We start from the raw sequence: 55791 nt of genomic DNA, 5'->3' as shown, positions 1-55791 counted from the left end.
TTGGCCAGGGCGACCTCGCCGATGCGGGAGGCGAGGGCGAGGCTGATCCCGGGGGCGAAGCCGATCGGCGGATTGGGCATTCCTGCTTCCTTATCGTTTGTCAGGCGGGGTTGAGGGCGCGCCAGATGACCTCGGGCGTCGCCGGCATGTCGACATGGGTGACGCCGCGGACCGCGAGCGCATCGACCACGGCGTTCATCACCGCGGGCAGCGAGCCGGCGCAGCCCGCCTCGCCGCAGCCCTTGGCGCCGAGCGGGTTGGTCCTGGCCGGCACCGCGTGGCTGGCGAAGTGGAAGCTCGGCACGTCGGAAGCGCGCGGCAGGGCGTAGTCGGAATAGGAGCCCGACAGGAGCTGGCCATCCTCACTGTAGGAGACGCGCTCCATCAGCGCCTGGCCGATGCCCTGGACGATGCCGCCATGCGCCTGGCCCTGCACCATCAGCGGATTCACGATGGTGCCGAAGTCGTTGACCGTGACGTAGCGGTCGAAATGCACCGTGCCGGTCTCGGGATCGATCTCGACCTCGGCGATGTGGCAGCCATTGGGGAAGGCCATCGGCGCTTCCTGGAAGACGTGCTGCACGTCGAGGCTGTCGGGCACGCCCTCCGGCAGACCGGTCGCCTGGCGCAGGCGGGCGGCGAGGTCCATCAGGCCGATGCTGCGGTCGGTGCCGGCGATCAGGAAGCGGGCGCCGCCCTCGGCATGCGGCTCGAAATCCAGATCGGTCTCGGCGGCTTCCAGCAGATGGGCGGCCGCCGCGCGCGCCTTCTCCACCACCTTGGCGGAGGCCTCGATGATGGCGGCGCCGGAAGCCATCAGCGACTTGGAGCCGCCGGTGCCGCCGCCGGCGATCAGCTGGTCGGAATCGCCCTGCAGCAGGCGGATGCGGTCGAAGGGCACGCCGAGGCTCTGGTGCAGCACCTGGGCGAAGGGCGTCCAGTGGCCCTGGCCGTAATCGAGGGTGCCGGTGATGATGGTGACGCTGCCATCGGCCTCGAAGCGGATGCCGCCCATCTCCTTGGCCGGCGGCGCGGTGCATTCGAGGAAATTGCCGACGCCGCGGCCGCGCAGCAGGCCCCGCGCCGCGCTGGCGGCCTTGCGGGCCGCATAGCCTTCCCAATCGGCTTCCTGCATGGCGCGCTCCAGCAGGGCCGAGAATTCGCCACTGTCATACTTCGTGCCGGAGGCGGCGGCGTAGGGCAGCTGATCGGGGCGGATATGGTTGCGGCGGCGCAGCTCGATCGGGTCGATGCCTATCTCGGCGGCAGCGGTCTCGATCAACCGCTCCATGAAGTAGTTGCCCTCGGGGCGGCCGGCGCCGCGATAGGCGGCGATCGGCGTGGTGTTGGTCACCAGGCAGCGGGTGGCGACCTCGATCAGTGGCGTGGCGTAGTTGCTCTGCACGTTGCGCACGAAGTTCATCGTGCCCATCAGCGGGCCGACATTGGCGAGATAGCCGCCCATGTTGGCGAAGCTGGTCAGGCGGACGGCGAGGAAGCGGCCCTCGGCATCGAGGGCCAGCGCCGCCTCGACCTCGTGGTCGCGGCCATGCATGTCGGAGAGGAAGCTGCCGGTGCGCTCATCGGTCCACTTGACCGGACGGCCGAGCTGCTTCGCCGCGTGCAGCAGGCAGATGTATTCGGGATAGGCCGAGGCCTTCATGCCGAAGCTGCCGCCGACATGGCCGGTCAGCACATGCACCTTCTCGACCGGCACCTTCAGCAGGTCGTTGGCCAGCTGGGCGCGCAGGCCGAAGACGCCCTGGCAGCCGACATTCAGCGTGTAGCGGCCGCTTTCCGCATCGTATTCGCCGATCGCGCTGCGCGGTTCCATGGCGCAGACGACGATGCGGTTGTTGCGCAGCGACAGCCGGGAGACATGGGCGGCGCCGGCGAAGGCGGCCTCCACCTTGGCGGCGTCGCCGAAATGGAAGTCCAGCACCTGGTTGCCGGGCAGATGATCGTAGAGCTGCGGCGCATCGGCGGCGGCGGCGGCCGAGGCCTCGGTCACCGCCGGCAGCGGGTCGATGTCGGGCAGGACCGCCTCCGCGCCGTCGCGCGCCGCCTCGCGCGTCTCGGCGATGACGCAGGCGATCGGGTCGCCGACGAAGCGGACCTTGTCGAGCGCCAGCGCCGGCCGCTCGATATTGGCCAGGCCCTGCAGCGGCAGGGTGCAGCGGAAGGTGCCGTAGCCGGCGTCCTGCAGATCCTGGCCGGTATAGACGGCGACGACGCCCGGCACCTCACGCGCCGCGCTGGTGTCGATGCTTCGGAGCACGCCATGCGCATAGGGGCTGCGGACGATGACGCACCAGAGCTGGCCGGGCTTCTGCAGATCGTCGGTGTAGCGCCCCTGCCCCTGCAGCAGGATCGGATCTTCCTGACGGGGAACCGGCTGGCCGATGCCGAATTTCAGGCGGGTAGGATCGAGCGGCAGGGAATCGGGCATGGCAGGACACTCCGGGGCAGCGGAAAGCGTGTCAGCCAGCCTATAAGCATCCGCCGCATGTGGCGACCCCCGCCAGCCGCCGTCCCGCGGGCGGCGCCGGATACCACATCATTTCTTGGAAAAAATGGAAAAGGCCCATCGCCGTCGGGCGATGGGCCTTTCTTCGCCATGACCATCAACCCTGCCGGGGTTGTAGATCACTCTCCGCCACGACCGGGCGGCAAGGATCGTTCAGCCGGCGCGGCGCGCGGCGTTCTCGGTGTTGGCCGGGACGGAGGGCGCCACGGTGCGCGCGGCGTTGTCGGCCTCGACCATGATCGAGCGGATTTCGCGCAGGAAGGTCGCGCCCTTGACGGTGCGCTGCACCAGCACGCTGCGGCGATCCTGCGGATCCGTCTTGCGCCGCGCCAGATCAAGCTCGCCCAGGCGGTCGAGCGCGCGGGTGATGGCCGGCTTCGAGACGTTCAGCGCGGCTGCCAGGCCCCGCACGGTGTGCGGCCCTTCCCCCATATAGACGGTCAGGAACACGCCCAGCTGACGGGCCGACAGGTCGTGCCCGTCGCGCCGCACCAAAGCGACCACCGTATCCCGCAGGATGCCAATCAGTTGATCGGGAGCGTTGTGTACGGGCATTTGGGGTGCATTCCCTTAGCAGAACGGGTCCGGCGACGCTCAAGGGCCGCCGGAAAGGTGAAGAAGAAGGCCAGCTACAACGCTGGCGAGCAGCATGCCGTCTTATTTGGTATGACGCGGTGCAGGTTTCGATACGGCCGCGGGACCTTTATCACCAGAGATCAGTTTCTCTAGGCCGACATGCAAGGCCCGCATCGCTTGTGCTTCGCCGCCTTCTGGCCGGCCAGGACGCGCGACATCGTTCCATGCATACAGATCAAGATGAGACCATCGGATATGCTCCGGAACAAATTTCCGCAAAAACAGCGCAGCAACGACTGCACCCGCCATTGGACGCGCGGCGACGTTGTTAATATCCGCGACCGAACTGTCGAGCCACGAAGCGTAACCGTCATGCAACGGCATCCGCCACATCGGATCCGCAACCTGCAGGCCTGCGGCGAGCAGGCTGTCGGCCATGCTGTCATCATTCGAGAACAGCGCCGGAAGATCGGGGCCCAGGGCCTGGCGTGCCGCGCCGGTCAGCGTGGCAGCATCGATCATCCAGGCGGGTTCCTGCTCGCCGGCATATCGTAACAGGTCGGCCAGGACCAGCCGACCTTCTGCGTCGGTATTGCCGATCTCGACGGCAAGACCCGCGCGGGTGCGGATGACGTCGGAGGGGCGGAAGGCCCGGTCCGAAATGGAATTCTCCACGCAGCCGACCGCCAGCAGCAGCCGGACCGGCAGGTCCAGCGTCATGATCAGCTCCGCCAGCCCGATCAGGATGGCAGCCCCGCCCATGTCCTTCTTCATGCGCCGCATGCCTTCGGCGCTCTTCAGGTCGAGGCCGCCGGTGTCGAAGACGACGCCCTTGCCGCACAGCGCCACCAGCGGATCGCCCTCCCGGCCCCAGCGCAAAAGGGCGACGCGGGGCGCGCGATGACTGCCCGCCCCCACCGCGGCGATCGCCGGAAAGCCTTCCGCCAGGGCAGGACCCTCGACGATCTCGACCTCCGCCTGATGCGTCTTGCCGATCGCCGTGACCGCGGCGGCCAGCTCCTCCGGCCCCAGATCGGCGGCCGGCGTGTTGATCAGGTCGCGGACCCGCCAAGCGGCCCGGGCGGTGGCAAGGGCCCTCCCCTGCTCGCCCTTAAGTTGCAGACGCGCCGGCCGTCGCGCCGCACTGCGGTAGCGGGTGAACCGGTAGGCGCCGAGGCACCAGCCCAGCGCCACCGCCTCCTCGCGCCCGGTCTCCTCCAGATGCCAGAGACTGTCTTCCGGCAGGCTGAAGGCCAGGCTGCCATAGGGCCAGGGCGAGGCCCCGACCGCCCTCGCCGCGCCGAGACCGAGCACCGCGCCGGCCAGCCCCCCGGGGCCTGGCAGCAGCCGGAGCTCGCCGGCCTTCGCCGTGAAGCCGCTGGCTTCGAGGAAGCCGGCCTGGTCGGCGGCGCGCTGCCGCAGGAATCCAGGCAAGTCTGCGGCCGCCACCAGATGCAGCGGCAGGGAGGCGGCGGCAGGATCGGTCTCGACGGGCAGCATCAGGCGGCTTTCATCAGGCCAGAGGATGATGAGGCGGACGTGGGTCCGCCCCCCGCAGCCTGATAACGCCGCTGCGAAGATTTAGCTTCGCAGGATGCCTTCAACAATTTGTTGCACTTCCAGCGCCTCGCGCAGCGTGGCGAGGCCGGCCGCGGTGTCGCCGCCGGTCAGCGCCGCCAGCTTCTGCATCTGGCCGCGCAGCACCATCGGCCGCATGGCTTCGTTGGGCAGGGCGTCCGGCGCCGGGCGCCAGACGCCATCCGCCTCCAGCCGCTCGGCGAAGGACCAGTTGCGCAGGCGGATGCTGCCCGCCTCGCCGGTCAGCACCCAGCTGTTCGCCTCGTCCTCGACGATGCGGCCGACGCTGCCCGACAGCGTGACCGGCACGCCGCCGGCGCGCAGCTCGGCCTCGATGCCGATCTCGGCCAGGTCGCCCTCCGGATAGGTGACCGAGGCGGAGACCAGCTCGATCGGCCCGAGCTGGCGGCGGGTCAGGAACAGGAAGTGGGAGACGACCTCCCGGGTGAAGCCGCCCTCGGCGCGGCGCGCCAGCCAGCCGGCGGCGCCGTGCTGCCAGCCGCGCGGCCAGCGGCCGAAATCGGTGCGGATGGCCAGCGAGCGCGGCGCCCCGACCGCGCCCGCCGCGCGCCAGGCCTCGAGCTGGGCCACCGCCGGCGAGGAGGCCATCGGGAAATTCACCCCGGCCCGGGCGCCGCTCGCCTCCGCCTCGGCGACGAAGGCGGCCGCCTCCGCCAGGTCGGTGGCCAGCGGCTTCTCCAGCAGCACGGCGCGGCCGGCGGCCAGGGCGGCGCGGGCCAGCGGAATATGCGCGGCCGGCGGCGCGGCGATGTAGAGCGCATCGCAGGACTCGATCACCGCCGCCGCATCGGCCAGCACCGGCACGCCCGAGGCCAGCGTGGCCAGCCGCCCGGCCACCGCCGGCTGCGGATCCCAGACGCCGGAGAGGCGCACCTGCGGATGCGGGAAGGCGGTGGCGACCAGCCTTTCCCCCATGATGCCGAAACCCACGATACCGAGCGCGATCTGGGCCATCAGCCCCTCTCCCCCAAGCAGATGCATCCGGCGGGCGCTTTAGGCCCGGCGGGTGCGGCTGGCCAGACCTGCATCGCCGCCGGGCCGGTTGACGCGGCGGGCCGCACCGCGCATCCATGCCGCCTTCCCTTTGCACTGGAGACGACGCGCATGCGCCGCGTGTTCCTGATGGGCCTGACTGCCCTGCCGCTGCTGGCAGGCTGCGCCATGACCCCGCCCACGGCCCTGCCGGCCGCGGTGGTCTTCTTCACCGAGGACAGCGCCGCGCTGGACCCGGCGGCGCAGGGCGTGGTGGGCGACGTGGCCCGCCAGGCGGCGGCGCAGCCCGAGGCGCCGGTCACCGTGCTGGGCTTCGCCGACCCGGATGGCGGTCGCGCCTACAACCGCGCCCTCTCCGCCGCCCGGGCCGAGAATGTCGCGGAAGCGCTGCGCCAGGCCGGCGTTGCGCCCGCCCGCATCCGCACCACCCCGCGCGGCCCCGTGCCCTTCGAGATGATGCCGCTCGAGAGCCGGCGGGTGGAGATCCGCATCGGACAGGTGGCACCATAACCTTTATCGATCCCCAGTCGGAGCAGGACCCGCTCGAGGTCCTGCACCGCGTCTTCGGTCATTCCGCCTTCCGCGGCCTGCAGGAGGAGGTGATCCGCCACAGCGTGGCGGGCGGCTCCGGCCTGGTGCTGATGCCGACCGGCGGCGGCAAGAGCCTGTGCTTCCAGGTGCCGGCGCTGTGCCGGCCGGGGCTCGGCGTCGTCGTCTCGCCGCTGATCGCGCTGATGGAGGACCAGGTGGCGGCGCTGCGGCAGCAGGATGTCGCCGCCGCCGCGCTGCATTCCGAGCTCGACCCCGACGAGGCGCGGGCGGTCTGGCGCGACCTGAATGCCGGCCAGCTGAAGCTGCTCTACGTCTCGCCCGAGCGGCTAACCAACGAGGGCACCCTGGCCCGGCTGGACGAGATGCGCATCGCGCTCTTCGCCATCGACGAGGCGCATTGCGTCAGCCAGTGGGGCCACCACTTCCGGCCCGAATACCGCGCCCTGCCGATGCTGGCCGAGCGCTTCCCGGCGGTGCCGCGGCTGGCGCTGACGGCGACCGCCGATCCGCGCACGGTGCAGGACATCCAGCGGCAGCTGGGGCTGGAGGACAGCCCGCTCTTCCGCGCCAGCTTCGACCGGCCGAACATCCTGATCGGCGCGCTGGCGCGCGACCAGGAGCGCGGCCAGCTGCGCAGCTTCATCAAGCGCGCCGGCGACAGCAGCGGCGCCGGGCTGATCTATTGCGGCACCCGGCGCAAGGCGGAGCAGACCGCCGAATGGCTGCGCGCCGATGGCCAGGACGCGCTGGTCTTCCATGCCGGGCTGGAGCCGGCCGAGAAGCGCGAGGCGCATCGCCGCTTCGCCCGCGGCGACGCCGTGGTGATGGCGGCGACCATCGCCTTCGGCATGGGCATCGACCGGCCCGACGTCCGCTACGTTGCCCATACCGACCTGCCGAAGAGCCCGGAGAGCTGGTACCAGGAGATCGGCCGCGCCGGCCGCGACGGCTTGCCGGCCGAGGCACTGCTGCTCTACGGCGCCGGCGACATCGCGCTCGCCCGCCACCGCATCCAGGAGAGCGGCGCCAGCGACGAGCAGAAGCGGGTCGAGCGGCAGCGGCTGGACGCCATGGTCTCGATCGCCGAGGCCTCCACCTGCCGCCGCCAGATTCTTTTGCGATGTTTCGGCGAGGCGGCGCCGGACCCTTGCGGCCGCTGCGACATCTGTCTTCATCCGCCCAAGCTGTTCGACGGCACGGTGCCCGCGCAGAAGCTGCTCTCGGCGGTGCTGCGGACCGGGCGGCGCTTCGGCGCGGGCCATGTGATCGACGTGCTGCTCGGCAAGACGACGCCGAAGGTCACGCAGTTCGGGCATGACCAGCTGCCCACCTTCGGCGTCGGCCGCGACCTGCCGGAATCCGCCTGGAAGGGCATCGCCCGCCAGCTGGTGGCCCAGGGCGCGCTGGACGTGGTGGTCGAGAACCATGGCGAGCTGGTGCCGACCGATGCCGCCCGGCCGATCCTGAGGGGCGAGCAGCAGGTGATGCTGCGCGAGGAGCTGGTCTCCCCCCTCACCCCGGCCGGGCGCAGCCGGGCGCGGCCCGCCCTGCCGGCGCTGGGCAATGCCTCGGCCGATCCGGTCTTCGCCGCGCTGCGCGACTGGCGGCGCAAGACGGCGGCGGCCCAGGGCGTGCCGTCCTATGTCATCTTCCAGGACCGGACGCTGGCCGAGATCGCCTCCGCCCTGCCGGCCGACCTGGATGCGCTGGGGCAGATCTCGGGCGTCGGCGCCACCAAGCTGGAGCGCTACGGCGACGCGGTGCTGCGCGTTTTGCGAGAGTGCGAATGACTTGCAACTCGAAGTGAGAATGGCTATCAACCGGCATCGTCATTCGACCGGTGCCCCTGCATGTATATCTGCCTCTGCAATGGACTGACCGATGCCCAGATCCGCGGCGCCATCGCCGCGGGTGCCAGCCGGCCGAAGGAGGTCTACGCCGCCTGCAACTGCAACGCGCAATGCGGCTGCTGCACCGGCACCATGCTGTCGATCATCCGTGACCAGCCGGCGGCGGCCAGCGAGGCCGCGGCGGGGGACTGAGACCGCCTCTCACTAGCACTATCAAGCAAAAACAATGGCTTGACCTGAGAATGCAAACTCGGCACCTTCCATCCCCAGAAATCGGGATGGAGTGCCGACCATGCTGCGCGACCCCAAGGTCATCGAGTTCCTGAACACCCAGCTCACCAACGAGCTGACCGCCATCAACCAGTATTTCCTGCATGCCCGCATGCTGGACAACTGGGGCGTGACCAAGCTCGGCAAGCACGAGATGGCGGAATCCATCGAGGAGATGAAGCATGCGGATGAGCTCATCAACCGCATCCTCTTCCTCGGCGGCCTGCCCAATGTGCAGCGCCTCAACCAGATCCTGATCGGCCAGAGCGTGGAGGAAGTCCTCCAGTGCGACCAGAAGCTGGAAGACAAGGCGATCAACGACCTGCGCGACGGCATCGCCCATTGCGAGGCGGTGCGTGACTTCGTGTCGCGCGACCTGATGATGCGGATCCTGATCGACGAGGAGAAGCATGCCGACTTCGTCGACACCCAGTTCGAGCTGATCAAGCAGATCGGCATCGCCAAGTACATTGCGCTGAACAGCGACGCGGCGCCGGACCAGTCGAAGGACTGAAGCCCGCCGCAAGGCGGCGATCGAGGCCCGGGGGAGCCCTCTCCCCCGGGCCTTTTTCATGCGTGCCTCGGGCGGCCAGGCCTCAGTGGGCGTAGACCAGATTCACATCCTCGCCGAAGCGGTCGAAGGCCACGCCATAGACATGGATCGAGATGGCGTCGCAGCCGCCGAGATTGGCCAGACGGTGGATCAGGTCGGGATCGGCCGGGCCAAAGCTGGTGGCGCCGCTCATCCGCAGCACGCTGCCGGTCTGCACCGGCTGCCCCGCCGCATCGGCCTGGTAGAAGCCCTCGGTCAGCATGCCGCGATAGACGCCGAGCGCGCACCAGGTGCGATGCGCGTGCACCGGGCTCATCTGCCCCGGCCGCCAGGCCAGGGCGACGACGGCATAGCCGCCGGCCGGATCGGCATGCAGCAGGTGGCGGACATAGCGGTCCGGATTGCAGGGACAGGCCTTGCCGGCCAGCAGGTCGGGGCTGGCCAGATGCGCGGCGATGGCGGCGGCGACCAGGGCAGGACGCTCGGCCGGATCGGCCGCGGCGGCGGTGGCGATATCGGCCAGCATGGCGGCCAGCGCGTCGCGCGGGGCGATGAAGGACATGGGCGCGGTTCCCGTCAGAGGACCATGGCGGATTCGGGGGTGGTCAGCGCCGCCAGCACCATGCTGCGCGAGGCGCCGACCTGCTGGCGCATGATGCTGGCGGCCTCCTCGGCGCGGCCGAGCGCCAGGGCCTCGATCAGCGCGTGATGCTCATGCGCCATCTCGCCGGTGCGGTCGCGGCGGCGCAGGCCGAGCGCCAGCATGCGGGTGCTCTCGTCCAGCAGCCGGTCGACCTGGCGGGCCAGCCTTCCATTGCCCGAGAGCTCGGCGACGGCAACGTGGAAGGCCTTGTTGGCGTCGAGGAAGGCATGGGTGCTCTCCTCGTCCTCCGGCCGGTAGCCGCAGGCGCAGACGGCATCGAGCCGGCGCAGCTCGGCGGTGTCGACGCGGCCGGCGGCGCGGCGGGCGGCCTCCGGCTCCAGCATCAGCCGCAGGTCGAACACCTCGTGGATGTCGCGGATGGTGACCAGCGAGACGATCCAGCCGCGCCGCGGCACCGCCTGGACCAGGCCTTCCTCGGCCAGCCGGGCCAGCGCCGCGCGCACCGGCGCCTTGCCGAGGCCGAGCAGCTGCGCCGCCGAGGCCTCGCTCAGCGTCTCACCGGGCAGCAGCCGGGTGGTCAGGATTTCCCGCCGCAGCGTGGCCACCGCCTGCTCGGTCAGCGAGGGGGCCGGCTCGACCGGCGTGAGGATGGACATGACAGAGCGATTCCCATGTCACTGACATGTCACGATCACTAAGCCATGACGCCGCCGGCCTGCAAGGCAAAAGCCCTGGCTGCAGCAGCCTGAATGCAGAAAGGGCCGGAGCTTGCGCCCCGGCCCTTCACCTCCGTCCTCGAAAAAGGATCAGCGCGCGCGGGCGATGCAGAACTCGACCACCCCGGTCAGCGCCGCCTTCTCCGGGCCATCCGCGAAGCCGGCCAGGGCGGCGATGGCCAGGTCGCCATAGTGGCGGGCGCGGGCAATGGTGTCCTCGATGGCACGGTGGCGGCCCATCAGGGCCAGCGCCTCGGCCAGGTCACCCTCCTTCTGGTCGCGCTCCTCCAGCACCCGGCGCCAGAAGCCCTTCTCGGCCTCGTCGCCGCGGGCGAAGGCCAGCAGCACCGGCAGGGTGATCTTGCCCTCGCGGAAATCGTCGCCGACCGTCTTGCCCAGCTTCTCCTGCGCTGCCGAATAGTCCAGCGCGTCGTCGACCAGCTGGAAGGCAATGCCCAGGTTGCGGCCATAGCTGTCCAGCGCCTCGGCCTCGGCCCTGGGGCGCTCGGCCACCACGGCGCCGACCCGGGTCGCGGCGGCGAAGAGGGCGGCGGTCTTGCCCTCGATCACGTCCAAATACTGCGCCTCGGTCGAGGTGGTGTCGTTCTGGATGACCAGCTGCAGCACCTCGCCCTCGGCGATGGTGGCGGCGGCGCTGCAGAGGATGTCCAGCACCTCGAGCGAGCCGTCGGCGACCATCAGCTGGAAGGCGCGCGCGAACAGGAAGTCGCCGACCAGCACGCTGGCCTGGTTGCCGAAGACCGCATTGGCGCTGGCCTGGCCGCGGCGCAGGTCGCTCTCGTCGACCACGTCGTCATGCAGCAGGGTGGCGGTGTGGATGAATTCGACGCAGGCGGCGAGGCCGACATGCCGCTCGCCGCGATAGCCGCAGAGCCGCGCCGCCGCCAGCGTCAGCAGCGGGCGCAGGCGCTTGCCGCCGGCCGCGATCAGATGCGCGGCCAGCTGCGGGATCAGTTGCACCGGGCTCTGCATCCGCGCGATGATCAGGCGGTTGCAGGCCTCCAGGTCGTCGCGGACCAGGCCGACCAGGGCGGTCAGCGCATCCTCGGCATCCGGGCGGGCGACCGCCTCGGCCGGGGTGGAAGTCGGGTTCTGGTTCGCGTCCTGGGGCGCGGTGCGCGTCGGCGCGGCGGGGAAGCTCACGCGGCCATTGACCTCTGTGCTGGGGCGGGCACCATAGCCACCGGGGTCCGGGGCAGCAAGGCGCCGCCGCCCGGCCCCGTGCCCCCCCTGCACCCCCGTTCACCCCCTGGCCCTCCCTGGAGTTTGCCGCTGATGCGGATCGTGGCCGAGAGTGCCGACCCCATCCGCCTCTCCTTCCTCGCCGCCCTGCTGACCGATGCCGGCATTCCGAGCCTGCAGCTCGATGCCCATGTCAGCGCGCTGCATGGCGGCATCGGCGCCTTTCCGCGCCGGCTGGGCGTCGCCGCCGAGGATCATGCCAGGGCCCTGGCGGTGCTGCGCCAGGCCGGCCAGATCGGGCCGTGAGCGCGGCCACCGGGGCGGGATTCACCGAGGACAGTCTGCTGGGCGGCGCGGTGCGGCTGCGGCAGCCGCGCGCCGGGCTGCGCGCCGGGCTGGATGCGGTGCTGCTGGCCGCCGCCATCCCGGTGCGGCCCGGCCAGGTGCTGCTCGAAGGCGGCTGCGGCGCCGGCCCGGTCTTCCTGTCGGTGCTGGCGCGGCAGCCGGATCTGCGGGTTTTCGCGGTGGAGCGGGAGGCCTCGCTGGCGGCGCTGGCGCGGGAGAATGCGGCGCTGAACGGTGTCGCCGACCGCGTCACCGTGATCGAGGGCGACATCGCCGACCCGGCCCTGCTGCGCGCGCTGCCACGGCTGGACCATGCCTGCGCCAACCCGCCCTACTGGCCGGATGGCAGCGCCCCGCCCGAGGCGCTGCGCGCCGGCGCCACGCATCACGGCGAAGGCCCTTCGCTCGGCGACTGGGCGCGGGCCCTGGCGAAGCCGCTGGCGCATCGCGGCAGCCTGACCTTCGTGCTGCCGGCCAGCCGCACCGCCGAGGCCGCCGCCGGCCTGCGCGCCGCCCGCTGCGCCGAGGTCTTCTTCCAGCCGCTCTGGCCGCGTGCCGGCCAGGCCGCCCGGCGGTTGCTGATCCAGGGGCGGCGCGGCGGGCGCGGGCCGGACCGCCTGCTGCCGGGCCTGGTGCTGCATGACGAAACCGGCTGGTCGCCCGCGGCCGCCGCCCTGCTGGAGGCGCCACGGCCGCTGCCCTGGCCCTGATCCCGCGCGGCCACGGTGCAGCGATTGCGCCCCTCACGAGGCTGCTTTACGAGGTGTCGCATGAGCGCCGATCTGGACCCTGCCCTCGACGAAGCCGATCCCGACGTCCTGCTGGCGGCCGCCGATCGCCGGCGCGATGCGGCCTCCTGGCAGGAGGCCGCACGGCTCTACGGGCGGGCCGTGGCGCTGCGGCCCGAGGCCTGGCCGCTGATGGTGCAGGAAGGCCATTGCCTGAAGGAGGCCGGCTTCACCGCCGAGGCGCTGGCCCGCTACCTGGCGGCCGAGGCGCTGGCGCCGGAAGACGCCGACCTGCAGCTGCAGATCGGCCATGCCCACAAGATGCTCGGCCAGCGCCCCGAGGCGGCGCGGCGCTATGCCCGCGCCGTGGCGCTCGACCCCGGCAATGCCGATGCCTGGCGCGAGGCCTCGGCCACCACCGCCTGGCTGGACGAGCCGCCGGCCGGGCAGATGCTGCCCGACCTGCTGGCCAGCATGGAAAACCGGGCCCCGGCCGCGCCTGAGCCGGCTCCCGTATCGCCGGCCCCTGCCCCGCCGCCGCTGGCCTTCGCGCCGGAGCCGGCAGCGCCCGAACCCGCGCCTCGGCCTGCCCCGACGCCCGTGCCGCTGCCGCCCGAGGCGCCAGGCCAGCACGCCATCGAGCTGCCCTCGCTGCTGGATCCCGAGCCGGCGCCGAGCGCGGTCGCCCTGCCGCCGCTGTTCGGCGGCGACCCGCTGGCGGCATCGGGCCTCCCGGCCATGCCGGAACCGGCGCCCGCCCCGCCGCCGCCGCCTGCGCCGGTGCCGGCATTCGCCGCGCCGGCTGCCGTGACGCCGCCGCCGATCGCACCGGCCCCGCCGCCACCGCCGCCCGTCGGCTTCGCCCCGCCGGCATCCCCGCCTCCCGCCCCGGCGGCGCCGGCAGCCCCGCCGGCAGCCGCGCCGAGCCTGCTGGCCGAGGCGCCGCGGCCTGGGCGCCGCCAGCGCCAGCCGGCCAGCATCCTGCAGGACGGGGTGCTGAAGCTGTTGCTCGATGTCTCCGACGTGCTGGTCTATTTCGACGGCGCCCGCACGCCGACCGGCATCCAGCGCGTGCAGATGGGCATCGTCCGCCGCGCCATGGCCGAGGCCGCGCCCGTCGGCACGCAGCTGTCGCTGGCCTGCTACGACCCGACCGCGCTGTGCTGGCGGCCGGTCGATGCCGCCGGCTTCACCGCGCTCTGCGCCCTGGCCGCGACCGGCTCGGACGCACAGGAGCCGGGCTGGCTGGCGGCGCGCGACGCGCTGCGCGGCCAGGTCGCCGCCGCCGCGCCAATCGCCTTCCCGGCCGGCGCGGTGCTGGTCAATCTCGGCAATTCCTGGGGCCTGGCCGAGTATTTCCGCGCCCTGCAGGACATGCAGCGGCGCTACGGCCTGCGCTACATCCCCTTCCTGCATGACTGCGTGCCACTGATCGTGCCGGAGCATTGCCGCGCCACCATGGTGCAGGACTATGCCCGCTGGTTCGGCGCCATGGGGCTGCACGCGCATGGCCTGCTGGCCAATTCGGAGAACACCCTGCGCGACGTGCGCCAGCAGCTGGCAGCGATCCTGCCGGGCCTGGCGCTGCCGGGCGAGGTGGTGCGGCTGGATGCCGATCCGCGCGAACTGGCCGCCCCCGCCGAGCCGGCCAGCCTGGAGGCGCTGCGCGTGCTGCGCCATGGCGAGAGTTTTGCCCTCTTCGTCGCCACCATCGAAAGCCGCAAGAACCACCTGCTGGTGTTCAGCGCCTGGCTGCAGCTGCTGCGCCAGCATGGCGCGGCGCGGGTGCCGCGGCTGATCTGCGTCGGCAAGCCCGGCTGGCATGCCGAGGCGGCGCTGACCCTGCTGCGCAATGCGCCGGAGCTGCAGCGCCATATCGTCCTGCTGCCGCATGTCTCCGACCAGGAGCTGGACGCGCTCTACGCCCGCTGCGCCTTCACCGTCTACAACAGCCATTACGAAGGCTGGGGCCTGCCGATCACCGAGGCGCTGGCGCATGGCAAGGTCGTCGTCACGCCGCGGCACTCGGCGCTGACCGAGGCCGGTGGCGACGCGGCGCTCTACTTCACGCCGCAGAGCCTGCCCGACCTGCAGCAGGTGCTGGAGCGGGTGATCTTCGACCTGCCCTTCCGCCAGGCGCAGGAAGCCATCGTGCGCGAGAAGGGCCGGCCGCGCAGCTGGAGCGCGGTGAAGGACCAGGTGCTGACCGCCGTCGCCCGCATGGCCGAGGAAGCCGAGTATCCGCTGGAGGAACGCGCCCAGCTCCGCCTGGGCCAGCACTACCTCACCCGCCGCGCGATGCGGACCCAGCCGGACCTCGCCACCGCCCTGGCCGATGCGGCGCGCGAGGGCCCGGGCTGGCACCGGCTGGAGGAATGGGGCGTCTGGAGCCGCGAGGGCAGCGCCAGCCTGCGCCTGCCGCTGCCACCGGCCGCGGTCGGCACGCCGCTGCGATTGTATCTCGACCTACGCCCGCCCTTCGCGGCCTGCAGCATCAGCCTGCGCTGCGCCGCCGCCGGCACCACGCTGAGCCTGGTGGAACTGCCGCTGACGCCCGGCGCCGACCGCACCTTCATGCTCGACCTGCCGGCCCTGCCCGAGCTGGCGCCGCTGGAGCTCGACTTCGACAGCGGCGCCGGGGTCGAGGCGACCGGGGTGGCGGGCCAGGCGGAATGCCGCATCGGCCTCGGCCTGCGCGGCTTCATGCTCTGCCGCCTGGATGACCATGCGGCGCGGCTGGCTTTCCTGGAACTGCAGAGCTTTCTGCCGGCCGCTCAATAAAGGGTTTGTCTGTGAATACCGATCTTGCGGGCTGCCGCGTGCTGGTCACCGGCGCCGCCGGCTTCATCGGCGCGGCCTTGAGCCAGCGCCTGCTGGCGGAGGGCGCCACGGTGATCGGCGTCGACAACCTGAACGATTACTATGACCCGACGCTCAAGCAGGCGCGCCTGGCCCTGCTCCAGGACCAGCCGGGATTCCGCTTCGAGCGCATGGATCTTTCGGCCGCCGGTGCGCTGACAGCGCTGTGCGGCGAGACGCGGCCGGACCACATGGTGCATCTGGCGGCGCAGGCGGGTGTCCGCTACTCGATCGACCATCCGCGCGCCTATACGGCGGCGAATATCGACGGCTTCCTCGAAGTGCTGGAGGCGGCACGGGCGCATCCGGTGCGGCACCTCGTCTATGCCTCCTCCTCCTCGGTCTATGGCGGCAACACCAAGGTTCCCTTCTCGGAGCGGGACGCGGTGGAGCTGCCGATCTCGCTCTATGCCGCGACCAAGCGCGCCAATGAGCTGATGGCGCAGACCTATGCGCATCTCTACGGGCTGCCGCTGACCGGCCTGCGCTTCTTCACCGTCTATGGCCCCTTCGGCCGGCCGGACATGGCCTATTGGAAGTTCACCCGGGCGCTGCTGGCAGGCGAGCCGATCCCGATCTTCCATGGCGGTGCGCTGCAGCGCGACTTCACCTATATCGACGAGATCGTCGAGGCGCTGGCCCGGCTGACGCCGCTGCCGCCGTCCGCCGCCGACGAGCCCGGCCGGATCGCACCCAGCGTGCCGCACCGCCTGTTCAACATCGGCAATGACTCGCCGGTGACGGTGAACGAGGTGATCCGCCTGCTGGAGGAATGCACCGGCCGCCCGGCCATCCGCGAGGAGCTGCCGATGCAGCCGGGCGATGTCGAGCGCACCTGGGCGGATGTTTCCGCGCTGCGGGCCGCGATCGGCTTCGCCCCCCGCACGCCCCTGCAGGACGGGCTGCGGCGCTTCGTCGACTGGTACCGCGACTACCACCGGATCGGCTGAGCGCCGGCGGCCACTGCCGCCGCCCTCCGCGAAGCCTGCCGGGCCTCAGGCCCTCAACCCGCTGCCTCATGACGCATCCGCAGGACGGGCCGGCGTGCCTTCGCCGGCCCGCCTGCTGCGTCGCGCCAGGCAGTTCCGCATTGCTATCTTTTAAGCATTCGCAACAATCGGCCCCAGGACCTGGTTTTTCATCGATTATTTCCTCCCGCGAAAATCAAACAAATTCAGAAGAAAATTTCGGTATTTCTCGCAATAGGCGACGCTGGCGCTAACATATACTTTCAGAATCTTCCAGAATTGATCTTCACATTTAAACAAGCAGGATGCGACCGCAGGCTGCGCCATTGTTACGGGCGCGGTGTCTGTATCCATTCTCCGCAGGCCGGCATGTCGGGGGCACCGCTGGTGCGGGGCGTGCCGGCGGCTGCGGAAGCAGGGGGCATTGTGTTTTGACGATCCTGGGAGTCTATGGGGCCAACAGCCCCTCCGCGATCCGCGAGTTCGAATCCTTTCTCGGCCGCGAGGTCGATGCGATCCACGGCGTCGTGGGCGGCGCGAACTGGTGGGACTTTACGCAGAGCGCCCAATGGGCGGCGAACGACCTGTGGAAGGACATCGACCGGCCGGTGCTCTGGTCCGTGCCGCTGCTGGTCTGGAACGGCAACCCGACCCTCGAGCAGGCGGCGGCCGGCAACTTCAACGGCTACTACACGGATGTCGCGGAATCGCTGCTGGCCGGCCGGCAGGGCGACAACGACCCGATCTATATCCGCACCGGCTGGGAGAACAATCTCCAGAACTTCCCCTGGAGCTCCGTCGGTCATGAGGACGCCTTCATCGGCGCCTTCCGGCAGTTCGTCGACAGCTTCCGCGACGTCTCCGACCGTTTCCGCTTCGAGTGGAACATCAATCACACCTGGGACGGCGCCGATCCGATGCGCGCCTATCCGGGCGATGCCTATGTCGATGTGATGGGCATGGACATCTACTGGAATGTCGGCCAGCAGGGCTACAACGCCCAGGTCGCCTGGGACCACATGCGCAGCGCGCCGCGCGGGCTGGAGTGGTTCGAGCGGCAGGCCGACGCGCATGGCAAGCCGACGGCCTATTCGGAATGGGGCGTCGACAGCAACGATGCCTCCTTCATCAAGAACATGGAGGCCTGGTTCGAGAGCCATGACGTGGTCTACCAGTCCTACTGGAATTCCAGCGACAACGGCATCGGCAAGCTGACCGACTGGCATATCCCGGTCGCCTCCCAGGCCTTCCGCGACGCCTTCGGTGGGCCTTCCAGCAATGCCGGCCAGGTTGACGGCAATGCCGGCAAGGGCAACGACGTCCCCTCCACCAGCCCCGCCCTGGAGGGCGCCGGTGGCAGCCACACCTACTACGTCAACAGCGAGTACGAGCAGATCCCCCAGGCCGCCAAGGGCGGCATCGACACCGTGGTGACCTGGGTGAAGAACTACACCCTGCCCGAGGGTGTCGAGAACCTGACCTTCTTCGGCACCGGCTGGAGCAAGGGCACCGGCAACAACCTCGACAACGTCATCATCGGCAATGATGCGCCCAACATCCTGAACGGCGGCGGCGGCAACAACCGGCTGACCGGCGGCGGCGGCGCGGACACCTTCATCATCGGCAAGGGCCAGGGCAGCGACACCATCACCGACTTCCGGCCGCATGGCTGGGGCGGCGAGGCCGACACGCTGGTGCTGCAGGGCTTCGGCAGCAACGCCAAGCTCTGGAACACGGGCAACGTCTTCTCGATCCAGGCGGAAGACGGCTCGGTGACGCAGCTCACCCTCGAGGGCGTCCACCATCTCGACGGCCGCGACTACGTCTTCGCGTGAACGAGGCCGCGGCGGGGGCAGACCCCGCCGCGGTCCGGCGGTTCAGCCTCTGCCGGCCAGCACGGCCCGCACCGCCGCGATGTCGATGGCCTCGACCTTCCGCTTCCGCCCGGTGGCGGGGTCGCGGCTTTCGACCGTGGTGGCGGCCAGGAGGGAATTCAGCACCGCCTCCTCCACCGCCTCGATGGCGGCGACGAAAAGCGGCGACATCCTGTCATTCGGCCAGTCCGCCACCCTGCCCTCCGGCGCCGGGCGCCGCACCTCGGGATGGGTGGAGAAGGCGATGGCATAGTCGCCCGAGCCATCGGAGAAAGCCGCGCCGGTGCGGGCCAGCCCGCCCATCGCCCGCAACGCCAGGCGCTGCAGGTTGCGGTCCGACAGCGGCGCGTCGGTGGCGATCACCACCATGACCGAGCCATCGGCATCGCCCTTGTCGGCGTGCTCCTTCAGATAGAATTTGCCGAGGGCGCGGCCGACCGGATGGCCGTCCATCAGCAGGGCGCCGCCATAATTGCTCTGCACCAGCGCGCCGAGGGTGAAGCCGCCCAGCGCCGGCGGCAGCCGGCGCGACGCGGTGCCGATGCCCCCCTTCCAGCCGAAGGCCACCGTGCCGGTGCCGGCGCCGACGCTGCCTTCCTCGACCGGGCCGGCGCTGGCCGTCTCCAGCGCGCGCAGCACGTCCTCGCCGGTCACGCCACGGGTGCGGATATCGTTCAGCCGGCCGTCATTGGTCTCGCCGACCACGGCATTGACCGAGCGGATCTCCTCATGCCCGGGCCGGGAGAGGGTCCAGTCGACCACCGCCTCGACCGCGCGGCCGACGGCCAGGGTATTGGTCAGGACGATTGGCGTCTCGAGCTCGCCCAGCTCCTGCAGCTGGGTGGCGCCGGCCAGCTTGCCGAAGCCGTTGATGGTGGCGAGCCCGGCCGGCACGCGCTGCCGGAACAGGTCGCCGCCATGCGGGCGGATGGCGGTGACGCCGGTGCGGATGAGGTCGCCCTCGATCCGCGTCACCTGGCCCACCAGCACGCCGGCCACGTCGGTGATGGCGTTCAGCGGGCCCGGGGCGAACTGCCCCGGGCGCAGGCCAAGGTCACGGGCGCGGCAGCGTCCGGCAGCCAGCGTGCTCACCCGGCGAGGGCGGCGCGGATGGCATCGAGCGCGGCATCGGCCTTGTCGGCCTCGGGGCCGCCGGCCTGGGCCATGTCGGGACGCCCGCCACCGCCCTTGCCGCCGACCGCGGCCGCCGCGGCGCGCACCAGCACCACGGCATCGGCGCGGCCCTTGGCGGCCTCGGCGACGCCGACGACGATGCTGGCCTTGCCCTCGGCGGTCGAGACCAGCGCCACCACCTCGGCGGTGCCGGCCTTCAGGATGGCATCCGCCAGGCCCTTCAGGTCGCGCGCCGGGGTGTCGCCCAGGTTGCGGGCGGCGAGCGTCACGCTGCCCACCGTCTCGGCCGCGGCGGCGCCGGCGCCGGTGGCCAGCTGCTTGCGCAGCTCGGCCACGTCGCGCTCCAGCTTGCGGCGCTCCTCGGCCAGGGCGGTGATGCGGGCCGGCAGATCGCCGGGGGCGATCTTCAGCAGGCCGGCGGCCTCGCGCAGCAGCTTCTGCTCGGCATCGACCAGGGCCAGCGCGGCCGAGCCGGTCACCGCCTCGACGCGGCGGACACCGGCGGAGACGGCGCTCTCCGAGACGATTTTGAACAGGCCGATATCGCCGGTGCGGCGGACATGGGTGCCGCCGCAGAGCTCGAGCGAATAGACGCCGTGCTTGGCGGTGGCTTCCGGGTCATGGCCCATGCCGACGACGCGGACCTCGTCGCCATATTTCTCGCCGAACAGCGCCATGGCGCCGGCCTCGACCGCGGCTTCCGGGGTCATCAGCCGGGTGACCACCTCGGCATTCTCGCGGATGCGGGCATTCACCTCGGCCTCGGTCCAGGCCAGGTCCTCCGGCGTCATCGGCGTCGGCTGGGAGACGTCGAAGCGCAGCCGGTCCGGGGCGTTCAGCGACCCCTTCTGGGCGACATGCGTGCCCAGGCGGCGGCGCAGCGCCTCGTGCAGCAGATGGGTCGCCGAGTGATGCGCGCGGATGGCGCCGCGGCGCTCATGGTCGAGCTCGGCCAGCACGGCCTTGCCCGGCGCCGCCTCGCCCGCCTCGACGGTGCCGAGATGGATGAACAGGCCGAGCTTCTTCTGGGTGTCGCGCACCGTGATGCGCAGCCCGTCGGCGCCGGTGATGGTGCCGGCATCGCCGACCTGGCCGCCGCTCTCGCCATAGAAGGGGGTCTGGTTCAGCACGACCGCGACCTCGGTGCCGGGGCCGGCCTTCTCGACCACGGCGCCATGGGCGACCACGGCCAGGATCTCGCCCTCGGCCCGCTCGGTCGAATAGCCGAGGAACTCGGTGGCGCCGAGGCGGTCCTTCAGATCGAACCACAGGGTCTCGGTGGCGGCCTCGCCGGAGCCGGCCCAGGCGGCACGGGCGCGCTTCTTCTGCTCGGCCATGGCGGATTCGAAGCCGGCGACATCGACCGCCTTGCCCTCGCCGCGCAGCGCGTCCTGTGTCAGGTCGAGCGGGAAGCCATAGGTGTCGTAGAGGCGGAAGGCCACGTCGCCCGGCAGCGTGCCCTTGTCGCCGAGCTTCTGGCTCTCATCGGCCAGCAGGCCGAGGCCACGCTCCAGCAGGCTGCGGAAGCGGTTCTCCTCCAGCTTCAGCGTCTCGGAGATCAGCGCCTCGGCGCGGACCAGCTCCGGATAGGCGGCGCCCATCTGGCGCACCAGCGCCGGCAGCAGGCGATAGAGCAACGGCTCCTTGGCGCCCATCATATGGGCGTGGCGCATGGCGCGGCGCAGGATGCGGCGCAGCACGTAGCCGCGGCCCTCGTTGGAGGGCATCACGCCATCGGCGATCAGGAAGGCGCCCGAGCGCAGGTGGTCGGCCACCACGCGGTGGGAAATCTTGAACGGCCCGTCGGCGTCCTGCCCGGTCGCTTCCGCGCTGGCCAGGATCAACGCGCGGAAGGTGTCTGTGTCATAGTTGTCGTGCTTGCCCTGCAGGATGGCGGCGAAGCGCTCCAGCCCCATGCCGGTGTCGATCGAGGGGCGCGGCAGCGGGTTGCGCGTGCCGGCCGGCTCCTCGAGGAACTGCATGAAGACCAGGTTCCAGATCTCGATGAACCGGTCGCCATCCTCGTCCGGCGAGCCCGGCGGGCCGCCCGGGATCTTGTCGCCGTGGTCGAAGAAGATTTCCGAGCAAGGGCCGCAGGGGCCGGTATCGCCCATGCGCCAGAAATTGTCGGAGGTCGGGATGCGGATGATACGGCTGTCCGGCAGGCCGGCGATCTTGCGCCAGAGGGCGGCGGCGTCCTCGTCCTCGGAATAGACGGTGACCAGCAGCTTGTCCTTGGGGAGGGCAAAATCCTTGGTCAGCAGCGTCCAGGCATGGGTGATCGCCTGGTCCTTGAAGTAGTCACCGAAAGAAAAATTGCCCAGCATCTCGAAGAAGGTGTGATGGCGGGCCGTATAGCCGACATTGTCCAGGTCGTTGTGCTTGCCGCCGGCACGCACCGACTTCTGCGCGGTGGTGGCGCGCGAATAGGGGCGCTTTTCCTGGCCGGTGAAGACGTTCTTGAACTGGACCATGCCGCTGTTGGTGAACATCAGCGTCGGGTCGTTGCGCGGCACCAGCGGCGAGGATTCCACCACCGTATGGCCATTGCGCGCGAAGTAGTCGAGGAAGGTGGCCCGGATGTCGTTGCTGCTGGTCATCGTCCGCTCTGTCGCCTTCCGCTCTATAGACCTGGGCGTGATATTCCGTGGCCGCTGACGTAGCGCGGCCCGGCCAGGGTGGGAAGTGCCGGGTGCGGAGGGCCGTCGCCGCCGGCCGCTGATCGACGCCCGGCAACCGGCCCCGCAGCTCGCCCCTGGCAGCCTTTGGCGGCTTCGGCGTTATAAGCATGCCATGCCGCGCAAAACCCAGACCGACGACCTGTTCGGCGCATCCCCCGCCGCCTCCGAGACCCCGGCCGAGCCCCTGCTGCCCACTGATGCCCCGCGTCCGCTGGCCGACCGGCTGCGGCCGGCCCGGCTGGAGGAGGTGGTGGGTCAGGCGCATCTGCTCGGCCCCCAGGGCAGCATCAGCCGCATGCTGGAGCGCGGCGCGCTGGCCTCGCTGATCCTCTGGGGCCCGCCCGGGGTCGGCAAGACCACCATCGCCCGCCTGCTGGCGGAGGCGGCGGGGCTGCGCTTCGCCGCGCTCTCGGCGGTCTTCTCGGGGGTCGCCGACCTGAAGCGCGCCTTCGACGAGGCGCGGGCGCGGCGGCGCAGCGGCCAGGGCACGCTGCTCTTCGTCGACGAGATCCACCGCTTCAACCGCGCCCAGCAGGACGGTTTTCTGCCCGTGGTCGAGGACGGGACCGTCACGTTGGTGGGGGCAACGACGGAGAACCCCTCCTTCGCGCTGAACGGCGCCATCCTGTCGCGCTGCCAGGTGATGGTGCTGCGCCGGCTGGATGACGCGGCGCTGGAGCTGCTGCTGTCCCGTGCCGAAGAGGAGACCGGCCAGCCGATGCCGCTCGACGAGGCGGCGCGCGGGGTGCTGCGCGCCATGGCCGATGGCGACGGCCGCTACCTGCTGAACATGGCGGAGCAGCTGCTGGCGCTGCCGGCGGGCAGCCCGATCCTCGATCCGGCCGGCCTGGCCACGCTGCTGGCCAAGCGCGCCGCGCTCTACGACAAGGACCGGGAGGAGCACTACAACCTGATCTCGGCGCTGCACAAGTCGCTGCGCGGATCGGACCCGGATGCCGCGCTCTACTGGTTCTGCCGCATGCTCGAAGGCGGCGAGGACCCCCGCTACATCGTTCGCCGCCTGACCCGCTTCGCCGCCGAGGATGTCGGTCTCGCCGATCCGACCGCGCTGCCGGCCGCCATCGCCGCCTGGGAGACCTATGAACGGCTGGGCTCGCCGGAGGGGGAACTCGCCCTGGCCCAGCTGGTGGTGCATCTCGGCACCGCCCCCAAATCCAACGCGGTCTATGCCGGCTACAACGCGGCCCGGCGCGCGGCCAAGGAGACCGGCAGCCTGGCGCCGCCGCCGCATATCCTGAACGCGCCCACCAAGCTGATGAAGCAGCTCGGCTATGGCCAGGGCTATGCCTATGATCACGAGGCGGAGGAAGCCTTCAGCGGGCAGGATTATTTTCCGGAGGGGATGGAGAGGATGCAGTTCTATCAGCCGGCCGGCCGCGGCCATGAAGCGCGCATCCTGGAGCGGCTGCAGCACTGGGCGAAGCTGCGCGGGGAACGGGCGCAGCAGGAGACGGGACGCGACGACCGGACCCGTCGCGCGTGACCCCCTTCTCGCCCCTCGCCCTACTGCTGGTCGGCCTGGGCGGCGCCACCGGCTCGCTGCTGCGCTACACCCTCGGCGTCTGGTCGCTGTCCTGGTTCGGCGCCTTCCTGCCCTGGGGGACGCTGGCGGTGAATGTCATCGGCAGCGCCGTCATCGGCCTGCTGGGCGGGGCGATCGCCGCGGGCCTGCCCTTCCCGGCCGAGGCGCGGCTGCTGGGGATCACCGGCATTCTCGGCGGCTTCACCACCTTCTCGGCCTTCTCCCTCGATACCGGTGTGCTATGGCAGCGCTCGCCCGGCCTGGCGCTGGGCTATCTGGCGGCGACGCTGGGGCTCGGCCTCGGCGGCTTCGCCCTCTGCTACGCCCTCGGGCGCCGTCTGTTCTGACCGGATCGCGCCCCTGCCCCGGAACGGCCACGCTTCCGACCCTGGCGGCCCCCCTGCTACAAGCCGCCCCGCACGTATAGAGACTGTCATGACCATCCAGCACCGCACCGTCCATGCCGCGGACGCCGATTCCCGCCTGGACCGCTGGTTCCGCCGGCACTTCCCGCAGCTGACCCAGGGGGCGCTGCAGAAAATGCTGCGCACCGGCCAGGTGCGCGTCGACGGCAAGCGCGCCGAGGCCAATACCCGCCTCGCCCGCGGCCAGGAGATCCGCATCCCGCCGCTGCCCGAGGGGCCGGCGCCGGAGCCGGTGGCGCGCGACCGCCAGGTCTCGGCCGAGGATGCGAAGGCGCTGGAGCAGATGATCCTGTACCGCGACGACAGCATCATCGCGCTGAACAAGCCGCATGGCCTGCCGGTGCAGGGCGGGCCGAACATCAAGAAGCACCTGGACGGCATGCTGGACGCGCTGTGCTTCGAGAAGGAGGAGCGGCCGCGGCTGGTCCACCGCCTCGACCGGGACACCTCCGGCGTCATCCTGCTGGCGCGCGACGCCGGCTCGGCCAGCCGCCTGGCCGCCGCCTTCCGTGGCCGCGACGCCGAGAAGACCTACTGGGCCATCGTGGTCGGCCAGCCACAGTTCCAGGGCGGCCGCATCGACATGCGGCTGGTCAAGCAGGGCGGCGGCCCGATGGGCGAGCGCGTCGTCCCGGCCGAGGGCCGCGATGGCGTGCATGCGATCACCGAGTTCAGCACGGTCGACGTCGCCCGCCGGCACGCTACCTGGCTGGAGCTGAAGCCGCTGACCGGCCGCACCCACCAGCTGCGCGTCCACTGCGCGGCGGCGCTGGAATGCCCGATCCTGGGCGACGGCAAGTATGGCGGCCATGCCGCGCATCTGGAGGGCATGTCGCACGCCCTGCACCTGCATGCCCGCGCCATCAGCGTGCCGCACCCCGAGGGCGGCACGCTGGAGGTGACCGCGCCGCTGCCGCCGCACATGCTGGAGAGCTTCGCCACGCTGGGCTTCGAGAAGCCGCGCAACACCGCGCCGAAGCGCCGGGGCTGACCGCATGGCCCCGCCCCGCCGCCGGCGCGGCCGCGCTGCGCTGATCACCGTCGCCGTCATCGTCGCGGTGCCGGCGCTCGCCTGGGGCGGGCTCAGCCTGCTGCTGCGCGACGAGGTGCTGCGGCCACGGGTCATCGCCGCGGTGGAGCAGGCGACCGGGCGCAGCCTGACCCTGTCCGGCCCGATCGGCATCAAGCTGTCGCTGGTGCCCACCGTGACGCTGCAGGGCGTGACACTGTCCAACGCGCCCGGCGGCAGCCGGCCCGAGATGCTGACGGCGCAGCGCGTCGAGGCGGAGCTGGCGCTGCTGCCGCTGCTGTCGCGCAAGCTGGCCTTCGAGCGGCTGACGCTGGTGCAGCCCGACCTGCTGCTGGAGCTCGACAGCAATGGCCAGGGCAACTGGCGCTTCGGCCCGCCGCGCGCGCCGAGCCCGACCCCCTCGGCCGGCCCGGCGACGCCCGCCGCCGAGCCGCTGGCGCTGACCGTCGCCGCCATCGAGATCGAGGGCGGCCGGTTCACCTGGCGCGATGCGCGGCAGGACCGCGCCGAGACGCTGGAGATCCGCCGTTTTGCGCTGCAGGCAGCGGAACCGGCCGGGCCGATCACCTTCGAGGGCCAGCTCGGCCTGCGCGGCGTCGCGCTGCGGCTGGAAGGGCAGAGCGGCCCGCTGCCGCGGCTGCTCGGCGCCAGCGCCACGCCCGAGGAATGGCCGCTGCGTCTGGCCATGGCGGCGCCCGGCATCCAGCTCGTCGCCGAGGGCGCCGCGCGCCAGCCGGAATCGCTCGGCGGCTGGCACCTGTCGGTCAATGCCACCGCCGATCGCGGCGATCGGCTGGCGCCGTTCCTGGGCGCCGGCGTGCTGCCGCCGATCACCGGGCTGGACGTCACCGCCGAGCTCGCCGATCCCGGCCAGCCCGGCCCGGTGCAGGTCAACCGGCTGAACGCCCGGCTGGCCACCGCCGAGCTGTCGCGCTGGATGCCCGGGCTGACGCTCGGCGCCACCAGCCTGACCATCGGGGCCGCCGGCCAGCCCGCCAGCCTCGCCGCGGCCCTGACGCTGCGGGGCCTGCCGCTGCAAGCCGAGGCCAGCCTGCCCGCCCTGCCGGTCCTGCTGGCCGATGTCGCCTGGCCGCTGCGCCTGACGCTGCGCGGCCAGGGCATGGAGGCGACACTGGACGGCCGCCTGGCGGGCCCCGCGCTGCGCGGCGCCAGCGGCGAGCTGAATGCCAGCATCAGCGACACCGCCCCGCTGCTGCAGGCCTTCGCCCTGCCCGCCCCACGGCTGACCGAAGCGCGGCTGAGCGCCCGGCTGGGTGCGCCCGGCGAGCGGCTGGTGCTCGAGGGGCTGCGGCTGCAATCGCGCCAGGCCGTGCTGGAGGGCGAGGCCAGCCTGCGCCTGGCCGGGCCGCGCCCGCAGCTCTCCGCCCGGCTGGCGGCGCAGCGGCTGGATCTGGATTCGCTGCTCGACGCGCCGCCGCCGGCACCCGCCCCCGCGGCCACACCAAGCGGGACGCCCGCGCCCGCCGTGCCGGCGGTGCCGCCGCGCCCGGCCTCGCCGCCACCGCCGGCCGCCGCCGCGCCGGAGGGCCGGCGCGTCATTCCGGCCCTGCCCCTGCCGCTGCAGGGGCTGCGCGCGCTCGATGCCGATCTGCAGGTGAACGCCGCTGAGGTGCTGGCCGGCGGCGTCCCCTATCGCGACGTGCGCGGCACGGTGAAGCTGGCCGAGGGCCGGCTGGCGCTCGATCCCTTCGGCCTGTCGCTGCCGGGCGGCCGGATCGGCGGGCGCTTCGGCGCCGATGCCAGCAGCGATCTGCCGCGGCTGAGCCTGGCCTTCCGGCATGACGGCGCCGGGCTGGACCTGCGCCCCCTGCTGCAGGGCTATGGCCTGCCGCCGCAGGGCAGCGGCAGGCTGGAGGCCGAGGCCGACCTGTCCGGCAGCGGCGCCGATCTGCGCGCCGTCGCCGGCAGCCTGACCGGCACGGCCAGCCTGGCCATGGCCAATGGGCAGATCGACAACCGGCTGCTGGCCTCGCTGGCCGGCGACCTGCGCCGGCTGCTGCTGCCCAATGCGCCGACCGAGGGCGGCACCGCGCTGCGCTGCCTGGCGCTGCGGCTGAACTTCCGCGACGGCATCGGCCGGCCGCAGGCGATGCTGGTGGAGACCGGCCTGGCCGATGTGGTCGGCAGCGGCGAGGTCAATCTGAAGGAGGAGCGGCTGGCGCTGCGGCTGCTGCCGCAGATCCGGCTGGGCGGCATCGGGCTGAGCGCGCCGGTGCAGGTCGGCGGCAGCCTGGCGGCGCCGAGCTACCGGCTGGATTCGGGCGGCGTGCCCGAGGCGGCGGCCGGCATCGTCGGCGACCTGGTGGCGCGCCAGGCGGAGAACCAGGGCGGCATCCTCGGCCAGCTGGCGCAGCAGCTGGCCGGCAGGCCGGCGGGCAGCCTGCCGGATTGCGCGCAGCAGCTGGCGGTGGCCCGCGGCGGCCGCAACGGCCCGGTGCCGCCGGAGCAGCGCCGCGCCACCGGCGACCAGCCGCAGCGGGCCAGCCCCGCCGACCTGCTGCGCAACCTCTTCGGCCGGTAAGGCAAAAAGAGAGGGGCACCTTGCGGCGCCCCTCCCCCAAACCCGCGCTGCGACCGGGCCATTTCACCCGCCGTCTCCACCCGACGGCGGCAGCCCGAAAGAATCACTCGGCGGCGGCTTCCTCGGGCTCGTTCTCGCCGACCAGCATGGTGTTGGCGATCAGGCCGGCCTGGGCGCGGACCCGCTGCTCGACGCTGTCGGCCACCTGCGGGTTGTCGCGCAGATACTGCTTGGCGTTCTCGCGGCCCTGGCCGATGCGCTGGCTGTCGCAGCTGAACCAGGCGCCCGACTTCTCGATGATGCCGGCCTTGACGCCGAGATCGAGCAGCTCGCCGACCTTGGAGATGCCCTCGCCATACATGATGTCGAACTCGACCTGCCGGAACGGCGGGGCCATCTTGTTCTTCACCACCTTGACGCGGGTCTGGTTGCCGGTGACCTCCTCGCGGTCCTTGATCTGGCCGATGCGGCGGATCTCCATGCGCACCGAGGCGTAGAACTTCAGCGCGTTGCCGCCGGTGGTGGTCTCCGGATTGCCGAACATCACGCCGATCTTCAGGCGGATCTGGTTCAGGAAGATCAGCAGCGTGTTGGAGCGCGACACCGAGCCGGTCAGCTTGCGCAGCGCCTGGCTCATCAGCCGAGCGTGCAGGCCGACATGGCTGTCGCCCATCTCGCCCTCGAGCTCGGCGCGCGGCACCAGGGCGGCGACGGAATCGACCACCAGCACGTCCACCGCGCCGGAGCGCACCAGCGTGTCGCAGATCTCCAGCGCCTGCTCGCCGGCATCCGGCTGGCTGATCAGCAGGCTGTCGACATCGACGCCCAGCTTGCGCGCATAACCGGGATCGAGCGCGTGCTCGGCATCGATGAAGGCGCAGGTGCCGCCGCGCTTCTGCGCCTCGGCGATGGCATGCAGCGCCAGCGTGGTCTTGCCCGAGCTCTCGGGGCCGTAGATCTCGATGATGCGGCCCTTGGGCAGGCCGCCGATGCCCAGCGCCAGGTCGAGGCCCAGCGAGCCCGAGGGCACCACCTCGATCTCGTCCGACTGCTGCTTGGCGCCCATGCGCATGATCGAGCCCTTGCCGAAGGCCCGTTCAATCTGGCTGAGCGCAGCGTCGAGCGCCTTGTTCTTATCCATGTCTCGGAACCCCTTCGCCTCAGGCTGTCTCTGTGATCGGTGCCATGTCCGTGGCCGTTGCCACGCATGGCCTGTACCGTGATGGTGTATCTCGCCCCGCCGGCCGCCGGTGCCAAGTGCCGGCTGCGGCCCCCGCGAAAGAAGATCACTATTCCGTTACTATCGTGGAAGGATTTGCGCGCTTCAAGCGAAAGCGGCGCGCCATCCGACCTTCCTCGCGTTCGCTATATGTTCGCTTTTACCCCGTTCCGCAAGGGGCGTTTCAGCCCGCCGCCGGCGCCATTTCGGGCGGCCCTTCCGGCGGCAGGATGGCCCGCACCTGCGCGACCAGCTCGGCCGGGGCATAGGGCTTGGCGAGGAAATGCGGCGGGCTGGCGCCGGCCAGGCCGTCCTCCACCATGGAGGGAGCATAGCCGCTGACCAGCAGCACCGCCATGTCCGGAAAGCGCGGCCGCAGCAGCCGGGCCAGGGCGACGCCGTCCATCCCGGGCATGACCACGTCGGAGACCAGGAGGGCGGGCGACAACCGCTTCGACTCGATCAGGGCGAGCGCGGCCTCGGCATCCTCCGCCACCTCCACCGTCCAGCCGGCGCGGCGCAGCGCCCGCTCGGCCAGGCGGCGCAGCGGCGCCTCGTCCTCCACCAGCAGCAGGGTATGCGGGCCGGCCGGGCCACCCGGCGCCGTCGAGGCGGAGGCCGCGGCGGCAGGCGGCGGCGCCGGGCGGGCGCCCGCCTCGACCCGCGGCAGCAGGATGCGGAAGCAGGTGCCCTGCCCCGGCCGGCTGCGCACGGTGATGAAGCCGCCGGATTGCCGCAGGATGCCGTGCACCGTCGCCAGGCCCAGCCCGGTGCCGCCCTGCTGCGGGCGGCCGGTGAAGAAGGGCTCGAAGATCCGCGGCAGCAGCGCGGGCGGGATGCCCTGGCCGGTATCCTCGACTTCCAGCACCGTCCAGCGGCCGGGCGGGATATCCTCCGGCGCGGCCGGCTCGGGCTGCAGCAGCAGGGCGCGGCCGGTGCGCAGGGTCAGCCGGCCGCCTTCCGGCATCGCCTGCCGGGCGTTCATCGCCAGGTTCATCAGCACGCGGTCGAGCTCGGAGGGATCGATCAGCACCGAGCGGCCGGGCTGGTCGAGCTCCAGCTCCAGGCTGATGCCGCGGCCGAGCAGCGGGCGCAGCAGCGAGGCCATCCCCTCCACGGCGGCGTTCAGCGAGACCAGCCGCGGCGCCAGCACCTGCTGCCGCGCATAGGCCAGCATCTGCTGCACCAGGGCGGCGCCGCGGCGGGCCGCGGCCTGAACCTGGCCGAGCTCGGCGGCCAGCCCCGGATCGGCGGTGGCGCCGGGATGGCGGAGCGCGTCCTCGGTCGCGCCCAGCACCACGCTCAGCAGGTTGTTGAAGTCATGCGCGATGCCGCCGGCCAGGGTGCCCAGCGCCTGCAGCCGGTCGGCCTCGGCCAGGCGGGCGACCAGGCTCTGGCGCTGCGCCAGGTCCTGCTGCAGCAGCAGCACCGCGTCGCCGCCCGGCAGGCCGATCCGGTGCGGGGCCATCGGACTGCGCGCCCGGCCCTCCGGCACGGCCAGCCAGAGCTCGGCCGGCGCCGCCCCCCCGCCCTGCCAGGCGCGGAAGGCGGCCTGCGACTCGCCATCGAACAGCCGGTGGGCCGCCATGCCCGGACGCACCGGCAGGGCCGGGCCGAGCGCCAGGCGCAGCGCGGCATTGGCGTCGCGCACCTGCCAGGCGGGGTCGAGCCAAAGCGCCGCCTCGGGCAGGCCGGCGAAGAGCGCCTCCAGGCCACCGCGGCGTCCGCGGCCTTTCCCGCGATGGTCAGTCCAGCGTTCGATCAGACGCATGATTCGACGACGTAACATCATCGGGGCGCGCGCCCGCAAGCGGGAACCGTCAGCGCGGCCGGGTCATCAGGGCGATGGCCTCGCTCAACAGGGCATGGCTGGCGCCGAGCGCGGCGCGGCTGGCCCTGGCCTCCGCGCCCGCCGGCGGGCCGGGCTCCGGACCCGCCGCGGGCGAGGAACCCGCCCCCTGCCCGGCCAGCGACCGGGCGCGCGCGAGCAGCCGCTCCGACTGGCCGGCCAGCCGTGCGGCGCCGCGCCGCAGGGCTTCCTCCATCTCCATCCCGCCTCTCCCCGCTGGGCGCGAGACGGCAGGATGGGGGATGGGGATGAGCGCCGGGTTAAGCGTGACCGGATCTTAACGCGGGTCGCGGCATGGAAGGCGCATGTCGCAAGTCCCCTCCGACGCCGTCGCGGCCGCCGCCGAAACCCTGCGCAACACCCTGGTCCTGGCCCGGGCGCTGGCGCTGGCCGGCCGGCAGGTCGACCTGAGCGGCCTGGACCAGGAGGTGGCCCTGCTCTGCGCGGCGGCCCTCACCCTGCCGGCCAGCGGGCAGGAGACGGCACGCCAGGCGCTGATCGCGCTGCGCCTGGCGGTCGAGGCGCTGCTCGCCGCCCTGCCGCCGGACGACGAAAGGGGCCGGGCGTCGCCGCCCGGCCCCTCCCGCAGAACATCCGGCTGAGGCTTCAGGCCTTGGGCAGGTGCTTGCTGATATAGGGCGGCAGGTTGAAGGCGCCGGTGTGGATCTCCGGCGTCCAGTACTCGGTGGTGCCGAGGATGCCGGCCGCCTCGGCGCGGGCGCGGATGGTGGCGGTGTCGACCTGGCGCAGCGAGGCGTCCTTGGCCGACCAGCCCAGCGTCATGAAGCCGCCGACATAGGTCGGCACCGCCGCGACATAGGCGTAGATGTCGGCGAAGACCTTGCCGCGGCGCAGCGAGGTCTCGGCCAGTTCCTCGGCCTGCATCAGCGGCACGCCGCACTGGTTGACGATCAGCCCGCGGTCGGAGAGCAGCCGCGCCGCATTGGCGTAGAACTCGTCGGTGAACAGCACCTCGCCGACGCCGATCGGATCGGTGGAATCGACGATGACAACATCGAAGCTGCCGGCCTCGGCCTTGCGGACATAGTCGATGCCGTCGCCGACGATGACCTCGGCGCGCGGATCGTTCCAGGCGTCGCCGGCGATGTCGGGCATGTGCTCCTTGCAGAGACGGATCACCTCGCCGTCGATCTCGACCATCACGGCCTTCTCGACATTGCGGTGCTGCAGCACGCGCTTCAGCACGCCGCCATCGCCGGCGCCGATGATCAGCACGCGCTTGGCGTCGCCATGCGCCAGCAGCGGCACGTGGGTCAGCATCTCCTGGTAGACGAACTCGTCCTTCTCGGTGATCTGCGTGACGCCGTCGAGCAGCATCACCCGGCCATGGCTGTAGCTCTCGAAGAGCATGATGTCCTGGAACTCGCTCTGCACCCGCGCCAGCTCGCGCTTGACCAGGAAGCGCTGGCCCCAGTCGGGATAGAGGGTCTCGTTCACCCAGGAATCGGTCGGCATGGCTAAATCCTCGGAAGGGGAAACATGCGAAGAGGGCGGGACCCTAAGGTCCCGCCCTCTGCCGCGTCACGTGACAGATAGGCGGCGTGTCAGCCGATCAGGCCGCGCTTGTGCTCGGCGAGCTGCACGCGCTCGGGCTGGAAGCCCTTCTTCAGCACCGGCACCGCGAGGTACGGGTTGCAGACGCCGCAGACGAAGATGTCCAGCGCGGCATAGGCGCGCTCCGGCCAGGTGTGGATCGACACATGGCTCTCGGCGAGCACCAGCACGCCCGAGACGCCGTCCGGCGCGAAGTGGTGGAAGTGGCCATGCAGGATGGTCGCGCCGGTCTCGATCGCCGCCTCACGGAGGACGGCATCGATATGGGCGGGATCATCGAGATTCGTGGCACCCCACAGATCAATGATCAGATGCGTGCCGGCGAAGCGCACACCGTCGCGCTCAACGAAGTGGTCCTTCGCCTCGGCGCGGATATCGACAGACTGGGCTTCGCTCGGGCTGTTATCCGAAACCATCCCCAGCGGAGAAACGAGAGCGTCCATGGGCTGCGGGCTCCTTCCCACCAGAAGATGACCAGGGTGGTCGTTTCCGACCAGGTCAACGGCGCCGCATATGGGGCATGGGGGTCCCCCCCCGCAAGAAAAATCGGGACTTTGAGGCCGAAAAAAACGCGGGTCCTTCCTGCGTTCGGCGCGTATCTCGTCTCGCCGCCCCCCGGGGGCCTCGAGAAATACCTCCTGTGACCCGGTGGGGGCCGCCGGAAAAACTCCAGTCCCCGCTGCCTGGCCGGCTCGCCCGCCCGGCGGTACCGGCAACCGCGCCAGCCGGCCAGCGCGCCTTCGCGTAAAGGGCCGCGCGAAACCCCTTGCCGGCCGCAGAAAGGCTGCTATACCCCGCCGCCTAGCGGGATCGGTGGCCGAGCGGTCGAAGGCGCACGCCTGGAAAGTGTGTATACCTCAAAAGGGTATCGTGGGTTCGAATCCCACCCGATCCGCCAGATGCTTCCCCGGTCGCCCTTCGGGCCGCCCGCTGCATCTTCCCAGATTTTCCCCGCGCCAAGCCTAGGGCAGGTTCTCCCGGAACAGCACCTCGCTGCGCGCCGGCTCGACATCCTGCAGCGCCGGACGGCCGGCGCGCAGATTGGCGAAGACGCGGGCGCAGTCGAGCAGCGCGGCGCGCGGATTCTGCGTGATCACCGCCTCCATCGTGCCGTCGATCAGCATGGCGCGGCATTCCGGCGTCAGCCCATGGCCGATGAAGACCACCGCCTGGTCACGCCGCGCCTCGCGCAGCGCGCGGCCGATCCCCTCGGCCCCGCCGCCGACGCTGTAGATGCCGTCGAGATCCGGATGGCCGGCCAGCAGCATCCGCGTCTGCCGGTAGTTCTGCGCCGGCTCGTCATGGCCTTCGCGCACGGCGACGATGCGGATCTCCGGCGCCACCTCGTCGAACAGCTGCAGCACGCCCATCTCGCGCTCCTGATGTGCGCGGTAGCTGAGGCTGCCGGCGATGACGGCGACCTTGGCCGGCCGGCGGCCGAGGAAGCGCGCCATCAGGAAGCCGGCCAGCCGCCCCGCCGCGCGGTTGTCGAGGCCGATATAGGCGGCGCGCGGCGCATGGCCGATGTCGGAGATCAGCGTCACCACCGGCACGCCGCGCGCCGCCAGCTGCTTCACCGCCTCGCGCACCGCCGGATGCTCGATCGCCATGAAGGCGATGCCGTCGGCCTCCGCGCCGGCGCGCAGCAGGTGGCGCGCCAGCAGCGCCGGATCGAAGCTGCGCACCGGCTCGACGCGGGCGGTGACGCCGAAGGGGGCAAGCAGCGCCTCCGCCTCGGCGATCATCCTGCCGAGCAGGGCAAGGAAGCGGTTGCCGCCGGCCGGCAGCAGGAAGACCAGCCGCATCGGCCGCTGGGCCAGCGCCGGATGCGGCGCCAGGTCCGGCGGCAGATAGGCCAGCGCCTCGGCGGCTTCCATCACCCGCGCAACGGTGGCCGGCCGCACCCCGGGCCGCCGGTTCAGCACCCGGTCGACCGTTGCCGGCGAGACGCCGGCGCGCCGCGCCACGTCGACCACCCGCGGCAGGTTCCTTGAGGCGGCCGCGGCCGGAGAATCCATCAAAAACCATCACCAATTGCGTTTGACACCCCTGTATTGCCGTTCTTATCCTTCGGCATCAAGAACAAACCATCATTTTGCATCAGCACGATGAGGGTGGGCCCGCAAAGCAGGCGGCGCCGTCAGGGGAGGTCCAGCATGAACATCATCACCCGCCGCGCGGCATTGCGCGGCCTGGCCGCGGCGCCGCTCGCCGCCCCCCTGCTGGCCGCCCCGCGCCCCGCCCGCGCCGCGGAGTTCGAGCTGAAATACGGCAACAACCTGCCGATGACGCACCCGCTCAACATCCGTGCGCAGCAGGCCGCCGAGCGCATCGCCCGCGAGAGCAAGGGCCGCGTCGAGATGCGGATCTTCCCGAACAACCAGCTTGGCGGCGACACCGACATGCTGTCGCAGGTGCGCAATGGTGCGCTGACCTTCTTCACGCCCTCGGCCCTGGTGATCGCGACGCTGGTGCCGGCCGCCGCCATCAACGCGGTGGGCTTCGCCTTCGCCGACTACGATCAGGTCTGGAAGGCGATGGACGGCAAGCTGGGCGCGCATGTCCGCGCCGCCATCAGCCGCGTCAACCTCTTCGCCTTCGAGAAGATGTGGGACAACGGCTTCCGCCAGATGACCACCAGCGGTCGGCCGATCGAGACGGCGCGCGACATGGACGGCCTCAAGATCCGCGTCCCCGTCAGCCCGCTGTCGATCTCGATGTTCAAGGCGCTGGGCGCGGCACCCGCGAGCCTGCAGTTCAGCGAGGTCTATTCCTCGCTGCAGACCCGCATCGTCGACGCGCAGGAGAACCCGCTGCCGATCATCCAGGTCGCCAAGCTCTACGAGGTGCAGAAGAGCTGCGCGCTGTCGAACCACATCTGGGACGGCTACTGGTTCATCGCCAATGGCCGGGCCTGGCGCGGCCTGCCGGCCGACCTGCAGAAGATCGTCTCCGACGCCATCAACGAGGCCGGGATGCAGCAGCGCGAGGACATCAGGACGCTGAACACCTCGCTGCAGGCGGATCTGGAGTCCAAGGGGCTGCGCTTCAACAGCCCGGCGCCCGACAGCTTCCGCGCCAAGCTGCGCGAGGGCGGCTTCTACGCCGAATGGAAGGGCCGTTTCGGCGACGAGGCCTGGGGCCTGCTGGAAGAGGCCGTGGGCCGTCTGGCCTGAGCCGAAGGACGCAGAAGAATGGCCGGCCACGCCCCTGCCCTCGCCCCCGGCGCCGCCCCTGCCCTGACGGGGCTGGCCGGCCGCGCCGACCGTGCCCTCGGCATGCTGGTGGAGGGCGCCGCCGCCCTGCTGCTGCTGGCCGAGATCGGCATCCTCGGCGCCGGCGTCACCGCGCGCTACCTGTTCCATGCGCCGCTGGTCTGGTCGGACGAGCTCGCCTCGATCCTGTTCCTCTGGCTGTCGATGCTGGGCGCCGTGGTGGCGCTGCGCCGCGGCGAGCATATGCGGATGACCGGCCTGGTCGCCCGCGTCGGCCCCGGCGCGCAGCTGCTGCTGGACACCCTGGCGCTGACGGCCTCGCTGGCCTTCCTGCTGCTGGTCATGCATTCGGCGGTCGAATACGCGCAGGAAGAGAATTTCGTCGTCACGCCGGCGCTGGAGATCAGCAATGCCTGGCGCGCCTCGGCCATTCCGACCGGCATCGGGCTGATGATCCTGGCCAGCGTCTTCCGGCTGGCGCGGCAGGGCTCGGTCACCGCGGTGGCGCTGGCCGGCAGCATCACCCTGGCCGTCGTCCTGGCTTTCTGGCTGCTGTCGCCGATGCTGAAGCCGCTCGGCCAGCTGAACCTGCTGATCTTCTTCGTCGGCGTCGTCGCGGTGAACGTCTTCGCCGGCGTGCCCATCGCCTTCTCCTTCGCCCTGGCCACCTTCGGCTACCTGGCCTGCACCACGACGACGCCGCTGCTGGTGGTGGTGGGGCGGCTCGATGAGGGCATGTCGCACCTGATCCTGCTGGCGGTGCCGCTGTTCATCTTCCTCGGCCTGCTGATCGAGATGACCGGCATGGCGAAGGCGATGATCCAGTTCCTGGCCAGCCTGCTCGGCCATGTGCGCGGCGGGCTGTCCTATGTGCTGATCGGCGCCATGTACCTGGTCTCGGGCATCTCCGGCTCGAAGATCGCCGACATGGCCGCCATCGCGCCCATCCTGTTCCCCGAGATGAAGAAGCGCGGCGCCAAGCCCGGCGATCTGGTGGCGCTGCTGGCGGCGACGGGCGCGCAGACGGAGACCATCCCGCCCAGCATCGTGCTGATCACCATCGGCTCGGTCACCGGCGTCTCCATCGCGGCGCTGTTCACCGGCGGCATGGTGCCGGCCCTGGTCCTCGGCGCCTGCCTCTGCGCCGTGGTCTGGTGGCGCTACCGCGGCGAGGATCTCAGCCAGATCCGCCGCGCGCCGCTGGCCGAGATCGCCAGGCTCGCCGCCATCGCCATTCCCGCCATCGCCCTGCCCTTCGTCATCCGCGCCGCGGTGGTCGAAGGGATCGCGACCGCCACCGAGGTCAGCACCATCGGCATCGCCTATTCGCTGGTGATGGGGCTGCTGGTCTATCGCCAGTTCGACTGGCGCCGCATCGCGCCGATGCTGGTCGAGACCGCCTCGCTGACGGGCGCCATCATCTTCATCGTCGGCTGCGCCACCGCCATGGCCTGGGGGCTGACGCAATCCGGCTTCAGCCAGGAGCTGGCGAAGCTGATGGCCGGCATGCCGGGCGGCGCCTATGGCTTCCTGGCGGTGTCGATCCTCGCCTTCATCCTGCTGGGCAGCGTGCTGGAGGGCATTCCCGCCATCGTGCTGTTCGGCCCGCTGCTCTTCCCGATTGCCCGCGAGGCCGGGGTGCACGAGGTCCACTATGCCATGGTCGTCATCTTCGCCATGGGCATCGGGCTTTTCGCGCCGCCTTTCGGGGTTGGCTATTACGGCGCCTGCGCCATCAGCAAGGTCAACCCGGATGAGGGCCTGCGCCCGATCTGGGGCTACATGGCGGCGCTGCTGGTCGGGCTGATCCTCGTCGCCGCCGTGCCCTGGTTCTCCACGGGCTTCCTGGCGCGCTGACCCCCTTCTCTCCTGATCGCAAGCGAGACCCAGCATGAGCCGCTTCTTCGGCCAGATCCGCCAGGCCGGCTATGTCGTGCCCGATATCGAGGCCGCGATGGACTATTGGAGCCGCACCCTCGGCGTCGGCCCCTTCTTCTACAACCCGCGCGTGCCCATCAGGAACTACCGCTACAAGGGCGAGAGCTTCGAGCCGCACAATTCGGTGGCGCTGGCCAATTCCGGGCCGCTGCAGATCGAGCTGATCCAGTGCCGCAACGACGTGCCCTCGATGTACCGGGACTTCACCCAGGCCGGGCATAGCGGGCTGCAGCATGTCGCCTATTGGACGGAAGACTACGACGCCGACCTGGCGCGGCTGACCGCCGAGGGCTTCAAGCCGGTGATGAGCGGCGAGGTCGGCGAGCGCGGCCGCTTCGTCTATTTCGACACCCACTACCACCCGGGCACGGTGATCGAGCTGTCGGAGGTCGCCGGCCCCAAGGGAGACATGTTCCGGCTGATCCGCGCGGCCTCGGAAGGCTGGGACGGCAGCGACCCGGTGCGCCCCTTCCCCGACCTCAGCAAGCTCTGACGCCGATGGATCCCGCGCGCTTCGAGGCGGTCTATCTCGTCGAGACGCCGCTCGACCCGGTCCGCATCGCCGGCATCATGGCCGGCGAGCAGTCCTGCGGCACCTTCACCCGGGTCGAGGGCGAGACCGACGCGCTGCGCGCGCGGGCCGGCGCCATCGTCGAGGCGGTGGAGGCGCTCGACACCGCCGCCGCCCCCAGCCTGCCCAATGCCTGGCTGGAACGGCGCGGCGTCACCGGCCCCTGGAAGCGCGCGCGGATCCGCATTTCCTTTCCCGTGGCCAATGTCGGCGCCAACCTCGCCAGCCTGGCCGCCACCGTCGCCGGCAATCTTTTCGACCTCGGCGAAGTGACGGGAATGCGGCTGGAGGAAGTGCATCTTCCCGCTGCCTATCGCGCCCAGTTCGCCCTGCCGGCCCAGGGCATCGCGGGGACGCGGCGGCTGACCGGGGCCGCGCACGGCGTGCTGGTCGGCTCGATCATCAAGCCGAATGTCGGACTGTCGGCGCAGGAGACCGCCGAGCTGGTCGGCCGCCTCTGCGCCGCCGGGCTCGACTTCATCAAGGATGACGAGATCTGCGCCGACCCGCCGCATGCGCCGCTGGCGCTGCGCGTGCCGCTGGTCATGCAGGCGGTGCGCCGCCACCAGGACCGCACGGGCAAGCCTGTCATGGTGGCCTTCAACATCACCGACGAGACGGATGCCATGCGCCGCCATGCCGATCTGGTGGCGCGCGAGGGCGGCAGCTGCGTCATGGCCAGCCTGAACTGGTGCGGCTTCTCAGCGATCGAGACGCTGCGCCGCTCCACCGAGCTGGCGCTGCATGGCCATCGCAACGGCTATGGCGGCTTCTCCCGCCACCCGCTGCTGGGGATCTCTTTCAGTGCCTACCAGGCCCTGTGGCGGCTGGCGGGTGTGGACCACATGCATGTGCATGGGCTGCAGGGCAAGTTCGCCCAGACCGACGAGGAAGTCGTCGATTCCGCCCGCGACTGCGTCACGCCGCTGGCCGAGGGCCTCGACGACCGCGTGCTGCCGGCCTTCTCCTCCGGGCAATGGGCCGGCACGGCGCCGGCGACCTATGCCGCCATCGGCCATGACGACCTGCTGTTCATGGCCGGCGGCGGCATCATGGCGCATCCCGCCGGCCCGGCCGAGGGCGTGCGCAGCATCCGCCAGGCCTGGGAGGCGGTGACAAGCGGCGAGGCACTGGAGGTGGCCGCGCGCCAGCATCCGGCGCTGGCCCAGGCGCTGGACTTCTTCGGGGCGAAGATGTCGTGACACCGCGCATCGGCTGGTATGGCGACGACTTCACCGGGGCCACCGACACGCTGGCCAACCTGGCGCGGCGCGGCAAGCGGGCGCTGCTGTTCCTGCGCCCCCCTTCCGCCGCCGAGCTGGCCGAGGCCGGGCCGCTCGACGCGCTGGGCATCGCCGGCGCGACGCGGGCGATGACACCGGACGAGATCACGCGGGTGCTGACGCCGGTCGGGCGCTTCTTCCGCGACGCCGGCGTCGAGGTGCTGCACTACAAGATCTGCTCGACCTTCGACAGCGCGCCGGATCGCGGCAGCATCGGCGCGGCGCTGGCGGCGCTGCGCCCCGCCTTCCCGCATCGCTGCCTGCCGATCCTGGGCGGCCAGCCGGATCTCGGCCGCTACTGCCTGTTCGGCAACCTCTTCGCCGCCGCCGGCACCGGGGGCGAGGTCTTCCGCCTCGACCGCCACCCGACCATGCGCGCGCATCCGGTGACGCCGATGCAGGAGGCCGATCTGCGCCTCCATCTGGCCGCGCAGGGCCTGGCGCCGCTGGCGCATCTCCCTTTCACCGCGCAGGGCGAGGCGCTGGACGCCGCCTTCGACGCGGCCCTGGCGGTCCCGCAGCAGGCGCTGCTGCTGGACGTGGCGCGCGAGGAGGATCTGGCGCCTCTGGGAAGACTGCTCTGGCGGGAGGCGGCGCGGGCGCCGCTGCTCGCCGCCGGCGCCAGCGGCCTGGCCCAGGCGCTGGCCGCGGCCTGGCCCGGCGCCGCGCCGGCCGCCCTCCTGCCGGAGCCGCCGCTGGAAGCGGCCGATGGCCCGGTGCTGGTGATGGTCGGCAGCCTGTCGCCGGTCAGCCGGGCCCAGACCGAGGCGGCGGCCGGCTTCACGCGGCTGGCCGCCGATCCGGCGCGGCTGCTGACCGAGGCAGCGCACCGCGCCGCCCTGCGCGAGGCGGCGCAGCGCCTGCTGCGGGCCGGCCGCCATGTGCTGCTGGTGACCGATCCGCCCGGCGGCAGCGCGCCGCCGGCCCGCGACGTGGCGCTGGCGACCGCCGATCTGCTGGCGGCGTTGCTGGCCGAGGCGCCGGTGCGCCGGCTCGGCATCGCCGGCGGCGACACCTCCAGCCTGGCGACCCAGGGGCTGGACCTCTGGGGCCTGTCCTACCGCACCACCCTAGCGCCCGGCGTCACCCTCTGCCGGGCGCACAGCCGCGACCCGCGGCTGGACGGGATGGAGCTGATGCTGAAAGGCGGGCAGATGGGACCGCCCGACCTGTTCACCCGCCTGGCGGCCTGACGCCGCTCAGCCGGGCCGGCAGTTCTGCAGACTGATAGAGGGCCGGCCGCTGCCGGTGCGGTCGTAGAGGCGGTCGACCGTGCCCATATGGATCTGCGGATCGGTGCCGCGGCCGAAGCGGATCTGCTGGCTCTGCCAGGCGCCGGTCGGCACGTTCGGCAGCCGCGGCGAGAACAGCGTGACGGTCTGCGGGAAGCCGCCCAGCACCACATCGGCGACGATCGGCCCCGGCGTCTGGTTGCGGATCTGCACGAAGTACTCGAAGCTGTTGGGGCCGACGCCGGTCGGATAGACGGTGTCGATGAACATCCGGCCGGCGCAGCTGTTGGCGGCCTGCGCCAGGCCGCTGCCGGCGGTCGCCACCAGCGCGGCGGCGACGCCCATGGCCATGACGCCCATCATCGCGAAATGCTTGCTCATCCCGGGGGTTCCTCGCTGCGCCGCGTTCTTGCGGCCTCGAAAGGAACCCTAGCTGCAGCGTCGCTGTCCGGCCAATAGATCGCGGCTATGGCCTTGATCAGCCCGGCGGCGTACCGCCCGGGCAGAGCACCACCCGCCCGGTGACGCCGCGCCCCCGCACCAGCGCCATGGCCTCCCGGAAATTCTCGAGCGGCAGGGCGGCATGCAGCTCGGGCCGCAGCTTGCCGGCCTCCCACCAATCCAGCAGCTGCTGCCACAGGGCGCGGACGCGCGGCGCATGGACCTGCCGGTTGTCGCCCGGCGACCAGCCGATATAGGTGCCCCAGTTCAGCCCGGCGACGCCGATATTCTTCAGCAGCAGCAGGTTGACGCCGAGCTGCGGGATGGCGCCGGCGGCATAGCCCAGGGTCAGCAGCGTGCCGCCCTCGGCCAGGCAGCGCAGCCCCTCGTCGAAAGCCTCGCCGCCGAGCGTGTCGACCACGAGATCGACGCCGCGGCCTTGTGTGATCTCGGCCACCGCCGCGCGGAAGGGCTGCGCGCTGTCCAGCACTGCCAGCGCGCCGCGCGCCGTCAGCATCGGGTGCTTGGCCGCCCCGGCGCGGGCGATGACCTCGGCGCCCACGGCGCGCGCCACCTCCAGCGCGGCGAGGCCGACGCCACCCCCCGCCCCCTGCACCAGCACCGTCTGCCCGGCGGCCAGCCGGCCGCGCCAGAGCAGCGCCGCGGCGGCGGTCGGATAGCTGATCGGCAGCGCCACCGCCGCGGCGGCGGGCAGGCCGGGCGGCAGGGCCATGACATGGATGTCGTCGGCGACCACCTCCTCCGCCATGCCGCCCCAGTCGAGCACGGCGAAGACGCGGGTGCCGGGCGGCGGCGCCTCGGCATCGGCGGCGGCCTCGATCACGGTGCCGACCACCTCGGTGCCCGGGCTGAAGGGCAGCGGCGGCTTGCGCTGGTACTTGCCGGCCACCACCAGCTGCACGGCGAAGGAGACGCCGACCGCCTCGACCCGTATGCGCACGCCGCGCGGCCGCAGCGGCGGCGGCGGGATGTCCTTCAGGTCGAGATCGTCGAAGTCGCGCCAGGAGTCGCAGACCAGCGCCTTCATTGCGCTTCGATCCGGGCGTCGCGCACCAGCTTGCCCCAGCGGTCCCATTCGGCACGGGTGAAGTCGGCGAAGGCCTCCGGCGTGTCGGCCACCGGATCGGCGCCGAGCGCCTCCAGCCGCGTCCGCGCCTCGGGCGTCGCCAGCACCGCCGCGACCGCCCGCTGCATCTTCAGCACCACCTCCGGCGCGGTGCGGGCTGGCGCCCAGACGCCGTACCAGGTGGCGATCTCGTAGCCGGGCACGCCCGCCTCGGCGACGGTCGGCAGATCCGGGAAGGCGGCGACGCGGGTGGCGGTGCTGACGGCCAGCGCGCGCAGCTGCCCCTCGCGCACCGCGCCGGCGCTGCTTGGCATCGAATCGAACATCAGCTGGATATTGCCCGCCATCAGGTCCTGCAGCGCCGGGCCGGAGCCTCGATAGGGCACATGCGTCATCTCGGTGCCGGTCAGCTGCTTGAACAGCTCACCCGCCAGGTGCGGCGCCGCGCCGATGCCGGACGAGCCATAGGCCACTTTGCCGCCCTCCGCCTTCAGCCAGGCGATCAGCTCCGGCACCGAGCGAACCGGCAGGCGCGGATCGACCACCAGGATCAGCGGCACGCGGGCGATGTTGGTGACCGGCAGGAAGTCGCGCAGTGTGTCATAGGGCATCTGCGGCTTCATGTGCGGCAGGATCACCTGCAGCGAGGCATTGACCAGCCAGGTGGCGCCGTCCGGGGCGGCGCGCGCCACCTCGCCCGCGCCGATCACGCCGGAAGCGCCGCTGCGGTTGTCGACCACGACATTCGGCACGCCGGCCTGCGGCAGGCCCTGCGCCACCACGCGGCCCAGGATGTCGGTGGGCCCGCCCGGCGGATAGGGCACCACCAGCCGGACGGAGCGCGGCGGCCAGGCGGCCTCGGCACGGGCCGCGCGGCCGGTGGCGGCCAGCGGCAGCAGCGCGGCCGCCGTGCAGGCGGCGCGTCGGGTGATCTCGGTCATCCGGTTGTTCCTTCCCCTCGTCGTTCTTTGGCCGGATGATCGGCCGACAGACGGAGGGAACACAATGCAGGAAACGCTGCAGCAGCGCCGCGGCCCCTATGCCGGCTTGCGGGTGCTGGATGCCAGCCAGGGCATCGCCGGCCCCTATTGCGCCATGCTGCTGGCCGCCGCCGGGGCCGAGGTGATCAAGCTGGAGCCGCCCGAGGGCGACTGGTCGCGCGGCCTCTCGACCCGCGCCGAGGGCCAGTCGGTGATGCACACCTCGTTCAACCGCGGCAAGCGCAGCATCGTCCTCGACCTGAAGAGCGAGTCCGGCCGCGCCACCGCCCGCGCCCTGGCCGGCCGCGCCGACGTGCTGATCGAGGCCTTCCGGCCCGGCGTCGCCGCGCGCATCGGGCTGGGGCCGGAGAATGCCGGGCCGCGCACCATCTGCCTGTCCATTTCCGGCTTCGGGCAGCAGGGGCCCTATGCCGAGCGGCCCTGCACGGATTCGGTGGCCCAGGCCTTCTCCGGGCTGGTGGCGCTGAATGCCGGCGCCGACGGCACGCCGCACAAGGTCGGCACCCTGGTGGTCGATGTGGTGACCGGGCTCACCGCCTTCTCGGCGGTGCAGACGGCGCTGGCCGAGCGGGCGCTGGAGGCGGCGCCGCGGCAGCGGCATCTCGACATCTCGCTGATGGCGGGCATGGCGGCGATGCTGGTGATGCCATTGGCCGAGGCCGGTCTGCTCGGCCAGGCGCCGCCCTCGCTGAACGTGCCGGCCGGCAGCTACCGCACCGCCTGCGGCGCCTGGGTGATGGTGGCGCTGGTGCGCGAGGCGGAGTTCGTCGCGCTCTGCGGCGTGCTGGGCCTGCCGCAGCTGCCGGAGGATCCGCGCTTCGCCAGCTTCGCCACACGCGACGTCCATCGCGACGCCCTGCTGCCGCTGCTGCGCGAGGCATTCCTGCAGCATCCCGCCAGCCACTGGCTCGAAAAACTGGGTGCCGCGCGGCTGCTGGCCGAGCGGGTCTATGCGCCGCTGGACTTCCTGGCCGACCGGCATGTCCAGGCGGTCGGCGCCACCGCGCTGCTGCAGCAGCCGGAGCTCGGCGCCCTGCCGATGCCGGCGCTGCCCGGGCTGGGGCACTGGCTGGCCCCGGCCCCGAGGCTTGGCGCTGATACCGAGGCGGTGCTGGCCGAGCTGGCGGCCGCCTGAGCATGGCCGCGCCGCGCACGCTGTTCGACAGGCTGTGGGACGCGCATGTCGTGCTGACGCGCGAGGACGGGCAGAGCCTGCTGTGGATCGACCGGCATTTCTTCCACGAGGGCTCCCACCATGCCTTCGCGCAGCTGCGCGCGCGGGGCGCCAGGGTGGCCGAGCCGTCGCTCAGCATCGGTGTCGCCGACCATTACGTGCCGACGCGGACGCCGGGCCGCACCATCCCTGACGCCGGCATCGCCGGCATGGTGGCGGGGCTGGAGGCGAATGCCGCCGCGCATGGCACCCGGCTGTTCGGGCTGCGCGATCCGCGCCAGGGCATCGTGCACGTGGTCGGGCCGGAACAGGGGCTGACCCTGCCGGGGCTGAGCATCGTCTGCGGCGACAGCCACACCTCGACGCATGGCGCCTTCGGGGCGCTGGCCTTCGGCATCGGCGCCTCCGAGGTGGCGCATGTGCTGATGACGCAGACGTTGTGGCAGCGCCGGCCGAAGCGGATGCGGGTGGTGGTGGAGGGCACCCTGCCGCCCGGCACCGCCGCCAAGGACCTGGCGCTGGCCATCGTCGCGCGGCTCGGCGCCGACGGGGCGCAGGGCCATGCGGTGGAATATGCCGGCAGCGCGGTGCGGGCGCTGTCGATGGAGGGGCGGATGACGCTGTGCAACCTGGCGATCGAGAGCGGCGCGCGCTGCGGCATGGTGGCGCCCGACGCCACCACCTTCGCCTATCTGCGCGGCCGCCCCTTCGCCCCCGCCGATTTCGACGCCGCGGTCGAGGCCTGGTCGATGCTGCCCGGCGATGCCGATGCCGCGTTCGACGCCGAGCATCGCCTGGATGCCGCCGGCATCGCGCCGGTGGTGACCTGGGGGGTGACGCCGGAGGATGCGCTGCCGGTCACCGCCGCCCTGCCCGACCCGGCCATGGCGGCCACGCCGGCGCGAGCGGCGCAGATCCGCGACGCGCTGGACTATATGGGGCTGCGGCCGGGGCAGCAGCTGCAGACGATCCGCATCGACCGGGTGTTCATCGGCTCCTGCACCAATGCGCGAATCGAGGATCTGCGCGCCGCCGCCGCCGTGCTGGCAGGGCGGCGGGCGGTGGTGCCGGGGCTGGTCTCGCCCGGCTCGACCCTGGTGAAGCAGCAGGCCGAGCAGGAAGGGCTGGACCGGGTGTTCCGCGCCGCCGGGCTGGACTGGGCGGAGGCCGGCTGCTCGATGTGCGTCGGCATGAATGGCGACCTGGTGCCGCCCGGCGAGCGCTGCGCCTCGACCACCAACCGCAACTTCAAGGGCCGCCAGGGCCCGGGGGCGCGCACGCATCTGATGTCGCCGGCGATGGCGGCGGCGGCGGCGGTGGCCGGCCACCTTGCCGACGTCCGCGACTTCCTGGAGGCACGCGGATGATGCGGCCGTTCCGCCAGGTGAGCGCGCCGGTCTGCGCGCTGCCGCAGGCCAATATCGACACCGACCAGCTGATCCCGGCGCGCTTCATGAAGCGGCCGCGCAGCGAGGGCTATGGCAACTTTCTTCTGTACGACACGCGCTTCGACGAAACGGCGGCGCCGCGCGTGAACCCGGTGGACGAGGCTTTGACCCAAGGCGCGCAGGTGATGGTGGCGCGGCGCAATTTCGGCAGCGGCTCGTCGCGGGAGGCGGCGGTCTATGCGCTGGTGGATGCCGGCTTCCGCTGCGTCATCGCCCCCAGCTTCGGCGATATTTTTGCGGGCAATGCGGTCAACAACGGGCTGCTGCCGGCGGTGGTCGACGAGGCGTGCGTCGAGGCCTTGCTGGAGGCCGATACCGTGTGCGTCGATCTGGAGGCCTGCCAGGTGGTGGCGGGCGATGCCGTCTTCCCGTTCCGCATCGATCCGGTGTGGCGGGTGAAGCTGCTGAACGGCTGGAGCGACATCGACCTGACCCTGAGCCATGCCGGGGCGATCCGTGCCTTCGCCCAGGCCGATCGTTCACGACGCCCCTGGGCACGTCTTGATTCCAACTGACATAAAAAGACGGGCGCAAACCTATAGGTTTGCGGGGGGAATTCCTTCCCCCAGCCTTGCTTACTGTGGCGCGTCCACCTCCATCCCGAGCAAGTGGAAAGAAAGCGACTTCCCGTGCCCATCGAGATTCAGCGCCCCGTTGACGCCGCCCTGCAGCACGTCCTCGATGACGAAGTTGAAGGCGCCAAGATGGGGCAGGTCATAGCGGCGGACGGCGGTGGCGCCGCGATGGGCGAAGCGGGCCAGCACCTTGGCCTCGGTCACCTGCGCGGCGAGGTGCTGGTAATGCGCCCGGTCATGCGCGATCAGCGACAGGTTCAGGCGGTTGCCCTTGTCGCCGGCGCGGGCATGCGCCAGGCGGTACAGCGGGAGCCGGCTCATGCCGCGTCCTCCAGGGTCAGCAGGGTGACGCGCGGGGCGAGGCGCTCGCGCGGCACCAGGAAGGAGAGCGTGCGGATGCGGTCGACCACGCGGCTGCGCACGCCGCCGCCGCCGGCCGGGCCGCAGCAATAGAGCGACAGTACTTCCCGGACGGCGGATTCGGCGGTGGCGCGGTCGTCGGTTGCAACCGCCAGGCGCAGGCGGATATCGGGCGGTGCCAGGTCCTCGAGCCCCGCCGGCACGCCGGCATCGCCGCCGAAGACGCTGACCACGCCGATCAGGTCGAGCCGCGCCTGGCCTTCAAGGCCGAGCTTCTTCAGGCGATCCTGCAGGGTGCGGCCGGCCAGCTCCGCGCGGGCGCGGCAATTCGGCCCGGCATAGGAGATCTCGCCCTCGCCCAGCCAGCCGCCGGGCAGGCTGACGGTGGCCTTCAGGGTCGGCGGGCGCGGCCGGCCCCGGGCGCCGGTGACGCGGACACGGTCGGGGGCTTCCTCCGTGACGGCGACGCCCGTGATGTCGAGGATCACATCGGGGGTCAGATAGGCGCCAGGGTCGTGCAGCTCGTAGAGCAGCTGCTCGGTCACCGTGCGGCGGTCGACCAGGCCACCGGTGCCGGCGGGCTTGGTGATCAGGATGCTGCCATCGGCAGAGATCTCCGCGATGGGGAAGCCGATCTCGGCCATGCCCGCGACATCCTTGGTGCCCGGATCGGCGAAATAGCCGCCGGTGACCTGGGCGCCGCATTCCAGCAGGTGGCCGGCCATGGTGCCGGCGGCCAGGCGGTCCCAGTCATCCTCGGCCCAGCCGAAATGCGCCAGCATGGGCCCGAGCGCCAGCGCCGGGTCGGAGCAGCGGCCGGTGATGACCAGCTGCGCGCCCTGGCGCAGGGCCTCCGCGATCGGCGCGGCGCCGAGATAGACATTGGCGGCGATCACCCGCGCCGGGTCGAGCACCGCGCCGGCATCGCCCTCCCAGGGGTCGAGGTCGGTCAGCGCGCCGCTGCCGCGGATGTCGTCGCCCTCGACGATCGCGACGCGCAGCGCCGGCAGGCCGAGCTCCCTCGCCAGCGCCAGCGCCGCCTTCGCCGCGCCGCGCGGATTGGCCGCGCCGCCATTGGTGACGATGGGGATGCCGTGTTGGGCGCAACGGGCCAGGATCGGGCGCAGCAGGGCGACCAGCGCCGGCTCGAAGCCGGCCTCGGGTTGCGTCAGCCGCTCGCGCTGGGCCAGCGCCAGGGTGCGCTCGCCCAACACTTCCAGCATCAGCGCGGCGGGGCCGCCGGCGGCGATCAGCGCATCGACCACCGGGCCCGGCGCATCCAGCCGGTCGCCCGAGAAGCCGGAGCCGCAGCCGATGCGGAGCAAAGCGTCCGACATGCTCAATCCGCCTTGGCGCCGGAGACGCGCACCACCTCGCGCCACTTGGCGATATCGGCCTCCAGCCAGGGGCGGAACTCGGCCGGCGGCATGGCCACCGGCAGCAGGCCCTGGTCGAGCAGCTGGGCGCGCAGGTCGGGCGCGTTCACCGCTTCCTTCAGCGCGCCATAGATGCGGTCGCGGATGGCATCCGGCAGCTTCGCCGGCGCGAAGAGGCCGTGCCAGGCGGAGACATCGAAATCGGCGATGCCCTGCTCGATGGCGGTGGGGATGTCCGGCGTCAGCTCCAGCCGCTGGGCCGAGGTCGCGGCCAGCGCCCGCAAAGTGCCGTCCTTCACGAAGGGCAGCACGGCGGTCACCTGATAGACGATCATCGGAACATTGCCGGCGACCACGTCGGTCACCGCCTGCGAGCCGGAGCGGTAGGGCACATGCTCGAAGGGTGCGCCGGTCTTCATCTTCAGCAGCTCGCCCGCCAGGTGGCTGGAGGTGCCGTTGCCGGCCGAGGCATAGCTGACGCCGTTGCGCTGCCCCTTCGCCCAGGCAATGAACTCGGGCAGCGTCTTGGCCGGGATCTTCGGCGAGATCACCAGCAGGTTCGGCGCGTTGGTCACCAGGCTGATCGGCACGAAGTCGCGCAGCACGTCATAGGGCATGTTCGGCATCAGCGACATATTCACCGAATGCGAGGCGATGCTGCCCATGCAGAGGGTGTAGCCATCGGGCGCCGACTTGGCGACGCCGTCGCTGCCGACCACGCCGCCGGCGCCGGCGCGGTTCTCCACCACGATCGGCTGGCCCAGCGTCGCCGACATCCGCTGGCTGACCAGCCGCGTCATGATGTCGGTGCTGGTGCCGGCGCCGAAGGGCACCACCATGCGGATGGCGCGGCTCGGCCAGGCGGCAGCCTGGGCGCGCAGAGTGGCGGGGGCGGCCAGCAGGCCGAGGCCGGTGCCCAGCAGGGCGCGGCGTTGAATGGTGTGCATCGTTCCTGGACCCTCTCGGCCGGCAAGGGCGGCCTTGTTTCTTTCCTGGCTGCCATGAAGCGGTGCCGCGACCCATCAGGCAATTGAAGATTTCCGGGGCCAGTCATAAGAAAAGCCAATGACCCCCTCGATCCGCCAGCTCCGCGCCCTGACCGCCGCGGTGGAGACCGGCAGCTTCGGCCGCGCCGCGCTGCGGCTGCACCTGTCGCAGCCGGCGCTGACCGTGCAGATCCGCGAGCTGGAGCAGGCGCTGGGCGTTTCCCTGTTCGACCGCACGGCACGCGGCGCCCGGCCGACGGCGGCGGGGGCGGCGCTGGCCGAAAGCTTCGGCCGCATCCTGGCGGAGCTGGATGCCGTGGTGGATGGCGCACGGGAACAGGCGGCGCGGCGGGCGGGGGTGGTGCATCTGGCGGTGCTGCCCTCGGTCGCGGCGACGCTGCTGCCGGGGGCGCTGGCGCGGCTGCGGGCAGCGCATCCCGGCATCCGCGTCATGCTGCGCGATGCGGTGGCGAAGCGGGTCGGCGCGCTGGTCAAGGAGGGCAGCGCCGAGCTCGGCATCGGCCATGCCACCGCCCCCGACCCCGAGCTGGCCGAGACTCCCTTGTTCGAGGACGAGCTGGTCGCCGTGCTGCCGCCGGGCCATCCGCTGGCCGCCCGGCCGCGCCTGACGCTGGAAGAGCTGGCGGCGACGCCCCTGGTGCTGACCGACCCCGAGAGCAGCCTGCGGGCGCTGGCCGAGGCCGCCTTCGCCAGCGCCGGGCTGGCGCCGCGCCCGGCCTATGAGGCGACCTATATGAGCACGGCGGTGGCGCTGGTGCGGGCGGGGCTGGGCGTCGGGCTGCTGCCGGCCAGCGCCATGGACCTGCGCGTCGCGCCGCGCCTGGCGACGCGGCCGGTGGACAGCCCCTTGCTGCGCCGGCGCATCGTGCTGCTGCAGCGGCGCGGTGCCAGCCTCTCCCCGGCGGCCGAGGCGCTGATCGAGGTGCTGCGGCCGGATGATTGACGGCACGGCGTGTCGCGGTGTCGGCTGGTGGCCAAGCAGCCGCCAGGGGAAGCGCCGATGCCCGCCTATGAACCGCCCGTTGCCGAGTTTCTGGCCATCCTCCGCGAGGTGCTGGCCGCCGAGGCAGAGGGGCTCGACCTGCCGACGCTGGAGGCGGTGCTGGAGGAAGGCGGCCGCTTCGCGACGCGGGTGCTGGCGCCACTGAACGCCTCCGGCGATGCCGAGGGCTGCCGGATCGAGCAGGGCGCGGTGCGCACCCCCGCCGGCTTCCCGGAGGCCTACCGGCAGTTCGTCGCGGCCGGCTGGCCGGCGCTGTCGCAGCCCGAGCGCTGGGGCGGCCAGGCCATGCCGCGGCTGGCGCAGCTGGCGCTGGACGAGATGATCGCCGCGACGAATTTCTCCTTCGGCCTGTTCCCCGGCCTGACCCGTGGCGCCGCCGAGGCGATCGCCCGCCACGCCGCGCCGGCACTGCAGGACGCCTATCTGCCGAAGCTGGTCTCCGGCGCATGGGCCGGCGCCATGGCGCTGACCGAGGCGCAGGCCGGCACCGATCTCGGCCTGCTGACCACCCGGGCGGTGCCGCGCCCCGATGGCAGCCTCGCCGTGACCGGCAGCAAGATCTTCATCACCGCCGGCGATCACGACCTGGCGGAGAACATCATCCATCTGGTGCTGGCGCGGCTGCCCGACGCCCCCCCCGGCGTGCGCGGGATCAGCCTGGTGCTGGTGCCGAAATTCCTGCCTGATGCGCAGGGCCGGCCCGGTCAGCGCAACGCCATGGCCGCCGGGGCGCTGGAGCGGAAGATGGGCATCCATGCCTCGCCCACCTGCGTCATGCATTACGACGGCGCCACGGGCTGGCTGGTCGGCGCGCCGCATCGCGGGCTGGCGGCGATGTTCACCATGATGAATGCCGAGCGGCTGTTCGTCGGCATCCAGGGCCTGGGCATCGCCGAGGCCGCCGGCCAGGCCGCCGCCGATTATGCCCGCAACCGCCGCCAGGGCCGTGCGCCGGGCCAGGCGGAAGGCGCGGCGCAGCCGATCCTGGCGCATCCCGATGTGCGGCGCATGCTGCTGACCATCCGCGGCTTCACCACCGCCGGGCGGGCGCTGGCGCTGTGGCTGGCGCTGCAGCTCGACCGCGCCGAGGCCGGGGATGCCGAGGCCGACGGGCTGGTCGCCCTGCTGACGCCGGTGGTGAAGGCCGCCTTCACCGATCTCGGCTTCGAGGCAACGGTGCTCGGCCAGCAGGTGCTGGGCGGGCATGGCTATGTGCGCGACAACGGCCTCGAGCAGATGGTGCGCGACGCCCGCATCGCGCAGATCTACGAGGGCACCAACGGCGTCCAGGCGATGGACCTGGCGACCCGCAAGCTGGCGGCCGAGGGCGGCGCCCTGCCCCACCGCTTCTTCGCCCTGGTCCGCGCCAGCCTGGCCCAGGGCGCCGGCGAGCCCGCCCTGGCGGAAGCGCTGGACCGGCTGGAAGCCGCCACCCGCCAGCTGCAGCGCGATGGCGCCGGCGCCGCCGAGGCGGGGGCCGCGGCGGCCGAATATCTGCGGCTCTTCGCCCTGGTCGCGCTGGGCTGGATGTGGCTGCGGCTGCGCCAGGCGGCGGCCGCCTCCGACCGGCCGCAGCACCGCCGCTGGCGGGAGGGCGCTGGCTTCTTCTTCGCCCGCATCCTGCCGCAGAGCGCCGCCCTGGCCGCCGCCATCGCCGCCGGGCCAGCGACGCTGATGGCGGCGGAGGAGGCCCTGTTCTGACGCCGGGCCCGTGGGGCCGCGCATTGTGGCGGGAGGCCGCCAGGGCCACATCCATCCCATCCCCGCCGCCAGGAGATCGCCGCGCGATGAAGGCCGTGCCCGCCAGCCTGCTGCTGCCGCTGAAGCAGCTCGATGATCCCGCGTTCCGCCGGCCGCTGCTGAAGGGGCTGGGGGTCGCCCTGCTGGCCTTCGCCGGGCTGGCCTGGCTGGCCGACTGGGGCGTCGGCTGGCTGGCCGGCGGCACCGGCTGGCTCGCCACCCTGGCCGGGCTGCTGGGCGGGCTGCTGGTGCTGGTCAGCACCTTCTGGCTATTCGTGCCGGTCATGATGGGCATCACCGGCCTGTTCTCCGACGAGGTGGCGGAGGCGGTGGAGCGCCGCTTCTACCCGGGCCTGCCGGCGGCCGCCGGCGCCTCGATCGCGGGCCAGGCCTGGGCCGGGCTGAGCCTCGGGCTGCGCTTCCTGGTGATCAGCCTGGCGCTGTTGCCACTGGCGCTGGCGGCGCCGCCCATCGGCGTCGTCATCTACTGGCTGCTGGCCGCCGTGTCGCTCGGCTATGGCTTCTTCGACGGCGTGGCGCAGCGGCGGATGAGCGTGGCCGACAGCCAGGCGCTGCGCCGCCGCCGCCGCGTCCAGATCCTGGCGATCGGCGCGGCGCTGGCCGGCCTGGCCCTGGTGCCGGTCGCCAATCTGCTAGTGCCGGTGCTGGGCACCGCCGCCATGACGCATCTGCTGCATAGGGCCTGATCTGCCTCAGGCCTGACCGGCCACCGGCCCCGCCGTAAAAATTGTTAAGCCGGACGTTGCGGGCCCCGCCGGGAATGTGCTCGGCTGGCCCGGCGCCGCGGCTCGAACGGCGGCGCGGCAATCCCGCAGAATGACGGGGGAGGAAGTCCTGATGATATCGATGACACGGCGCGGCCTGGTGGCCGGCGCCGCCGCGCTGGCTGCCACGCCGCTGCTCTCCAGCCTGGGCAGCCGCCCGGCCGAGGCCGCGGCGCCCTTCCTCAACAGCCTGCCGCCGGCCTGGCACCGCTTCCGCTTCGGTGAATTCGAGGCGACGGTGATCTCCGACGGCCGCCTGCCGCTGGGCAAGCCGGTGCCGGCCTTCCCGGCCTCGCCGCCGGCCGAGATTGTCGGCCTGCTGGAAGGCGCCTTCCTGCCGCCGGACGCCGCGACGCTGGAGCAGAACATCCTGGTGCTGAACACCGGCAAGCAGCTGATCCTGTTCGACACCGGGATGGGCGACAGCATGGGGCCGGCCAGCAAGATGTTCGGCCCGACCACCGGCAAGATGCTGGAGAACATGCGCGCCGCCGGCATCCAGCCGGAGCAGATCGACCTGGTGGTGCTGACCCATGCCCATTGCGACCATTGCTGGGGCCTGACCGATGCCAGCGGCGCCAAGGTCTTCCCCAATGCCCAGGTGGCCTTGAGCGAGGCCGATCTGCGCTACTGGACGGATGACAACAACAAGCGCGGCCCCGACTTCATGACCCCCTTCATCGACGGGGCGAAGAAGAACCTCTCGGCCTATCGCGACCGCATGATCATGGTGCAGGACGGCAAGGAGGTGGCGCCGGGCATCGTCGCCATGGCCGCGCCCGGGCATACGGTGGGGCACCATGTCTATGCCATCACCTCCGGCAACCAGACCATGGTGAACACCGGCGACCTGGCACATCACCACATCCTGCTGCTGAAGAAGCCGATGTGGGAATTCTCCTTCGACACCGACCCGAAGCTGTCGGCGCAGAGCCGCTCGCGCATGCTGGACCGGCTGGCCACCGACCGGCACGCCATCCTGTCCTACCACTTCCCCTGGCCGGGCCTCGGCCATGTCGCCAAGGCCGGCGAAGGCTATGACTGGATCGCCGAGCCGATGAACCTTTCGGGACTGGGCTGAGCAGGCGTCCCCTGCCCCGGATGGGCGGTTGACCCGTCCGGCATTCCGGCCGGATACCGGGCAGCGCCGCGGCGAACCCGCTGCGGCGCTGTCTCCTCCGGCCGGATCGACCCATGCTGCGGCGCTTCTTCGCCTATTACAGGCCCCATAAGGGCCTCTTCCTGCTCGACTTCTCCTGCGCCGTGCTGGCCGGCCTGCTCGAGCTCGGCTTTCCCATCGCGGTGAAGCTCTTCGTCGACCAGCTGCTGCCCGGGCAGAACTGGGGGCTGATCCTGGCCGCCGCCGCCGGGCTGCTCGGCATCTATGTGCTGAACACCGGGCTGATGGCGATCGTGACCTATTGGGGTCATGCGCTGGGCATCAACATCGAGACGGAGATGCGCCGCAAGGCCTTCGACCATCTGCAGAAGCTGTCGTTCGGTTGGTACGACAACCAGAAGACGGGCCATCTGGTGACCCGCGTCACCCGCGACCTGGAAGAGGTCGGCGAGGTCGCCCATCACGGGCCGGAAGACCTGTTCATCGCGGTCATGACGCTGCTCGGCGCCTTCGCGCTGATGTTCTCCCTGCACTGGCCGCTGGCCCTGCTGACCACGCTGGTGGTGCCCGGCATCGCCTGGGCCTCGGCGCATTACGGCGCCGGCCTGACCCGCACCTGGCGCGAGATCTATGGCCGGGTCGGCGCCTTCAATGCCCGCATTGAGGAGGCCGTCGGCGGCATCCGCGTGGTCCAGGCCTTCGGCAACGAGGCGCATGAGCGCGCCCTCTTCGCCCGCGACAACCTCAGCTACCGCCGCACCAAGCTGGACGCCTATCGCATCATGGCGGCCAGCACCTCGCTGAACTACCTGGGCATGCGGCTGACCCAGATGATCGTCATGATCGCTGGCGCCTATTTCGTCATCCAGGGTGGCCTGAGCAATGGCGAGTTCGTCGGCTTCCTGCTGCTGGTGAATGTCTTCTTCCGCCCGATCGAGAAGATCAGCGCCGTGCTGGAGACCTACCCCAAGGGCGTCGCCGGCTTCCGCCGCTATACCGAGCTGCTCGATACCGCGCCGGACATCGCGGATGCCCCCGATGCCCAGGCCGTGACCGCGCTGCGCGGCGAGATCCGCTACGAGGGCGTCAGCTTCGGCTATGGGCCGGACCGGCCGGTGCTGGAGGGGGTGGAGCTCTCGATCCGCGCCGGCGAGACGGTGGCCTTTGTCGGCCCCTCCGGCGCCGGCAAGACGACGCTCTGCTCCCTGCTGCCACGCTTCTACGAGATCCAGGCCGGGCGCATCACCATCGACGGGATCGACATCCGCAGCATGACGCTTGCCTCGCTGCGCCAGCAGATCGGCATCGTGCAGCAGGATGTCTTCCTGTTCGCCGGCACGCTGCGGGAGAACATCTCCTACGGCCGTCTCGGCGCCTCGGAGGCCGAGGTGCTGGAGGCCGCCCGCCGTGCCCGGCTGGAGAGTGTCATCGAGGCCCTACCGGAGGGGCTGGATACGGTGATCGGCGAGCGGGGGGTGAAGCTCTCGGGCGGTCAGAAGCAGCGCCTGGCCATTGCCCGGATCTTCCTGAAGAACCCGCCGATCCTGATCCTGGACGAGGCGACCTCGGCCCTTGATACCGAGACGGAGCGCGCCATCCAGCAATCTCTGACCGAGCTGGCCGAGGGCCGCACCACCCTGGTGATCGCCCATCGCCTGGCCACCATCCGCAACGCCGACTGCATCGTGGTGGTGGACCAGAGCGGCATCGTCGCCCGCGGCCGCCATGACGAGCTGGTCACCCAGCCGGGTCTCTACCAGCGGCTGCATTCGGTGCAGTACGGGGTGACGGCCTAGTTTTCTGGTGAGCGCCGTGAGTGGGTGAAGCCGGGGCCCTTCTGGGGCCTCGGCTTTTTCTTTGTGCAGGGGGCGGGAGGGCGGCGTCGGAAGTGCCGAGACGTTGGATTTTGCACCGCGGGAGGCGCCGGTTGTGCTGACCAGGGGTGAAGGAGAAGCCGATGCGGGCCGCCGTGTTCCCTCAATGGGCGGTCGAGCGACTGGGGCGGGGTGGCCGGCGTATGAAGATCCTACGAACGGCTTCCGGCTCAGGCACCCGGCCATCAACGACAAAACCCCCAATGGCCAAGGCCTTGGGGGTTTTGTCGTGTGAATGGGATGCGGGGACAGGATTTGAACCTGTGACCTTCAGGTTATGAGCCTGACGAGCTACCGGGCTGCTCCACCCCGCGGTGGTGATGGTTGATCAAGTGGAGATCATGAG

At 71.6% G+C, this 55791-nt stretch carries 49 protein-coding genes and 2 tRNA genes (1 of these 51 only partly in view); 28 read left to right on the top strand and 23 right to left on the bottom strand.

All coding sequences use genetic code 11. The features are described 5' to 3' along the window. From WFI16_RS21575 to WFI16_RS21555, 5 genes are all read right to left on the bottom strand, one after another. A protein-coding gene (locus WFI16_RS21575; RefSeq protein WP_419899921.1) for a GlcG/HbpS family heme-binding protein crosses the window boundary here: on the bottom strand, positions 1-80 show its beginning. 385 nt of this gene lie to the left of the window's left edge; the window shows 80 of its 465 coding nt (coding positions 1-80); the start codon lies at positions 78-80; the stop codon falls past the left edge of the window. 20 nt (positions 81-100) lie between these two features. Beyond that, positions 101-2449 (bottom strand): xanthine dehydrogenase family protein molybdopterin-binding subunit, encoded by a 2349-nt coding sequence (locus WFI16_RS21570; protein WP_419899920.1) that lies wholly within the window; start codon positions 2447-2449, stop codon positions 101-103. 231 nt (positions 2450-2680) lie between these two features. Next, on the bottom strand, positions 2681-3082 hold the full coding sequence (locus WFI16_RS21565) for a MarR family winged helix-turn-helix transcriptional regulator (protein ID WP_419899919.1): 402 nt from the start codon (positions 3080-3082) through the stop codon (positions 2681-2683). A gap of 102 nt (positions 3083-3184) precedes the next feature. After that, entirely contained in the window at positions 3185-4603 is a 1419-nt protein-coding gene (locus WFI16_RS21560; RefSeq protein ID WP_419899918.1) for a leucyl aminopeptidase family protein, read from the bottom strand. 81 nt (positions 4604-4684) lie between these two features. Next, positions 4685-5656: a Gfo/Idh/MocA family protein gene (locus WFI16_RS21555; RefSeq protein WP_419899917.1), complete on the bottom strand. Its 972-nt coding sequence runs from the start codon at positions 5654-5656 to the stop codon at positions 4685-4687. Between the two features lie 150 nt (positions 5657-5806). Here WFI16_RS21555 and WFI16_RS21550 point away from each other — a divergent pair, with 150 nt between their 5' ends. The 4 genes from WFI16_RS21550 (at position 5807) to bfr (ending at position 8881) form a co-directional block, all read left to right on the top strand. Further along, the gene (locus WFI16_RS21550; RefSeq protein WP_419900000.1) at positions 5807-6205 is read left to right on the top strand and encodes an OmpA family protein; all 399 of its coding nucleotides are present in this window, start codon (positions 5807-5809) and stop codon (positions 6203-6205) included. Beyond that, positions 6202-8037, top strand: a complete 1836-nt coding sequence (gene recQ / locus WFI16_RS21545) for a DNA helicase RecQ (RefSeq protein ID WP_419899999.1) — start codon at positions 6202-6204, stop codon at positions 8035-8037. The genes WFI16_RS21550 and recQ overlap by 4 nt, the downstream gene beginning before the upstream one ends. A gap of 60 nt (positions 8038-8097) precedes the next feature. Next, complete coding sequence (locus WFI16_RS21540) at positions 8098-8289, top strand: (2Fe-2S)-binding protein (protein WP_419899916.1); 192 nt, start codon at positions 8098-8100, stop codon at positions 8287-8289. Between the two features lie 100 nt (positions 8290-8389). After that, positions 8390-8881 (top strand): bacterioferritin, encoded by a 492-nt coding sequence (gene bfr / locus WFI16_RS21535; protein ID WP_419899915.1) that lies wholly within the window; start codon positions 8390-8392, stop codon positions 8879-8881. Positions 8882-8963: 82 nt separating this feature from the next. Here the strand turns inward: bfr and WFI16_RS21530 are convergent, their stop codons facing one another. The 3 genes from WFI16_RS21530 to WFI16_RS21520 all read right to left on the bottom strand — a co-directional run bounded on the left by WFI16_RS21530 (position 8964) and on the right by WFI16_RS21520 (position 11404). Further along, positions 8964-9482 (bottom strand): cysteine dioxygenase family protein, encoded by a 519-nt coding sequence (locus tag WFI16_RS21530; protein WP_419899914.1) that lies wholly within the window; start codon positions 9480-9482, stop codon positions 8964-8966. Positions 9483-9496: 14 nt separating this feature from the next. Next, positions 9497-10180, bottom strand: a complete 684-nt coding sequence (locus WFI16_RS21525; RefSeq protein ID WP_419899913.1) for a GntR family transcriptional regulator — start codon at positions 10178-10180, stop codon at positions 9497-9499. Positions 10181-10330: 150 nt separating this feature from the next. After that, positions 10331-11404, bottom strand: coding sequence for a polyprenyl synthetase family protein (locus tag WFI16_RS21520; protein ID WP_442970718.1), 1074 nt, complete (start codon positions 11402-11404; stop codon positions 10331-10333). Positions 11405-11536: 132 nt separating this feature from the next. Here WFI16_RS21520 and WFI16_RS21515 point away from each other — a divergent pair, with 132 nt between their 5' ends. The 5 genes from WFI16_RS21515 (at position 11537) to WFI16_RS21495 (ending at position 18178) form a co-directional block, all read left to right on the top strand. Further along, the gene (locus WFI16_RS21515) at positions 11537-11749 is read left to right on the top strand and encodes a putative signal transducing protein (protein WP_419899912.1); all 213 of its coding nucleotides are present in this window, start codon (positions 11537-11539) and stop codon (positions 11747-11749) included. Further along, positions 11746-12498 (top strand): tRNA1(Val) (adenine(37)-N6)-methyltransferase, encoded by a 753-nt coding sequence (locus tag WFI16_RS21510; protein WP_419899911.1) that lies wholly within the window; start codon positions 11746-11748, stop codon positions 12496-12498. Before WFI16_RS21515 ends, WFI16_RS21510 begins: the two co-directional genes overlap by 4 nt. A 60-nt stretch (positions 12499-12558) precedes the next feature. Further along, a complete protein-coding gene (locus WFI16_RS21505) occupies positions 12559-15297 on the top strand; it encodes a glycosyltransferase family 4 protein (RefSeq protein WP_419899910.1) in 2739 nt (912 codons plus the stop codon). 11 nt (positions 15298-15308) lie between these two features. Continuing rightward, on the top strand, positions 15309-16325 hold the full coding sequence (locus tag WFI16_RS21500; protein ID WP_419899909.1) for an NAD-dependent epimerase/dehydratase family protein: 1017 nt from the start codon (positions 15309-15311) through the stop codon (positions 16323-16325). Positions 16326-16774: 449 nt separating this feature from the next. Continuing rightward, on the top strand, positions 16775-18178 hold the full coding sequence (locus WFI16_RS21495; protein WP_419899908.1) for a glycosyl hydrolase: 1404 nt from the start codon (positions 16775-16777) through the stop codon (positions 18176-18178). 42 nt (positions 18179-18220) lie between these two features. Here the strand turns inward: WFI16_RS21495 and WFI16_RS21490 are convergent, their stop codons facing one another. After that, a complete protein-coding gene (locus WFI16_RS21490) occupies positions 18221-19309 on the bottom strand; it encodes a DmpA family aminopeptidase (RefSeq protein WP_419899907.1) in 1089 nt (362 codons plus the stop codon). Continuing rightward, positions 19306-21951 carry an alanine--tRNA ligase gene (gene alaS, locus WFI16_RS21485; protein ID WP_419899906.1) on the bottom strand — a complete coding sequence of 882 codons (2646 nt, stop codon included), beginning with the start codon at positions 21949-21951 and terminating at the stop codon, positions 19306-19308. Before alaS ends, WFI16_RS21490 begins: the two co-directional genes overlap by 4 nt. A 193-nt stretch (positions 21952-22144) precedes the next feature. Between alaS and WFI16_RS21480 the strand changes: the two genes are divergently transcribed. The 4 genes from WFI16_RS21480 to WFI16_RS21465 all read left to right on the top strand — a co-directional run bounded on the left by WFI16_RS21480 (position 22145) and on the right by WFI16_RS21465 (position 27572). Then, entirely contained in the window at positions 22145-23536 is a 1392-nt protein-coding gene (locus WFI16_RS21480) for a replication-associated recombination protein A (RefSeq protein WP_419899905.1), read from the top strand. Beyond that, complete coding sequence (locus WFI16_RS21475) at positions 23533-23922, top strand: fluoride efflux transporter FluC (RefSeq protein WP_419899904.1); 390 nt, start codon at positions 23533-23535, stop codon at positions 23920-23922. The genes WFI16_RS21480 and WFI16_RS21475 overlap by 4 nt, the downstream gene beginning before the upstream one ends. 88 nt (positions 23923-24010) lie before the next feature. Beyond that, positions 24011-24991: an RluA family pseudouridine synthase gene (locus WFI16_RS21470; protein ID WP_419899903.1), complete on the top strand. Its 981-nt coding sequence runs from the start codon at positions 24011-24013 to the stop codon at positions 24989-24991. Between the two features lie 4 nt (positions 24992-24995). Then, entirely contained in the window at positions 24996-27572 is a 2577-nt protein-coding gene (locus tag WFI16_RS21465; RefSeq protein ID WP_419899902.1) for an AsmA family protein, read from the top strand. Between the two features lie 103 nt (positions 27573-27675). Here WFI16_RS21465 and recA read toward each other — a convergent pair whose 3' ends face one another. From recA to WFI16_RS21450, 3 genes are all read right to left on the bottom strand, one after another. Further along, a complete protein-coding gene (recA, locus tag WFI16_RS21460; RefSeq protein WP_419899901.1) occupies positions 27676-28713 on the bottom strand; it encodes a recombinase RecA in 1038 nt (345 codons plus the stop codon). A 262-nt stretch (positions 28714-28975) separates the two neighbouring features. Further along, on the bottom strand, positions 28976-30562 hold the full coding sequence (locus tag WFI16_RS21455; protein WP_419899900.1) for an ATP-binding protein: 1587 nt from the start codon (positions 30560-30562) through the stop codon (positions 28976-28978). 49 nt (positions 30563-30611) lie between these two features. Further along, positions 30612-30836, bottom strand: coding sequence for a hypothetical protein (locus tag WFI16_RS21450; protein ID WP_419899899.1), 225 nt, complete (start codon positions 30834-30836; stop codon positions 30612-30614). A 109-nt stretch (positions 30837-30945) separates the two neighbouring features. On the opposite strand from WFI16_RS21450, the gene WFI16_RS21445 reads away from it, so the two are divergent. Further along, complete coding sequence (locus WFI16_RS21445) at positions 30946-31242, top strand: hypothetical protein (RefSeq protein ID WP_419899898.1); 297 nt, start codon at positions 30946-30948, stop codon at positions 31240-31242. Between the two features lie 4 nt (positions 31243-31246). Here WFI16_RS21445 and speE read toward each other — a convergent pair whose 3' ends face one another. Further along, entirely contained in the window at positions 31247-32116 is an 870-nt protein-coding gene (speE, locus tag WFI16_RS21440) for a polyamine aminopropyltransferase (protein WP_419899897.1), read from the bottom strand. An 89-nt stretch (positions 32117-32205) separates the two neighbouring features. Then, positions 32206-32658 carry an adenosylmethionine decarboxylase gene (gene speD / locus WFI16_RS21435; RefSeq protein ID WP_076958632.1) on the bottom strand — a complete coding sequence of 151 codons (453 nt, stop codon included), beginning with the start codon at positions 32656-32658 and terminating at the stop codon, positions 32206-32208. Positions 32659-33022: 364 nt separating this feature from the next. Here speD and WFI16_RS21430 point away from each other — a divergent pair. Beyond that, a tRNA-Ser gene (locus WFI16_RS21430) sits at positions 33023-33113 on the top strand. Positions 33114-33177: 64 nt separating this feature from the next. Here the strand turns inward: WFI16_RS21430 and WFI16_RS21425 are convergent. Then, complete coding sequence (locus WFI16_RS21425; protein ID WP_419899896.1) at positions 33178-34233, bottom strand: LacI family DNA-binding transcriptional regulator; 1056 nt, start codon at positions 34231-34233, stop codon at positions 33178-33180. A gap of 138 nt (positions 34234-34371) precedes the next feature. Here WFI16_RS21425 and WFI16_RS21420 point away from each other — a divergent pair, with 138 nt between their 5' ends. The 5 genes from WFI16_RS21420 to WFI16_RS21400 are packed head-to-tail and all read left to right on the top strand — an operon-like array spanning position 34372 to position 40415. Next, on the top strand, positions 34372-35391 hold the full coding sequence (locus WFI16_RS21420) for a TRAP transporter substrate-binding protein (RefSeq protein WP_419899895.1): 1020 nt from the start codon (positions 34372-34374) through the stop codon (positions 35389-35391). Between the two features lie 18 nt (positions 35392-35409). Continuing rightward, complete coding sequence (locus WFI16_RS21415) at positions 35410-37287, top strand: TRAP transporter large permease (RefSeq protein ID WP_419899894.1); 1878 nt, start codon at positions 35410-35412, stop codon at positions 37285-37287. A 34-nt stretch (positions 37288-37321) separates the two neighbouring features. After that, positions 37322-37861 carry a VOC family protein gene (locus WFI16_RS21410; protein ID WP_419899893.1) on the top strand — a complete coding sequence of 180 codons (540 nt, stop codon included), beginning with the start codon at positions 37322-37324 and terminating at the stop codon, positions 37859-37861. Between the two features lie 5 nt (positions 37862-37866). After that, positions 37867-39141: a ribulose-bisphosphate carboxylase large subunit family protein gene (locus tag WFI16_RS21405; RefSeq protein WP_419899892.1), complete on the top strand. Its 1275-nt coding sequence runs from the start codon at positions 37867-37869 to the stop codon at positions 39139-39141. Beyond that, positions 39138-40415: a four-carbon acid sugar kinase family protein gene (locus tag WFI16_RS21400; RefSeq protein WP_419899891.1), complete on the top strand. Its 1278-nt coding sequence runs from the start codon at positions 39138-39140 to the stop codon at positions 40413-40415. Before WFI16_RS21405 ends, WFI16_RS21400 begins: the two co-directional genes overlap by 4 nt. A gap of 6 nt (positions 40416-40421) precedes the next feature. Here the strand turns inward: WFI16_RS21400 and WFI16_RS21395 are convergent, their stop codons facing one another. From WFI16_RS21395 to WFI16_RS21385, 3 genes are all read right to left on the bottom strand, one after another. Next, positions 40422-40835 carry a hypothetical protein gene (locus WFI16_RS21395; protein ID WP_419899890.1) on the bottom strand — a complete coding sequence of 138 codons (414 nt, stop codon included), beginning with the start codon at positions 40833-40835 and terminating at the stop codon, positions 40422-40424. 97 nt (positions 40836-40932) lie between these two features. Next, positions 40933-41943 carry an NADPH:quinone oxidoreductase family protein gene (locus tag WFI16_RS21390; protein ID WP_419899889.1) on the bottom strand — a complete coding sequence of 337 codons (1011 nt, stop codon included), beginning with the start codon at positions 41941-41943 and terminating at the stop codon, positions 40933-40935. Beyond that, positions 41940-42923: a Bug family tripartite tricarboxylate transporter substrate binding protein gene (locus WFI16_RS21385; protein ID WP_419899888.1), complete on the bottom strand. Its 984-nt coding sequence runs from the start codon at positions 42921-42923 to the stop codon at positions 41940-41942. Before WFI16_RS21385 ends, WFI16_RS21390 begins: the two co-directional genes overlap by 4 nt. A 64-nt stretch (positions 42924-42987) precedes the next feature. Between WFI16_RS21385 and WFI16_RS21380 the strand changes: the two genes are divergently transcribed. The 3 genes from WFI16_RS21380 to leuD are packed head-to-tail and all read left to right on the top strand — an operon-like array spanning position 42988 to position 46120. Further along, positions 42988-44118 (top strand): CaiB/BaiF CoA transferase family protein, encoded by a 1131-nt coding sequence (locus WFI16_RS21380; protein ID WP_419899887.1) that lies wholly within the window; start codon positions 42988-42990, stop codon positions 44116-44118. 2 nt (positions 44119-44120) lie between these two features. Next, a complete protein-coding gene (gene leuC / locus WFI16_RS21375; protein ID WP_419899886.1) occupies positions 44121-45524 on the top strand; it encodes a 3-isopropylmalate dehydratase large subunit in 1404 nt (467 codons plus the stop codon). Next, positions 45521-46120 carry a 3-isopropylmalate dehydratase small subunit gene (gene leuD, locus WFI16_RS21370; protein WP_419899885.1) on the top strand — a complete coding sequence of 200 codons (600 nt, stop codon included), beginning with the start codon at positions 45521-45523 and terminating at the stop codon, positions 46118-46120. The genes leuC and leuD overlap by 4 nt, the downstream gene beginning before the upstream one ends. Positions 46121-46180: 60 nt before the next feature. Here leuD and WFI16_RS21365 read toward each other — a convergent pair whose 3' ends face one another. From WFI16_RS21365 to WFI16_RS21355, 3 genes are read right to left on the bottom strand one after another with little or no spacing between them, the layout of a single operon-like run. Further along, positions 46181-46501: an AtuA-related protein gene (locus WFI16_RS21365; protein WP_419899884.1), complete on the bottom strand. Its 321-nt coding sequence runs from the start codon at positions 46499-46501 to the stop codon at positions 46181-46183. Next, on the bottom strand, positions 46498-47877 hold the full coding sequence (locus WFI16_RS21360) for an acyclic terpene utilization AtuA family protein (protein WP_419899883.1): 1380 nt from the start codon (positions 47875-47877) through the stop codon (positions 46498-46500). The genes WFI16_RS21365 and WFI16_RS21360 overlap by 4 nt, the downstream gene beginning before the upstream one ends. Before the next feature lie 2 nt (positions 47878-47879). Beyond that, positions 47880-48863 carry a Bug family tripartite tricarboxylate transporter substrate binding protein gene (locus tag WFI16_RS21355; RefSeq protein WP_419899882.1) on the bottom strand — a complete coding sequence of 328 codons (984 nt, stop codon included), beginning with the start codon at positions 48861-48863 and terminating at the stop codon, positions 47880-47882. Positions 48864-48981: 118 nt separating this feature from the next. Between WFI16_RS21355 and WFI16_RS21350 the strand changes: the two genes are divergently transcribed. From WFI16_RS21350 to WFI16_RS21330, 5 genes are all read left to right on the top strand, one after another. Beyond that, entirely contained in the window at positions 48982-49866 is an 885-nt protein-coding gene (locus WFI16_RS21350; protein ID WP_419899881.1) for a LysR family transcriptional regulator, read from the top strand. A gap of 57 nt (positions 49867-49923) precedes the next feature. After that, on the top strand, positions 49924-51627 hold the full coding sequence (locus WFI16_RS21345; protein ID WP_419899880.1) for an acyl-CoA dehydrogenase: 1704 nt from the start codon (positions 49924-49926) through the stop codon (positions 51625-51627). An 86-nt stretch (positions 51628-51713) separates the two neighbouring features. Beyond that, positions 51714-52373: an EI24 domain-containing protein gene (locus tag WFI16_RS21340; RefSeq protein ID WP_419899879.1), complete on the top strand. Its 660-nt coding sequence runs from the start codon at positions 51714-51716 to the stop codon at positions 52371-52373. Positions 52374-52524: 151 nt separating this feature from the next. Continuing rightward, a complete protein-coding gene (locus tag WFI16_RS21335; RefSeq protein ID WP_419899878.1) occupies positions 52525-53532 on the top strand; it encodes an MBL fold metallo-hydrolase in 1008 nt (335 codons plus the stop codon). 113 nt (positions 53533-53645) lie between these two features. Further along, positions 53646-55367: an ABC transporter ATP-binding protein gene (locus WFI16_RS21330; protein ID WP_419899877.1), complete on the top strand. Its 1722-nt coding sequence runs from the start codon at positions 53646-53648 to the stop codon at positions 55365-55367. A 318-nt stretch (positions 55368-55685) separates the two neighbouring features. Here WFI16_RS21330 and WFI16_RS21325 read toward each other — a convergent pair. Beyond that, positions 55686-55759: transfer RNA gene (locus WFI16_RS21325), tRNA-Met, on the bottom strand. Positions 55760-55791 lie beyond the last annotated feature (32 nt).

It is taken from the genome of Roseomonas sp. USHLN139, from assembly GCF_037145735.1.
Taxonomy (GTDB): domain Bacteria; phylum Pseudomonadota; class Alphaproteobacteria; order Acetobacterales; family Acetobacteraceae; genus Pseudoroseomonas.
Note: the sequence above shows the minus strand (reverse complement) of the source record. Positions and strands in the feature narration are given on the sequence as shown.

Bases quoted from the DNA above. Each gene is read 5' to 3' on its own strand.
- WFI16_RS21570 (WP_419899920.1), bottom strand. From the start codon at position 2,449: ATGCCCGATTCCCTGCCGCTCGATCCTACCCGCCTGAAATTCGGCATC.
- WFI16_RS21565 (WP_419899919.1), bottom strand. From the start codon at position 3,082: ATGCCCGTACACAACGCTCCCGATCAACTGATTGGCATCCTGCGGGAT.
- WFI16_RS21560 (WP_419899918.1), bottom strand. From the start codon at position 4,603: ATGCTGCCCGTCGAGACCGATCCTGCCGCCGCCTCCCTGCCGCTGCAT.
- WFI16_RS21555 (WP_419899917.1), bottom strand. From the start codon at position 5,656: ATGGCCCAGATCGCGCTCGGTATCGTGGGTTTCGGCATCATGGGGGAA.
- WFI16_RS21550 (WP_419900000.1), top strand. From the start codon at position 5,807: ATGCGCCGCGTGTTCCTGATGGGCCTGACTGCCCTGCCGCTGCTGGCA.
- WFI16_RS21540 (WP_419899916.1), top strand. From the start codon at position 8,098: ATGTATATCTGCCTCTGCAATGGACTGACCGATGCCCAGATCCGCGGC.
- bfr (WP_419899915.1), top strand. From the start codon at position 8,390: ATGCTGCGCGACCCCAAGGTCATCGAGTTCCTGAACACCCAGCTCACC.
- WFI16_RS21530 (WP_419899914.1), bottom strand. From the start codon at position 9,482: ATGTCCTTCATCGCCCCGCGCGACGCGCTGGCCGCCATGCTGGCCGAT.
- WFI16_RS21525 (WP_419899913.1), bottom strand. From the start codon at position 10,180: ATGTCCATCCTCACGCCGGTCGAGCCGGCCCCCTCGCTGACCGAGCAG.
- WFI16_RS21515 (WP_419899912.1), top strand. From the start codon at position 11,537: ATGCGGATCGTGGCCGAGAGTGCCGACCCCATCCGCCTCTCCTTCCTC.
- WFI16_RS21505 (WP_419899910.1), top strand. From the start codon at position 12,559: ATGAGCGCCGATCTGGACCCTGCCCTCGACGAAGCCGATCCCGACGTC.
- alaS (WP_419899906.1), bottom strand. From the start codon at position 21,951: ATGACCAGCAGCAACGACATCCGGGCCACCTTCCTCGACTACTTCGCG.
- WFI16_RS21480 (WP_419899905.1), top strand. From the start codon at position 22,145: ATGCCGCGCAAAACCCAGACCGACGACCTGTTCGGCGCATCCCCCGCC.
- WFI16_RS21470 (WP_419899903.1), top strand. From the start codon at position 24,011: ATGACCATCCAGCACCGCACCGTCCATGCCGCGGACGCCGATTCCCGC.
- WFI16_RS21465 (WP_419899902.1), top strand. From the start codon at position 24,996: ATGGCCCCGCCCCGCCGCCGGCGCGGCCGCGCTGCGCTGATCACCGTC.
- recA (WP_419899901.1), bottom strand. From the start codon at position 28,713: ATGGATAAGAACAAGGCGCTCGACGCTGCGCTCAGCCAGATTGAACGG.
- WFI16_RS21455 (WP_419899900.1), bottom strand. From the start codon at position 30,562: ATGCGTCTGATCGAACGCTGGACTGACCATCGCGGGAAAGGCCGCGGA.
- WFI16_RS21450 (WP_419899899.1), bottom strand. From the start codon at position 30,836: ATGGAGGAAGCCCTGCGGCGCGGCGCCGCACGGCTGGCCGGCCAGTCG.
- WFI16_RS21445 (WP_419899898.1), top strand. From the start codon at position 30,946: ATGTCGCAAGTCCCCTCCGACGCCGTCGCGGCCGCCGCCGAAACCCTG.
- speE (WP_419899897.1), bottom strand. From the start codon at position 32,116: ATGCCGACCGATTCCTGGGTGAACGAGACCCTCTATCCCGACTGGGGC.
- speD (WP_076958632.1), bottom strand. From the start codon at position 32,658: ATGGACGCTCTCGTTTCTCCGCTGGGGATGGTTTCGGATAACAGCCCG.
- WFI16_RS21425 (WP_419899896.1), bottom strand. From the start codon at position 34,233: ATGGATTCTCCGGCCGCGGCCGCCTCAAGGAACCTGCCGCGGGTGGTC.
- WFI16_RS21420 (WP_419899895.1), top strand. From the start codon at position 34,372: ATGAACATCATCACCCGCCGCGCGGCATTGCGCGGCCTGGCCGCGGCG.
- WFI16_RS21415 (WP_419899894.1), top strand. From the start codon at position 35,410: ATGGCCGGCCACGCCCCTGCCCTCGCCCCCGGCGCCGCCCCTGCCCTG.
- WFI16_RS21410 (WP_419899893.1), top strand. From the start codon at position 37,322: ATGAGCCGCTTCTTCGGCCAGATCCGCCAGGCCGGCTATGTCGTGCCC.
- WFI16_RS21405 (WP_419899892.1), top strand. From the start codon at position 37,867: ATGGATCCCGCGCGCTTCGAGGCGGTCTATCTCGTCGAGACGCCGCTC.
- WFI16_RS21395 (WP_419899890.1), bottom strand. From the start codon at position 40,835: ATGAGCAAGCATTTCGCGATGATGGGCGTCATGGCCATGGGCGTCGCC.
- WFI16_RS21390 (WP_419899889.1), bottom strand. From the start codon at position 41,943: ATGAAGGCGCTGGTCTGCGACTCCTGGCGCGACTTCGACGATCTCGAC.
- WFI16_RS21385 (WP_419899888.1), bottom strand. From the start codon at position 42,923: ATGACCGAGATCACCCGACGCGCCGCCTGCACGGCGGCCGCGCTGCTG.
- WFI16_RS21380 (WP_419899887.1), top strand. From the start codon at position 42,988: ATGCAGGAAACGCTGCAGCAGCGCCGCGGCCCCTATGCCGGCTTGCGG.
- leuC (WP_419899886.1), top strand. From the start codon at position 44,121: ATGGCCGCGCCGCGCACGCTGTTCGACAGGCTGTGGGACGCGCATGTC.
- leuD (WP_419899885.1), top strand. From the start codon at position 45,521: ATGATGCGGCCGTTCCGCCAGGTGAGCGCGCCGGTCTGCGCGCTGCCG.
- WFI16_RS21365 (WP_419899884.1), bottom strand. From the start codon at position 46,501: ATGAGCCGGCTCCCGCTGTACCGCCTGGCGCATGCCCGCGCCGGCGAC.
- WFI16_RS21360 (WP_419899883.1), bottom strand. From the start codon at position 47,877: ATGTCGGACGCTTTGCTCCGCATCGGCTGCGGCTCCGGCTTCTCGGGC.
- WFI16_RS21355 (WP_419899882.1), bottom strand. From the start codon at position 48,863: ATGCACACCATTCAACGCCGCGCCCTGCTGGGCACCGGCCTCGGCCTG.
- WFI16_RS21350 (WP_419899881.1), top strand. From the start codon at position 48,982: ATGACCCCCTCGATCCGCCAGCTCCGCGCCCTGACCGCCGCGGTGGAG.
- WFI16_RS21345 (WP_419899880.1), top strand. From the start codon at position 49,924: ATGCCCGCCTATGAACCGCCCGTTGCCGAGTTTCTGGCCATCCTCCGC.
- WFI16_RS21340 (WP_419899879.1), top strand. From the start codon at position 51,714: ATGAAGGCCGTGCCCGCCAGCCTGCTGCTGCCGCTGAAGCAGCTCGAT.
- WFI16_RS21335 (WP_419899878.1), top strand. From the start codon at position 52,525: ATGATATCGATGACACGGCGCGGCCTGGTGGCCGGCGCCGCCGCGCTG.
- WFI16_RS21330 (WP_419899877.1), top strand. From the start codon at position 53,646: ATGCTGCGGCGCTTCTTCGCCTATTACAGGCCCCATAAGGGCCTCTTC.